Genomic DNA, 52452 nt, shown 5'->3' with positions numbered 1-52452 from the left:
GACAGCAGCCGGCACCACCGTGCCCGGCTGACGGAGTGGCCAAAGCCCCTCCAACAACACAGTTGCTACAAGGACGTACTTGCGGCGTGTCCCGCCCCGGTGGGCGGGCAAGGGCCTTGCAGCCGAGTCGCAGCCCGCTGCTCTACAGCTGGCCTATCCGCGCGTGCCAACACCCCAAAGACAAGAAGGAGCAACGACATAAAGGCAGCCAGGATTCCAAATCGCAGCGTCGTTTATTAGACGCGGCCAAAAGAATGGCTGAAGGCTGGCCGTTGCATAGGACGCGTTGGTCTACTGCTGAAGATGAGTTGCTGCCCGCATAAACGACTTGGGCGCGAACGACGTCGAGTCGTTCGCGCCCAAGCCTGTGCAGCCTCTGCGGATACGGTTACGCCAGCATGCGCACCTTCGGCTCGCGTGCCCACTGGCGGGTCTTGGCGGCAGTGATGAAGGCCTTGGTATCGGCCGCTGCAATCACGCCCGCGTCCTTGCCGACATTGCCGGCCTTCAGCAGTAGCTGCGCGCCATCGTCGTATGCAATCGCCTTCAGATGGGCCCAGGCATGGCTGACGAAGTCCAGTGCTGCCGATTCGCGTGTCAGCGCCTTGGCTGCTTCCGAGGACAACAGCACCGCCACCGCATCGAACACCACTGATGGTGTGCCTGCCAATTGGCCGTCGGCGGCCAGTTGCTTGCCGTCGCTGAGCTTGGCGCCGCCCACTTTCGGCGCGACGATTTTCACTGTGGCACCCGCAGCTTCGGCAGCCTTGCGCACCGCCTTGATCGCAGCGGCGTCGGATCCATCGTGAATGAGGATGCCCACCGTGCGGCCCTGCAAGGTGTCCTTCATCTTGCCGATCAGCTGCAAGGCCGGCGACAACGGCATATCGGTCGGCGCAACCGCAGCCGGTGGTGCCGGCGGCAACGTGGTCATGCCTATGCCATCGGCCACGCGCTGCGCCAGCGTCGGGTCGATGTGGCGCAGGTGGCCAACGATGGCTTCGCGCACGTGCGCGGTCTCCACCTTGGACAACTCAAACACCAGCGCCGATGCCATATGGGCCTGTTCCGGTGCGCTCTGGCTGCGGAAGAACATCCGCGCTTGGCTGTAGTGATCGGCAAAACTTTCTGCGCGCACGCGTCCCTTGGCGCCGTCTTCCGCAGGTGTTGCATGGCTGGGGAATCCACGCAGCGCCTCACGGGGTGCATCGGCCTGCAGCGAGCTTGGCTCGTAGGCGACACGGCCCTTGGGGACGCCCATCTGCATGTGCCCATCGCGCTGATTATTGGCGAACGGGCACTTGGGCGCGTTGACCGGAATCTGATGGAAGTTGGGTCCACCCAGGCGGCTCAACTGCGTATCCAGATACGAGAACAGGCGACCCTGCAGCAGCGGGTCGTTGCTGAAGTCGATGCCGGGCACGATGTTGGCCGGGCAATAGGCCACCTGCTCGGTTTCGGCGAAGAAGTTGTCCGGCCAGCGGTCCAGCACCATGCGGCCGACGATCTGCAGCGGTACCAATTCTTCGGGAATGACCTTGGTCGAATCCAGATGGTCGAACGGGAACGCCTCGGCCTGCGCCTCGGTAAACAACTGCACGCCCAGTTCCCATTCGGGGAAATCGCCGTTCTGGATCGATTCGAACAGATCACGACGATGGAAGTCCTGGTCTGCGCCGGCAATCTTGACTGCCTCGTCCCAGATCGTGGACTGCAGACCCAGCTTGGGACGCCAATGGAACTTGACGAAGGTGCTGTCGCCGGCTTCGTTGAGGAAGCGAAAGCTGTGGATGCCGAAGCCTTCGATCATGCGTAGCGAACGCGGAATCGTACGGTCGCTCATCGCCCACATGATCATGTGCATCGATTCGGGGGTGAGCGAGATGAAATCCCAGAACGTGTCATGCGCGCTGGCTGCCTGCGGAAAACCGCGGTCCGGTTCCATCTTCACCGCATGGATCAGGTCCGGGAACTTCATCGCATCCTGGATGAAGAACACCGGGATGTTATTGCCGACAAGATCCCAGTTGCCTTCCTTGGTATAGAACTTGACTGCGAATCCGCGCACGTCACGCGGTGTGTCCACCGAGCCGGCGCCACCTGCAACGGTGGAAAAGCGCGTAAACAGCGGGGTTTTTTCGCCAACCTCGGTAAAGATCTTGGCGGTGGTGTACTGGCTCAACGACTTGGTCAGCTCGAAATAGCCATGCGCCGCGCTGCCGCGTGCATGCACGATGCGCTCGGGGATGCGCTCGTGATCGAAGTGGGTGATCTTCTCGCGCAGGATGAAGTCTTCCAGCAACGTCGGCCCACGCGGCGTGGCGCGCAGCGAGTTCTGGTTATCGCCAACCGGGATGCCCTGGTTGGTGGTCAATTGCGGATGCGAGCCGCCGGCTTTCTGGTGCAGTTCGTCGCCGGTGCCGCGCAACTCTTGCGCGCTGGCGGAACTGCCGACAGAAGAAACCTGTGCGGGTTTGCTTGGGGACTTGGCCATGGGGGACTCCACGTTGGCGGGCTGGGATGCGAGCTATCCAACCGAGCCTGGGAGTGGCGCTGTTAAACGGATGTGTCTACATGCGAGCAAACACTCACATGCTTGCGTCACGACGCAAAGCGTGCGCTACCGCGCGCTGTGCAATGCCAACACACCACGCGCATGATGCGAACACCGCCACATGCACGGTCTGCGTGACCCAGCGTGCGGTGTTTGATCTACAGCAGATCCAGCGGCTGCTTGCGCGTTGGTGGCGGGAACGCGCTATCGAGTGCGGCAAGATCCTGCGCATCCAGCTGCAATGTGCATGCTGCGGCGTTTTCACGCACGTGTGCGGGCGTGCCCGATTCGGGGATGGCGATCACCTGGCCGCTGCGGATTGCCCAGGCCAATGCCACCGCAGTGGCTGCAACGCCACGCCGTACACCGATGGCATGCAGCACTGGATGATCGAGCAAGGCGCGGCTCCCCAGTGGCGAGTACGCCATGACCGTCACCTCATGGTCGGCGCACCACGGCAGCAGATCGAATTCGATACCGCGGCTGCCGGCGTGATAGAGCACTTGATTGACCAGGCAGCGCTGCCCGCCATCGATGCGCCACAGATCCTGCATATCGTCCACATCGAAATTCGACACGCCCCAATCGCGGATCTTGCCAGCATCGCGCAGCGCCTCGAACGCGTCGACCACCTCGGCAAGATCGCTGCCGCCGCGCCAATGCAGCAGATACAGATCCAGCGTGCGCACGCCAAGCCGCTGCAGGCTGGCTTCGCAGGCACGCGCAATGCCGCGCGCGCTCGCATTGCTCGGCAATACCTTCGACACCAGGTACGGTGCCTGTGCGCTGTCGATGGTCTGGCCGATCAACTGCTCGGAACGGCCGTTGCCGTACATCTCGGCGGTGTCGATCAGGCGCATGCCTAGCTGCTGGCCGGTCTGCAACGCGTCGATCTCCTGCTGCGGCGGATGCCGGCCCTGGCCCAGATTCCACGAGCCCAGGCCCAGCGCCGGCACGCTGCGCCCGTTGCGTAGCGGCACCATGGGGCAGGGGGAGGAAGTGGCGACAGACATGCGTAACTCCTGTGGAGGTGTGGATCATTGCGAGGTTGGATGCGCGGCGGTAGCGGACGCCGGCGTGTGTGTGGCAGCGTGCGCTTGTGCATCCCAGAACGCACAACGATGACGCTGCACGAAGTCGGGCGTCGCGCCGATCCTGCCGGGCGAGAGCGTCAATGGGGTGTTTCCATCGAAACGTGGCCAGTGTGGCCGGCCTGCGCCATTGGGATCGCCGGTACGTGCAAACGCGCCCCAGTAATCCTGCAGCGTGTCGGCAAATGCGTGCTGCGACGGACTGAACTGCGGCTCGCCGCTGAGTGCCCAAGGACGCTGGAACAGATACACCAGTTCGGCGGCGTGATAGGCGCCCAGCGGATGCGAGAACGGCAGACGCAACAGGCCGTAGGGCGCGTGCGGGTCGTCGAATTCGTAGGCATACACCGGCATCTGTTCGCGCAACAAGTGGCCGAGCCGGCGGGTGGGGCAGGCGAAGACGCCATCGGTGACGATGTCGGCGTAGGCGCTCCAGCGCGAGCGCGCGGCGACGTCCGCGTACTGCGCAAGCACCGCCGCCGGATCGTCGTGCATCCCCTGCACGCGCGAGCGGTAGCTGCTGCGCAACACGAAGCCGCCCACATAGGAGGCCAGTTGCGCAAACAGACGTCCTTCATTGCGGTTGCTGCCCAGCAGCAGCGGCAGGCGTGGGTGGCTTGCGTTGGCGATCGCCGTTTCCGGCGGCTCGGGCAGGACGTCGCCGCCGACCATCGGTGCCCAGGCATCGCCGCCGGTCAGGCCGCGGCGTTGCGGCTTGGCATCCAGCAAGGCATCGGCCGGCAGTGCGCGCAGGCAACCGGCAACATCGGCCGCGCCATCGCAGCCGAGCGCCTGCGCCATGCGCACACCGCCGCGTTCGGCCTCGACGCGCGGCAGGCCCGAATCGCCGGCCAGGCAGCTGCCGCTCTGCAGGATCGCGCGCTGAAACAGGCCGGTGGCGCCCGGCGAAGTGAGATGGGAGCAGATGCTCCAGGCGCCGGCGGATTCGCCGAATACGGTGACATTGCGCGCATCGCCACCGAATGCGCCGATGTTGCGTTGTACCCAGCGCAAGGCGGCCTGTTGATCGAGCAGCGCGTAGGCACCTTCGCCTTCGCCACGCAGGGCCGGATGCGCGAGGAAGCCGAAGACGCCAAGTCGATAATTGGGTGCGACCACGATCACATCCTGGCGTGCCGCCAGCGCGCTCAGGTCGTAGTCGGCGTTGCTGCCCAGTTGCATCGCGCCGCCGTAGATCCACACCATGACTGCGCGCGGATGCGCGGGGGCAGGGCCGGGCGGCGTGTAGATGTTGAGCGTCAGGCAGTCTTCGGACAGCTCCTTCTGGCCGAACCGATAGCGCGGCAGGCAGGCCGGTCCCACACGGGTAGCGTCGCGCACGCCGCTCCATTGGGGCGCTGGCTGCGGCGCGCGGAAGCGCAGCGCGCCGACCGGGGGCGCTGCAAACGGGATGCCCAGATAGGCGCCGCCCTGCGCGTTGTGCACACCACGTACCGCACCGGTATCGGTGCGCACCACGGTTTGCTGCGTGTCCGGTGCCTCCACCAAGGCCGGCACCGCGCCGGGCCGGCGCGGCGTGCAACCGGCGACGCTGCAGCCCACCAGCAGCAGGCAGGTCAGCGTGCGTATGCGCCTGGTCATCTCGAGCTTGATCACTGCGTGCCCTACCATGTGTCGAGGCGTGCCAGCATCGCAAGTGCGTGCTTAGGGAAGAGTCAACGCGCGATGGCGCGGCGATGACGTCGCGCGCGATGCAATGCGTAGACGCGGGCATGCACGGCCGGCTGCGGCATGGCGATGCTGCGGGTAGCGAAGGCGCATGTGCTATATGTCCGACCTGGACGACAGCGCGTGCAGGGACGGTCGGCATGACACGATTGAAGCGAATCCTCCTGTGGGCGGCGATCTGCGGGGGCTGCGCCCTGGTCGCCTTCAATCTTGCCTATTGGTGGGCCTTGAGCGGCCAATTCGACTGCATCGAAGGCGGCTGCGGACTGCTGGCCGAGCTAGCGCTGTGGCCTGTCCTCACCATCGTCCTGGTAGGCATCGCGGCGATGCTGGCGTGGGTGGTACGCCGCAGGCGCGCACGCCGCTAGCGCTTGCCGCATGTGGCCTTGCGACGGCCGCCATCACCTGCTGAGCGCACTGCAGGGTGGCGCCATGCAAGAAAAACCACGGCCGCAACGTACGCGGCCGGGTTTGAGTCGAGCGAAGGGCCGCGTTGCGGCGCTTACGCTTCCACGTCGTCCTTGTACGCATCCACCGGGATGCAGGCGCACATCACGTTCTTGTCGCCGTAGACGTTGTCCACGCGTGCCACCGGCGGCCAGTACTTCTGCTGTTTGAGGCTGGGCAGCGGGAAGGCGGCCAGTTCGCGCGGGTAGGCATGCGTCCACTCGCTGGCCGACACCTGCGTGGCGGTATGCGGGGCGTGCTTGAGCGGGTTGTCGTCGCGGTCCAGGCGGCCGTCTTCGATGGCGCGGATCTCTTCGCGGATCTGGATCATCGCGTCGATGAAGCGGTCCAGTTCGTGCTGCGATTCGCTTTCGGTCGGCTCCACCATCAAGGTGCCGGCGACCGGGAAGCTCAACGTCGGTGCGTGGAAGCCGAAGTCGATCAGGCGCTTGGCGATGTCTTCGGCGCCGATGCCGCTGGTCTTCTCCAGCGGCCGCACATCCAGGATGCATTCGTGCGCCACCAGGCCATTACGGCCGGTGTACAGCGTCTTGTAATGCGGCGCCAGGCGCTTGGCGATGTAGTTGGCGTTGAGCAACGCCACCTGGGTCGCCTTGCGCAACCCGCCACTGCCCATCATGGTCACGTACATCCAGCTGATCGGCAGGATGGAGGCGGAGCCGTAGCTGGCCGCGCTGACCATGCCGACGTCGCCTTCGCCGCCCAGCGTGCGGGGCAAGAAGGGCGCGAGGTGCGACTTCACCGCACACGGGCCCACACCCGGGCCGCCGCCGCCGTGCGGAATGCAGAAGGTCTTGTGCAGGTTGAGGTGCGACACGTCCGAGCCCCACTTGCCGGGCTTGGCCACACCGACCAGGGCATTCATGTTGGCGCCGTCGGTATAGACCTGGCCACCATGCGCATGCACCGCTTCGCAGATCGCCACCACGTCTTCTTCGAACACGCCGTGCGTTGATGGATAAGTGATCATCAACGCGGCCAGACGCTCGGAATATTTTTCCGCCTTGGCGCGGATGTCTTCGACGTCGACATTGCCGTTGGCATCGCACTTGGTCACGACGACCGTCATGCCACACATCTGCGCGGAAGCCGGGTTGGTGCCGTGCGCGGATTCGGGAATCAGACAGATATCGCGATGCGCCTCGCCACGCGAACGGTGATAGGCGCGGATCGCCAGCAGGCCGGCGTATTCGCCTTGCGCGCCGGAATTGGGCTGCAGGCTCACCGCATCGTAGCCGGTGCATTCGACCAGCATCGCTTCCAGCTCGTCGATCAGCTGTGCGTAACCGGCCGACTGCTCGGCCGGTGCCAGCGGATGGATCGCGCCGAACTCGGGCCAGGTCACCGGAATCATTTCGGCGGTGGCGTTGAGCTTCATGGTGCAGCTGCCCAGCGGGATCATGGTGCGATCCATCGCCAGATCCTTGTCGGCCAGCGAGCGCATGTAGCGCAGCAGTTCGTGCTCGCTGTGGTGGGTGTTGAAGACCGGGTGGGTCAGGAACGCGCTGCTGCGCAGCAGGCCGTGCGGCAACGCGTCGGCGGTGGCCGCATCCAGCGCGTCCACGTTTGCCTGCGCACCGAACAACGCGGCCAGCGCCACCACATCGGCGCGCGTGCTGGTTTCATCCAGGCTGATGCCCACCGCTTCGCTGTCGATCGCGCGCAGGTTGATGCCGGCCGCACGGGCCTTGGCGTGGATGGCATCGGCATCGATCGCCTTGACGTGCAGGGTGTCGAAGAAATGCTCGCCTACATTGACGCCGGCTCCGCGCAACGCGGCGGCCAGGATCGCGGCAAGACGATGGGTGCGGCGCGCGATGCGGGTCAGGCCCTCGGGGCCGTGGTAGACGGCGTACATCGAGGCCATCACCGCCAGCAGCACCTGCGCGGTGCAGATGTTGGAGGTGGCCTTCTCGCGGCGGATATGTTGCTCGCGCGTCTGCAGCGTCAAACGGTAGGCAGGGTTGCCGGCGGCATCGATCGACACACCGATCAACCGGCCCGGCATCGACCGCTTGTAGGCATCGCGGCAGGCCATGAAGGCCGCATGCGGGCCGCCAAAGCCGAACGGCACGCCAAAGCGCTGCGAGTTGCCGACCACGATATCCGCGCCCCATTCGCCGGGCGCGGCGATCAGGGTCAGCGCGAGCAGGTCGGTGGCCACCGCGACCAAGCCGCCTTGCGCATGCACCGCATCGGCCAGCACGGCATGGTCGCCGATGTGACCGAAGCTGTCCGGGTACTGCAGCAGCACGCCGAAGCACTCGGCCTGCAGCGCCTCTTCCGGCGTGCCGACGCGCAGCACGATGCCCAGCGGCTCGGCGCGGGTGCGCAGCAGTTCCAGCGTTTGCGGATGCACCGCGTCGTGCACGAAGAAGGTCTCCGACTTCGACTTGGCCGAACGCTTGGCCAGCGTCATCGCTTCGGCCGCGGCGGTGGCTTCGTCCAGCAGCGAGGCGTTGGCGATCTGCATGCCGGTCAGATCCGCGCACAGGGTCTGGAAGTTGATCAACGCTTCCATGCGGCCCTGCGAAATCTCTGCCTGGTACGGCGTGTAGGCGGTGTACCAGGCCGGATTTTCCAGGATGTTGCGCAGGATCACCTTGGGCGTGTGGGTGCCGTAATAGCCCTGGCCGATAAAGGTGCGCTGCACCTGGTTCTTGCTGGCGATGGCGCGGATCTTGGCCAGCGCTTCTTCTTCGGTGATCGCTTCGGGCAGCGCCAGCGCCGCAGGCGACTTGATGTTGCCGGGCACGATCGCATCGGTCAGCGCATCCAGCGAGGCGTGGCCGACTACGTCCAGCATCTGCGCGATTTCCGCGTCGTTGGGGCCGATGTGGCGTTCGACGAACGCGCTGTGGTGTTCGAGGTCGCGCAGGGAAGACGAGGTCGGGGACATGGCGGGCATCCGGGGCAGGGGGCAGACGAATGGTCGACACGTCCTCCGACCGGCCCGGCGCGCACGCGCACCACGACCCGTCGCAGCGACGGTCTTCCTCGCGCCCCTCTGTCCTTTTGCCTGAGAGTTTAAAAACGCGGCCTGGCCATTGGCCTGCCTGCGTTCCGTGCCCCTTCGGCGCCGGCATCGGCCGGTCTCTCCAGAGTTGTACTGCGGATGGTATCGGGCCTGAGCGATTACGGGCTGTTGCGCCTTCGGCAGCGGCAGTGCCGCTTCTCCCACCGTGTTGCAGGCCGATTATAGCGTGGGTGCGCAGCAGCGGGCGGACTCGCCGGACCAGTGGCGCGCTCCCCCTACTTGGGCTTGCTTAACCTTGTATCTACGAGCGCCTATCATCTCGGCCTTGTGCTCATTCCGGCGGCGCAGCGAGCGCCCATCGGCGTGGTGCGCCTTCGATGCACCACGTTTCGGATTCCCGCATGCCCCCCATCACGCCTTCCACCCGTCGCATGGCGCTGCTGCTCGCCGGGCTGGCGATGTTCGGCCCGTTTTCCATCGACACCATTTTCCCGGCGTTCTCGCGGCTCAGCCGCAGCCTGGCGGTGGACGAGGTGGCGATCCAGCAGACCATCAGCGTCTATCTGCTCGCCTACGGGCTGATGAGCATCGCGCACGGTCCGCTGTCCGATGCCTGGGGCCGTAAGCGGGTGATCCTGGGCGGGCTGGTGCTGTTCGTCGCCGGCTCGGTGGGCTGCGCGCTGTCGCAGGACCTGCCGACCTTGCTGGCGTTCCGCGCGTTGCAGGGGCTGTCGGCCGGGGTGGGCATGATCGTCGGGCGGGCGGTGATCCGCGATCTGTTCCAGGGCGCGGATGCGCAGCGGCTGATGAGTCAGGTGTCGATGATCTTCGGTATCGCACCAGCGATCGCGCCGATCATTGGCGGCTGGATCCTGCTCAGCGGCGCCGGCTGGCCGCTGATTTTCTGGTTTTTGGTGGCCTTCGGGCTGGTGCTGCTGGTCGCGACCATGACCTGGTTGCCGGAAACCCATCCGCTGGACGCGCGCACGCCGCTGCAGCCCAAGCGCCTGCTGCACGACTACGTGCGGATCGGCTTCAATCCACGCTTCCAACGTTTGGCGGCGGCCGGTGCGTTCAACTTCGCCGGCATCTTTCTGTATATCGCCTCGGCGCCGGTGCTGATCATGCGCCACCTGCACCTGGGCGAAGGCGACTTTGCCTGGCTGTTCATCCCCACCATCGGCGGCATGACGCTGGGCTCGTTCCTGTCCGGGCGCATGGCCGGCAGCATGGACCCGGTGCGGCAGGTCCGCATCGGCTTCATCTGCTGCGGCGTGGCGGCGTTGGCGAACCTGGGCTACACCATGACGGCGGCGCAGATCGCCCTGCCATGGGCAGTGCTGCCGATCTTCCTGGCCGGCATGGGGATGGCGCTGATCTTCCCGATCCTGGCGCTGGCGGTGCTGGACATGTACCCGCAGCAGCGCGGCCTGGCGTCCTCGCTGCAGGCCTTCACCCAGCTGATGACCAACACGCTGGTGGCCGGGGTGCTGTCGCCGCTGCTGAGTGAACACCCGCGCCATCTGGCGATCGGCATGACCGGTTTTTTCTTGCTGGGCTGGCTATTCTGGCGCTGGGAGCGCCGCAGCGGCCGCCGTCTACGCCGCCGCCAGGCCGAAGAGGCACTGCCTCTGGAGCCGGCCGACCACCTTTGACCCTACAGGAGCCCGCATGTCCACCGATTCCAAGTTGCGCCGCGATGCCCGCAAGCGCGCCACCGAGCGCCAGCGCAACCAGGCCGCCGCCAAGGCCACGGCCGACTCGCCGATCGAGGCGCATGCCGAACTGCGCGACCAGCAACGCACGCTGCTGGCCGGCATCGTGCGCCGCGACGGCGAATGGGTGCTGGGCATGGATGGCCGCATCGCTGGCGAAAGCACCAGCGCCGCGCAGGTGTTGACGCTGATCATGCGCGCGGCCGAGTTGCACGAGCGCCAGGGCACGCCGGTGCGGCTGACCTACTCGGACGCGCTGAAAGATGCCGCGCATGCCGAGGCCCAGGCCGATGGCATGGAGTTCGAGCAGTTCAAGGCCCGCTTGAGCGAACGCTTGCAGGGTGGCGCGAAGCTCAATTGAGTCCCCCTCGCTGTGTGCCTTTGCTGGCACGGTGAGGTCTGCGGCGTTCAGGACGGATCACCGGGTTGCTGCGCCTGCTGCAAGGGTGTGCAGCGGGCCGGTTCTAGGTCTGGTGCGTAGGCGCTGCCTTGCAGGTGTGTCGCGCGGCATCGCCGGCTAACCAGCCGAGCATCGTTCTCGCTCCAGCGCACGGGGCCAACACCGTGGTTGGCCACACGTGTGATCGAAGTTCTTCGATCTGGGCATTCAGGTGCAACTCCCCAGCGCGCTGTCTCAGCGCGCCTGTGCCTGTCGCTGCGTTTCCTGCTGCGACTGCGCAGTGGCGTCGCGCTCTGTGCTGGGTTCCAGCGCCTGCAGCCGCTGCAGGCTGGCTGCCACAGGCGCCTCCTGTACAGCCTTGGCATCGAAGCTGCCCCGCAGATGCGCTGGCGAGTCGAGTGCTCCCTGCACCACGAAACCGCGTGCAGGATCGTTGCCGAGCAGCACGTGATCGACCCGCTGCAAGCCATTTTCGCGTGCGGCCACCACCGACCCCAAGGCCAGGCGTTCGCTATCCATCCCGGCTGCGGGGCCGGGTGCCGCTTGCAGGCGCTCCACGGCCGCGGTGCATTGCTGCAGCAAGGCATGATCCGGGTGCGCTGCATCGCGCGGGTCCGGGAGCGTCGGGGTGGCGTCCGTCGGCCGCGGCAGTACGGTGGCATCGACACGCTGCAGCTGGCCGTCGTATGTCCCGTCGGCGCCGTCGGCGATGCGCTGCAGCCGTTCGGCGAACGCATACGGCGATCCACCCACGTTGCGGGCCATCGCGATGGCGAACTGCTCGGGCGACTGCGTGGGGGCGTTGCGGTCGCCGACCAGCGCGGTCAGCGTGCTGCCGCCGATCTTGCCGGCGTCGGCGCTGGCGCGGGTCTGCTCCAGCAGCGCCTGCATCTGCACCTCGTTGAATTCCAGCGTGGTCTTCTGCCCTGGCGCGATTGCGCCGGTGCCCGTCATCTTGCCGCTCAACGCGCTGTTGAGGGTCTGCGCGATCGCCTTTTCCTCGCTGGCCTCGTTGCGCCCGCCCAGGCGCTGCAACAAGCCCGGCGCGGCGACGTCGCCATCGATCTCGAAACGGTAGCTGCGTTCCTGCACGCGTTCGGCATCGTTGCCGTCGTACTGGCGCACGATCGTCAGCGGCACGTTGTCGGCGTATTGCAGTTGCTGCACTACCGTGTAGCCGTCCTGGCCCGGCGTGCTGATGCGCACCTGGCTGCCCTGGTTGCGGTTGCCGGCAACATCGGCGCTGAGCGGGCCCAGTTCCAGCTGCAGACGCTGCTGCGAGCTGAAATTGATCCGCTCCAGCGTCTGCATCTCATCGACGCCGGGCACGCCCGGGGCCATCTTGCCCTCGCGCACGAACTCGCCCATGGCCGCGCGCGCGCGCGGATCGGACAGGTCGAACTGCGCGCTCTGCACCCGCGAATGGCCCAGTGAGTCGGCGACTCCGAGCAGGGCCTGCGCCGTTCCCACCTTGAAGCCAACCGCGTTCACTGCCTCGATGGCTGCGTTAGGCCCGGTCACTACACGCACGTGGCGCTCGTCCACACGCTCGATCAGGTAACTGCGGCCGCTGGCTTCGGTGATCTCGCTCTGCATGGCGAGGTGTTGCAGACTCGCCGAGGCATCGCGCTGGGTGTAGGTCTGCGTGTCCATCACCGCGCGCGCGCCGATCGGCAGGCTCTCCGGCTGTAGTGGATTGACGCGTGTGGCAGCCTCTGCAGGCTGGTCGACGCCGGGCAGCGTCAGTGAATAGCGCATGCGCTGCCCGGCACTGACGCTGGCTTCGATGTCCAGCTTGCCGTTGCCGAGCTTGGTCTGCAGGCTTTGCTGCTGGCCGGTGCGTGCGTCGGCCTCGAGGTTGAAGGTGGTGGTCTTCGCGTCGGGATCGCTGAGCTTGCCCAGGGCTAGCGCGCTGCTGGTGCGCAGGCTGTTCTCGCCCAACGACTGGGTTTTACTGCCGTTGCTCTGCTCGCTGGTCTGCGAATACTTGACCGACTGCTCTGCCGGGGTGGCCGTGACCGTGCCGCTAGCCAGTTTCGCCGCGTATTCGCTGTTGGGGCTGCTATAGGTCGGGTCGAACGCGCGATCGTTCGCGTCGTCGATAAACTGCTTGTTGCGGTCCACGTCGCGCGGGTCCGGGCCGGTGGAGGCGTTGTTCATTGGATGCGTCCTGCATGCTGCGCCGATGCAGCGGGTGCGCAGTATATCGCCGGTATTTTATGCGGTTATCAAATCGATGTTATGCGCCGGCCAGGGTGACGGCCGTCGCATGCGGCAGCGAAAGCGGCGCGTCAGTGCGTCGCGGCAGGCGCGGGCGCGTTGCTGGTGGCAGCGGGCGTGCTCGCCTGCCAGCCGCACAATTTGCCCTGGTTCTGCTGCTTCAACCACTCGCTCATCGGTGCGAAGTATTCCAGCATCGGGCCGGCATCCAGTCGCTCGTTGCCGGTGAGTTCCTTCAGCGTGGTCTGCCAGGGTTGGCTGGAACCACGTTGCAGCATCGACCAGAACTTCTGCCCGGCATCCTTGTTGCCGTAGAAGCTGCACTCGTACAACGGCCCCTGATGGCCGGCGGCTTCGCACAGGCCCTTGTAGAACTGGAACTGCAGGATATGCGCCAGAAAATAGCGCGTGTACGGCGTGTTGCCCGGCACGTGGTACTTGGCGCCGGCATCGAAGAAATCTTCGCCGCGCGCGGTCACCGGCGCTACGCCCTGGTATTTGGCTTTGAGCTGCCACCAGGCCTGGTTGTAATGCTCGGGAGGAATCGAGCCGTCAAACACACCCCAGCGCCAGCGGTCGATCATCAAGCCGAACGGCAGAAAAGCGACCTTGCTCAGCGCCATGCGCATCTGCGAATTGATCAGCGCTTCGCGGCCGGTCTGCTGTTCGCCCACCATGCCGATGGACTGCAGATACTTGGGCGTCATCGCCAGCACGATGGTGTCGCCGATCGCTTCGTGGAAGCCATCGTTGGCGCCGTTTTGAAACAGCGGCGGCAGCGGGTTGTAGGCCAGGTCGTAGTAGAGGTGGCCGAGCTCGTGATAGATGGTGGTGAAGTCTTCCTCGGTCGGCTTGATGCACATCTTGGTGCGCACGTCGGCGCCGATGTTCTGGTTCGGCTCGCCACCCATATTCATGTCCCACGCGCTGGCATGGCAGACCACGTCGCGGTCCAGCGGCTTGATGAACTGCGAGCGCTGCCAATAGGTGTCGGGCAGTTTGGGCATGCCCAGCGAGGTGTAGAAGTCCTGCGCGCGCTCGGTCATCTGTTTTGCGCTGCGCAGCTGGGCTTCGCGTTCGGCGTTGAAGCGTGCCGCGGCGTCGCCGTCGCTGCCGTTAGCGGCCACGTTGCGGGCCAGTACTGCGCTCAGATTGCCCTGGTACTGTTTTTCCAGCGCGGAGGTGATGTCCAGATCGCCGGCACCCGGGTATGGCTGCAGCAGATCCCATAGATTGCTCCAGTCCTGCTGCCACATATTGCCCATCAGATGCGCCGGCAGCATGCCGCCGGCAACCTCGCCCTTGTCCTTGCCGTACTGCGTATCGAGCTTGCTGCGTGCGTAGCACTGCAGCTGCGCGTACAGCGGTTTGACCTGTTCCCATAGCCGGTCGGTTTCGCTGGCCAGTTGCGCTGGCGGCATGTCGTAGCCGCTGCGCCACAGCACGCCGACATCGGCAAACCCCAGCCCGCGCGCGCCCTCGTTGGCGAGCTCGACAAACCGCTGGTAGTCCTTGCGCATCGGCTGGGCGGTGCCATGCCAGCCCTGCCAGGCGTCGAGTTGTTCGTTGTAGTCGCGGCTGCTGGCCAGCACCTGTTCCAGTTCGCCGAGTTGGCGGCAACGGCGTTGTTCGCCATCGCCCACGCAATACCGGCCCGCGCCGTAGTCGCCTTCCATCTTGGCCGCGATCCGGGTCAACTCGGCCAGCTTGGCCGGGTCGCGCGGCGCAGGCAGGGCGCTCATCAATTTCAGCAGTTGCAGCGCACGCGCGCTGTCGGCGGACATCGGGGTGCCGGCGTACTGCGCGGATTGTTCGATCCAGCGATCCAGCTGCGCCAGCGAACGCTCGTTGGCCTTGGCCGCCAGCAGCTGCGAGTCGCCGTTGATATAGGTCGACGACAGCCACTGCGCTGCAGTGACTTCCGGGTAGGCGGCCTTGTACTCGGCGCTGATACGCGCAACGAATTGGTCGGCGCTTTCGGCAGGCGCGGTCTTGGTCGCGGCCGGTGTGGCCGGCGGCGCGGCGTCCTTGCGGCAGGCCGACAGCGATAGCGTGCCGGCGGCGACAGCCAGTGCCAGCAACAGCAGACGAGGATTCACGGGTGGTCCTTGCAGTGAAGTCCGGCGAAGGCTAGAGCGCGCGAGGCTTCAGGGCAAGCAGCGCTTCACGGCAAGCGCTGCAGCTGCCGATGCCACCCAGCGGCGGACGATCCCGCCGCTGGCGGTGCCAGAACGCTCAGCCTTTCCCCGTGCACTGCGCGAACACATCGCGTTCGCGCGCATACACGCTGGTCTTGACCTGCATCAGGCCGAGCACCGAGGGAAACAGCGCGTCCTGGTCGGTGTACTGGCCGGCACGGTGGCGCAGGCAGGCCTGGTCCAGGCCGCGGTCGCGCGCAAACTCCGGCGAGAACCACATCACCATCGGCACGTGGGTCTGCTCGCTGGGGGCGATCGCATACGGCACGCCGTGCAGATACAGGCCCTTCTCGCCCAGCGATTCGCCGTGATCGGACAGATAGATCATCGCGGTGTCGTAATCGGACAAACTGCGCAGGGTGTGGATGGCCTGATTGAGGAAATGGTCGGTATAGCTGATGGAATTGTCGTAGGCGTTGACGATGTCCTGACGGCTGCAACTGCCCAGGTCGGCAGTCCTGCATACCGGCTTGAAGCGCTCGAACTGCGCCGGATACCGCTCGAAATAGCTGGGGCCGTGGCTGCCGAGTTGATGCACCACCACCACGCGGTCGCCGGGCTTGGCACGCACTTGCGCGGCCAGATCGCGGAGCAGGATCTCGTCCATGCAGCGGCCATCGGCGCACAGGCCCGGGGTGGTGGCGTCATCCAGCTTCTGGATCTCCAGGCCATCGCACACGCCCTTGCAGCCGGACTGGTTGTCGCGCCACAGCGTGGAAATGCCGGCGTGTTCAAGCACGTGCAGGAACGATTGGTGGCCGCGGATCATGTCTTCGTTGTAATCGCGGCGGCCGAACGGCGAGAACATGCACGGCACCGACACTTCGGTGCTGGTGCCGCACGAATGCATGTCCGGGAAATTGATCACGCCCGCCTGCGCCAGCTCCGGCGTGGTCTGGCGTGCATAGCCATTGAGGCCCCAGTTCTGCGCACGTGCGGTTTCGCCCAGCACCAGCAGCAACAGGCGTGGACGGCTGCCAGCAGCGCGCGGCGTTGCGGTGGCATCGTGTTCGACCGGTTGCTTGGGCGCATGCTTGATCGGCGAATCGGATTTGAGGTCCTGCCGCAACGCGACGATGTAATTGATCGGCGTGGCCAGATAACGCACCTCGCGGTGATTGCGCATCAATGCGGAAATATCCTGGAACGACAGCATCGTGCCGGCTGCGCCGACCGCTGCGACGGCCAGCAGGAAGCCTGCGCGGATCGCCAGCGCCTTGCCGGTGCTGCGTGCGCGCAAACGTATGCGCCACACCAATGTCGTCGGAATCAGGAAGTAGCACACCATCGGCAGGATCAAGCCGGGCGTCAGCAATTCGCGCGATTCCTTGTGGTCGGTATGCAGCACGTTGCGCAGCATGTCCGCATCCAGATAGACGTTGTAGCTGTTCATGTAGTGCGCGGCCAGCGCGGTGGTGAACAGCAGCAGGGTCAGCAGCGGTTTGGCGTTCCAGCGCCACACCAGCAGACCCAACAACAGTGCGTGCACGGCGACCAGCAGCGCCAACAACGACATGGCAAACCCGACACTGCCCGGGTGCGTGGCCATTGCCGAGCGCCAGAACAGCTGATTGCACACCAGTGCGAAGAACAGGCTCGACAGCAACACCAGCATTTCGGTCGACAGCGTCGGCCGCGTGCTCCATGCGCGCACGCGCAGCCCGCTACGTCCGCGCGGTTGCGGTTCCGGTAACCAGGTGCTCATGCTGCATCCCCCGATGGCAACATCGCATCAGACGCGCGATGCGGACGAGCCAGCATCACGCAGTACAACGCCAGTGCCGTCAGCCAGCACACTGCCAGCGACCACACATCGTGCGAGACAAAATGCGCGCCACGCAGTTGCTGCGCAACGCCGAAAATGAGACCTGCCACCAAGCCTACGCACAAACCTGGAACGCGCCACGCAGGACGCAGCGACAACGCACAGAAATACAGCGCAACCCACGCATATCCGGCACTGGCATGTCCGGCCGGAAAACAACCGGACGCGGCCATGCCGTGGCGTGATTCGAACAAGCCGATCATTGCCCGCGTGCCGCCATACCGGCTCAGATCCCAGGGGCAATCCATCGCTGTCCACGACTTGAGCAACGACACCAGCGAGGTCGACAAGGCGACCGATGCGGCCAGATAGGTGAGCGGCCAACGCAGCACGCGCAAACGCGGCCTGCACCAGGCAGCCACCGCCAGAATCACGACGCTGACACCCGCCGCCGTGCTCAAGCCTCTACCGATGCGATGAATCACGCCGCTGGTGAACCAGTGGTCCTTGAGCAGCCAGTGGCCGCCTTCCATCCGGTACAGCGCATCGGCAATCCATTGGTCGCCGCCGGCGCCCATCAACAACGCGCTGAGCAACAGCACACCGGTCAGCGGCATCCACAGATGGCGAACAAAAAAACGTGCCCGCACATCAGGGGCGGTGCGCGCCAGAACTGGCGCATGGACGGGAAGCGTGCTCATCGGGATGTCGGCCTGTGTCATTGCCCGGCATCTTCGAAACCCGGATGTCGGAGAGCGGTCGGACCGGAGTTGCCCAGCCGTTAACCCGACACCAAGCGTTCAGTCTGTATCGCCGTCGCTACCGGTTTGTTCGGTGTCGGACGCAGTGGCGATGCAACCGGCATGCCATGCGGTGCCCGGCACCAATTGCCATTGATTGCGATTGGATTCGCCGATGTCGATGCGTTGCGCCGGATCGATACACGCCGGTACAGCCTGCCTGAGCACGAACAACCAGCGCTTTTCCGGCGCCTGCGCAAGCCACGGGCCTGCCTTGTCCCATTGCTGCTGCCAACTCGCCTTGAAGCCGAAGTCGGTCACTGCGCGGTCGGCCTGCAGCAGGTTCTGCTCGCGCCAGGCCAGCATGCCCAACTCGGCATTCGGGCCGATACGCTGGCCGACGCGCTGCATCAGCCGCGCGGACGAACTGTAAGGGTCCAGTGCCGGCATCAAGCCCAGGCCGTACACGATCCACAGCGCCGCCGTCATGGCCACCACCGCGGTGCCCGCGCGGCGGCCCCGCGACCACGCCAGCACGGCAAGGCCGACGATGCCAAGACCGATCAGCCAGAACCCCACCGACTGCAACGACGCCAGCGCCATGCCGCGTTTTAGCGCGGTGTTTTCCGCCCAATGCAGATGCAGCGCGATGCCGCCGCCCAGACTCAGGCCGGCAAGTGCAAGCAGCAGCACATAGCCATTGAGCAGCGCACGCACACCGCGTCGGCGCAGCAGCCCGGCCAGCAGCGGCGCTGCCGCCATGCACAGCGCGGGCAGCATCGGGAAAAGATAGACCTCGCGCTTGCCCGGGCTGGCGCTGAAGAACAGCAGCACCAACACGCTCCACGCCAGCAACAGCACATAACGCGGGTCGCCGCGGCGCAACCGGCGCCACCATGCCGGCAGCAGCCACGGCAACAACAGGCAGCCCGGCAACCACAGCGTGGCGATCACCTGCAGGTAGTACCAGGCCGGTTTGACGTGATGCCATGCGTGCGCATACCGCGTGCCGGTCTGCTTGAACAACAACTCGTGCGCGTACGCGTGCAGTTGCGGGTTATCGCCATGCAGCAGCGCGATGCCGAGCGGTCCCAGCCACACCGCGGTGCCAGCCAGGAATGCCGGCAGCACCAGCAACCAGCTGCGCCCGGCCTGTGCACGCGCCGGCAGCACGCTCCAATGCCGGCGCGGCAACGCCATCCATGGCAGCAACAGCAGCAGCGGCAGGAAACCGACGCCCTTGGTCACCGTGCCGACGCCGGCGGCGAACACCCCCAGCGTCCACGCGCGCCAATCCGGCCCGCGCAGCACATGCCGCAGCAGCCCCCACAGCGACAGCGTGGTCAGCGCCACCAGCACCATGTCGATCTGCGCGCGCTTGGCCATCAGGCCGAACTGCAGTACCGCAAACAACGCCAGCACCGCATAGCCGGCCACGCGCCGGTTCCACAGCCGGCGGGTCATGTCCCAGGTCAGCCACAGCGTTGCCAGCGCGGCCAGCAGCGAGGGCAGCAGAAACGCAACCGGCCAGTGCGGCACCAGCGCATGGCTCGCCGCCTGCAGCCACATGAACACTGGCGGCTTTTCCGCGTACAGCTCGCTGCCACGGTGCGGCAGCAGCCAATGGCCGCTGTCGACCATGGTGCGTGCGGCCAGCACAAAGCGCGGCTCGTCCGGCGGATTGGGTTGGCGTAGCCCGAGCCCGGCCAGCAGGCTGACAACGATCAGCAGCAATGCGGCAAGCAGCGCGCGCCGACGCGGGACAGAGGCAGAGCTGGCAGGCGACACGCGCACGCCCCGATCAAAAGGGGCAGAACGATAGCTGGCAAGCAGGTCGGAATGTTGTCGGAATGCGTGCCAGCCCGCCTGGAGCGGTCGGGTTCGGCTCGCCTCGGTTAGGATGCGCACACCGTCCCTGTCGGGGCGCTCTGGAAACGCGCTCATGCGGCTGCTGGTCATCGAAGACAACCGCAATATGGTTGCCAACCTGTTCGACTATTTCGAAGCACGCGGGCACACCCTGGACGCGGCGCCCGATGGCGTCACCGGCCTGCATCTGGCCACCACCCAGCAGTACGACGTGCTGGTGCTGGACTGGATGATGCCGCGCATGGATGGCCCGGAAGTGCTGCGTCGGCTGCGCGAACAGCACCAGTCCGAGTTGCCGGTGATCATGCTCACCGCGCGCGACGAACTGCCCGACAAGATCGCCGGCTTCCGTGCCGGTGCCGACGATTACCTGACCAAACCGTTCGCGCTGCCCGAGCTGGAAGTGCGCATCGAGGCCTTGCTGGCGCGTGCGCAAGGTCGCCGTCGCCGCAAGCTGCTGCAGGTGGCCGACCTGCGTCTGGATCTGGCGACGCTGGAAGCCACCCGCGCCGGGCAGGCACTGCATCTGTATCCGGCCTGCCGCAAGTTGCTGGAAGTGCTGATGCAGGCCAGCCCCGCTGCCGTCACCCGGCAACGGTTGGAGCAATCGCTCTGGGGCGACGAGCCGCCCGATGGCGACATGCTGCGCTCCCACATCTACGAATTACGCCGTAGCGTGGATGGCCCGTTTGCGCAGAAGTTGATCCACACGCTGCCGCGCCTGGGGTATCGCCTGGCGGCGCTGGAGGATGGCGGCGAGCCTGCCAATGGCGACTGCAACGATGGCTAGGCAGCGCCCGTTGGGTCGTCGCGTCGTGGCGTGGTTGTTTGGCTATACGCTGTTGATGACGCTGGCGGTGTTCGGCACTGCGCAGTATCTGCACGAACGCGCCGAACACGGGGTCTGGCGCTCGCTGTTGAATTCGGAACTGAACAGTATCCTGGACCGCAGCGCGCAGAATCCGGACTACCGTTGGCAGGATTCGGACACCTTGCGGCTGTACCGCGTCGACGACAGCGCGGCGGTGCCGCCGGTGCTGCGCACCTTGCATCCGGGGTTGCACGACGGGCTGTCAATCGCCGGTCGCCGGAGCGCGGTGATGGTGCGCGACACGGCGCACGCCGGGCGGCTGGCATTGGTGCTGGACATCACCGACTTCGAGGCGCTGGAACACTTCATCACCCGCTGGATGCTGGCCGCAGGCGTTGCCTTGATCGGTGTCACCTTGTTGATGGGCACCTATGCGATGGCGCGGCTGGTGCGCCCGCTGGTCGAGCTGGCGCGCGATATCGGCGCACTGCGCCCGGAGCGGCGCTCGCAACGCATTGCAGTCGGCGCGCAGGGCAGCGCCGAGCTGTACGTGATTGCCGATGCGCTCAACGACTACCTGGATCGCAACGGGCAGTTCGTCGAGCGCGAGCGCGCCTTCATCGACAGCGCCAGCCACGAGTTGCGCACCCCGATCGCGGTGATTGGCAATGCCGCCGAACTGGCGCTGGAGCAACCCGGCACACCGCAGGCGGTACGCCATCAGCTGGAGCGCATTGCGCAGACCAGCGGTGCGGTAGAACAGCTGATCACCTTGTTGCTGGTACTGGCCAAGGATCCCGGCCGGCTGACGCGCAACAGCGATGCCGTGCGCCTGGACCAGCTGCTGCCGGACATCGTCGCCGACCACGCGCACCTGTGCGCAGACAAGGATCTGCAGGTGGTCATCGACACGCTGCCGCCGTGCAGCCTGACTGCACCGGTGGCGATCGTGCAGACCGCCATCGGCAATCTGCTGCGCAATGCGATCGAAAACAGCGATCGCGGCATCATCCATGTCTCGCTCAGTGCACCCGGCGTGGTGCGCATCGCCGACCCGGGCCACGGCATGACGCCGGAGGAAATCAGTGCGATCTATGCGCGCCTGGCGCGCGGCAATGCGCGTCAGGGCAACGGCATCGGGTTGGAGCTGATCGGGCGGCTCTGCGAGCACCTGGGCTGGCATCTGAACCTGGATTCCAATGCAGGGCAGGGCACGGTGGCCACGCTGGATCTGTCTGGCGCGATGGCTGCGACGCGGCTGGTGCAAGACTAGGCGCGCCTGGCGCTTTGGGCGCTGCGCTGGATCGTCCAGCCGACGATCAGGCTGGCAACAACCCGCGCTCGCGCAGCCAGCTGCGCGCATTTTCCGCGTCCTGTTCGAACCATGCGCGTGTGGACCCGAGCCGATAGGTGTAGCCCCAGGTGTCCATGTCGGCCATCAGGCGTGCGCTGCCTACGCCCGGCAACTGATCGGCCAGCAAGATCTGCAGGTAACAGGTGGCATCTTCTTCATCCACCGAGTCGGTGGCATCGGTATGCACCGCAGCGCGCTTTTCTGCCGGCAAGACGATCAGGTGCCCGGCCTCGTGCAGCAGCGAATGCACCGGCGTGTCGTCGCGCACGTACACGTCGCAGCCGATGATGCCCGCTTCCGGCTCGCCCCAGAAACTGCCCGGTATCGGTGCCCCGGTCTCCACGCGATGCAGGCGCAGGCCATAACGGGCGAGCAGGGCGTTGGGTGCGTCCAGGCCAATATCGCCCACGCATAACACGGCGGCAGACCCGGAGCTGGAAGAAGAGTCGATGGTCACGCGGGAGAGCTCGCGGTCGATGGACGCCGCAGCGCTGCGGCAGGGCAGACACGATGACGGCACTGGACGAACCGCGTGCCATCAGAATGCATTGAGTTCACTGACACCAGGCAGCAGGCAATCGCTTGCACGGACAGGTGCGTAGACATCCAGGGTGGCATGGCCGTTTCGCTTCCCAACCCGCAGCGCATCAACCGGCGTTCGCGCAAGCATGGATGTTGCCAGCGGTAAAAACGGCACCGTGCGTAGACGGTGCCGTCGAAGACGCTTACTTGTCGCCGTCTTCCGGCAAGGCGACCGAGATATCCAGCACGTCGTGCTCGCCATCCTTGACCAGATCCACCCGCACCGCATCGGCGTCGATGTTGACGTACTTCTTGATCACTTCCAGCAATTCGCGCTGCATCAGCGGCAGGTAATCCGGCCCGCCGCGGTGGTTGCGCTCTTGCGCAATGATGATCTGCAGGCGGTTCTTGGCCGTCTCGGCGGTGTTCTTCTTGCTCTTGAGAAAATCGAGCAGGCCCATGCTTACCCTCCGAACAGCTTGCTGAAGAAGCCTTTCTTCTCCACGGATATGAATCGCATCGGGCGCTCTTCGCCCATGATGCGGGCGACTGCGTCGTCATACGCCTGGCCGGCCGGGGACTCGGCATCCAGGATCACCGGCTCGCCCTTGTTGGAGGCATTGAGCACGTCGCCGGATTCGGGAATCACGCCGATGGCCTTCAGGCCAAGCACTTCTTCCACGTCGGTGATGCTGAGCATCTCGCCGCCTTCTACGCGGCCCGGGCTGTAGCGGGTCAGCAGCAGGAACGCCGGCACGGTCTTGCCTTCCTCGGCCTTGCGGGTCTTGGAATCGAGCAGGCCGATGATGCGGTCCGAGTCGCGCACCGAGGACACCTCGGGGTTGACCACCACCACCGCGCGGTCGGCGAAGTACATCGACAGGAACGCGCCCTTTTCGATGCCGGCCGGCGAATCGCAGACGATGTACTCGAAGCCGTCGGCGGCAAGATCCTTGAGCACTTTTTCCACGCCGTCCTGGGTGAGCGCGTCCTTGTCGCGGGTCTGCGAGGCAGCCAGCACGTACAGGTTGTCGAAGCGCTTGTCCTTGATCAGCGATTGCTTGAGCGTTGCTTCGCCATGCACGACGTTGACGAAGTCGTACACCACGCGCCGCTCGCAGCCCATGATCAGGTCCAGGTTGCGCAGACCGACGTCGAAGTCGATGACGGCGACCTTCTTGCCGCGCCGTGCCAGCCCGCAGGCCAGGCTCGCGCTGGTGGTGGTCTTGCCGACGCCGCCCTTGCCGGAGGTGACTACGATGATTTCAGCCAAAGGATTTCTCCGAAATATTTCTGTGGTTGGGCTGCGTCAGTCCAGCGCAGCGATCTTGATCTGATCCTGCTCCAGCCAGACCTGGACGGCCTTGCCACGCAGGTCCATGGGAACATCGTCCAGCACCTTGTAGTGGCCAGCGATGGCGACCAGTTCGGCGTGGAAGTCGCGGCAGAAGATGCGCGCGTCAGGGTTGCCCTGCGCGCCGGCCAAAGCGCGGCCACGCAGGGTACCGTAGATATGGATGCTGCCGTCGGCGATGACCTCGGCCCCGGCACCCACCGTACTGAGTACGGTCAGGTCGCAGTTCTCCGCGTACAGCTGCTGGCCCGAGCGCACCGCGTTGCGTTGCATGCGGCCAGGTGCGGGCCGCACGGCCGGCGCTGCAGGTTCGGCGCGCGCAGGGGGCGGCGGTGGAGGCGGCGGGCTGACCGCCGTCGGTTCGTATTGCGCACGGAACTTGGCCAGCAACGGCACGCCGAGCTGCTGCGAGAGCAGGTCGATCTCGCTGGTGCCGTAGGCCAGCGCCACCGGCAGCACGCCGGCATCGCGCAGGCCGTCCAGCAGCGCCTTGGCGGTGGTTACGTCCGGTAGCTGCGAGAGTCCGCCGAAATCCAGGATCACCGCCGCGCGGCCGAACAGCTTCGGCGCACGCGACACGCGCTCGCGCATCTCCTGCACCAGGCGCGGCACGTCCAGCGTGCGCACGCGCAGATTGGCGATGCCCACCTGGCCGATCTTCAGTTCGCCGGCTTGTTCAAAATCTACATTCACGCTAGCCACGCCTCAGCTCCCCGTCGACGGGTTGTCGGTGGTGGCGGCATGACGCGGCCGGCCAACCCACGGCAACTGCTCGGGCAACTTGCCGCCATAGGTCTCCTTGACCCACGGATAGCTGCACATGTCTTTCATCAGCATGCTGGCGCGCACGTCCACGTCGGCCATGGTGTTCTGGCCGACCTCGCGGAAGCCGAAGCTGCCATGGAACAGCAGCGCCGCGTCGGCGCCGTGGTCCAGGAACACCTCGCAGGCCAATTGCGGGTAACGCAGCTCGGTATAGCTCTGCACGTCGGCATAGAACGCACGCCCGACGCCACCACCGCGACGGCGGCTGGCGACCACGATGCGGTCGATGTAGAAGAATTCCGGGTGACGGTCCCGGAACCAGGCGAAATTGCTGCTGTCATGGGCACTGCCACTGCCGAACCCGACCAGGAACCCGGCCAGGTTGCCGTCGCGCTCGGCGACGCGGAAATATTCGGCCTGCGCGTAGAAGCGTTGCAGCTTGGTTGCATCCAGCGGCAGGATTGCCAGTCCGGCATTGTTGTTCAGGGCCAGGACGGAATCGAGCTCGTGCTCGCGCACGTCGCGGATAACGATCGACATTAGGACTCCGTGGGGTAACGCTCTCGATCCGAAATCGGATCTGCGTCTGATTATTACATGCGGGGCCAGCAGCGGCGACCGGTGCGTGCTGTCCGGCGCGCCTGCGTGCGAGACCGCGGTGCCTGCGCCGCCCGCATGGCGAGGTAGTGCATCGCCATGCGGCGGCCTTGCTGCGCGCCATGCATGACTTCCGGCAAGAGGGCAAGGCGGCGCGTTGCGCCTAAGATGCGTGCATGTTGGGACACCTCAGTCATACGCGCGTGCTGCGCTTCGCCGGCCTGTTTACCTGGGCGATGATCGCCATGCCGTTGGTATTCATCTATTGGACGCCGGCCGAGGAGGGGGGGCACCGCAGCGTGGCCCAGGCCGTCCTGATGTCGGCGTTCTTCGTCGGCTTCGGCGCCAGTTACTTCTGGTTGACCCGTGGCCTGAGCAGTGGCGGGCACGCCCATTGGTATGACCGGCTGATCCTGCTGCTGCTCACCGTGTGCGCGCTGGCGGTCAGTTATCTGACCGGCACCGGGCTCGGCAGCATCCTGATGATGGTGGCGGCCGGTGTGATCCCCTGGCTGCTGCCGCTGCGCGTCGGTGTGGTGTGGCTGGTGCTGAGCCAGTTGGCGGTGCTGCCGGTCTATCACCTGCTGCTGGGCTTTCCGATCTCGGGTGCATTGATGCAGTCGCTGCTGTACGGCGGCTTTTCGATGTTCATCTTCGTCACCAGCCTGGTCGCGCGCCAGCAGACCGAGGCGCGCGAAGAACAGCGCCGGCTCAATGCCGAACTGCGCGCCACCCGCGCGCTGCTGGCCGAAAGCGCCCGCATCAACGAGCGCACCCGCATTTCGCGCGAATTGCACGACCTGCTCGGCCACCACCTCACCGCGCTGAGCCTGAATCTGGAAGTGGCCGGCCATATCACCGAGGGCCAGGCCCAGGAGCACGTGCGCCAGGCGCATACGCTGGCCAAGCTGCTGCTCACCGATGTGCGCGAAGCGGTCAGCCACCTGCGCGACAGCGGCGCGATCGACCTGGAAGCGGCGCTGCGCCCGCTGGTGACCCAGGTGCCGTCGCTGGACATTCATCTTGACATCGCCCAGCCGCTGACCCTGGACGACCCCGAACGCGCCCATGTGCTGTTGCGCTGCACGCAGGAAATCATCACCAACGCGGTGCGCCACGCCGGCGCGCGCAACCTGTGGATCCAGGTCCGCCGCGATGCCGAGACCGTGCTGATCGACGCGCGCGACGATGGCCACGGCGCCGAGACGGTGGCGCCCGGCAACGGGCTGCGCGGCATGCGCGAGCGACTGAGCCAGTATGGTGGTCAGCTCGAGATACAAACCCGGCGGGGTGACGGCTTCGGCCTGCGCATCTCCGTTCCAGGCGCGCCGGCACTGATGCCTGCGGCCGTGACCCAAGGAGTGTTCTGATGATCCGTGTGTGCCTGGTCGACGACCAAACCCTGGTACGCCAGGGCATCCGCTCGCTGCTGGCGCTGGATAACGGCATCGAGGTGGTCGCCGAGGCCTCGGACGGCAAGCAGGCGGTCGAGCAGATCCCGCAGATCCAGCCCGATGTGGTGCTGATGGATATGCGCATGCCGGTGATGTCCGGCCTGGAAGCGCTGCAGATGCTCTCGCGCAACGGCACGCTGCCGCCGACCATCATCCTGACCACCTTCGACGACGACCAGCTGGTGCTGGCCGGGCTCAAGGCCGGCGCCAAGGGCTATCTGCTCAAGGACGTGTCGCTGGAACAACTGGTCGGCGCGATCCGCACCGTCGCCGGCGGCGGCTCGTTGGTGCAGCCGGCGGTGACCCAGCGCCTGCTCTCGGGCCTGGAGCACATGCGCAACGAGTTCGTCAGCCTCGACCGGCCCGATCCGCTCACCGACCGCGAGACCGAGATCCTGCGGCTGATGGCCAGCGGCTTTTCCAACAAGGAGATCGCCAATTCGCTGGGCGTGGCCGAGGGCACGATCAAGAATCACGTGTCCAATATCCTGTCCAAGCTCGGCGTGCGCGACCGCACCCGTGCGGTGCTGAAGGCCTTCGAGTTGCAATTGGTCTGATCGGCGGAGCCGGGCCAGCGGCAGGTCCGGCGCTTGACGGTGTGCGCCGGAGCTGCACCAGGCGCCGGATAGGCCACGGCGTGTGGTCTGGCCGCTTGCCGTGTGGCCGGGTGGGTGGCCGCACACTAAAATCGCGTCGCATAGCGATCGCATCACACGCACGCAGCGCGCGATATGCATGATAGCTGCGCGCAATCCGCCCAAAACCCTTGTGCAGGTTGGGATCGCGCAGTTCCGCACGGCGCGGTTGCGCAATGGATGACACTGCAAGACCGCGCTACCCGTCGCACAACTGAACATCTTTCTCGAAGCCTGCTAGGATGGCGGCTTCGCTTCACTCAACCCGGCCGTGGGATCGGCCCCGGAGACCTCCTGAATGACCCGTATTATCGAGTTCCTGATCGCCTTGGGGATCGTGGCTGGCTTGTTTGTCGTGGTGGGCTTGGTATTGCCCTCGGAGCGGCAGATGTCCGAGAGTGTTGAGACCAACCGCAGAATGACGATTGTTTACGACACCGTGAACAGCTTCCGTCGTTTCAAGGATTGGAACCCGCTTGTGCTGCGTGACCCGAAGATCCAGCTGAAGCTGGCCGGCCCGGAAGAGGGCAAGGGTGCACGCGTCGACTACAGCTCCGAAGAGGGCTATATCGGCAAGGGCAGCTGGGAAATCAAAAACACCGTCAAGAACGAGCGTGTTGAGATCGCGATCGAAGATCCCACCAAGGGCTACGACAAGGTCACCAATTTCACTCTGGCAACGACCGGCAAGAACAACAAGAACGTCAAGATCACCCAGGACTACAGCGTCAAGTACGGCTGGAACCTGTTCGGTCGCTATGCCGGCTTGTATGTCAGCCGCCATGTGGGCGACGACCTGAAGCTGGGTCTGTCGCGCCTGGCCACCGCCCTGGCCACCGTGCCGAATTTCGACTACCGCGCCGAGCTGGATGGCAAGCCGGTGTTGAGCGATCTCAAGATCGTCGATGTGCCCGCCGAGGACCTGCTGGTCGTCACCGCAGGCAACATCGATCGTGACAACGAGACGATCAAGAAGTCGATCAAGGACAACCAGGAGTGGATCAAGCGTGTGATGGAATCCAACGGCCTTGAGGCTGCTGGTCCCGTTCGCATCGTGACCACCGACTTCGCCAGCGACAAGTATGCGTTCGACGTCGTGCAGCCGGTGCGCAAGCGTGCCGGTGGCGCAGCCAAGACCGATGCCAAGGCCGATACCGCCAAGGCTGACGCCAAGGACGCCAAGAAGGACGACACTGCCGCCGCACCTGTGGACGCAACCCCGGTTGCCGCAACGGGTGAGGAATTGAAGGTCAACATTCCGTCCGAAGCGCCGGTCAAGTACGAGCGTACCAAGGCACACCGTTCCGCCTTTGCGACCTACGCAGGCCACATGGCCGGCCTGGATGCAGTGCGTAACTCGCTGCGCGCCTGGGCCGCCACCAGCGGCAACGACGTGACCGAGCGTCCGTACGAAGCGTGGAAGGGCGGCGTGGACAAGGCGTTTACGCCGGAAGGCACCTATGACGTCTACTGGGCCATCAAGTAATCGTCTCACCACGATGATCTGATCCAGACGAAAACGCGCCGCAGTCTTGCGGCGCGTTTTTTTTTGCGCTGCGGCGCTGTAACGGGAGCCTGCTTTCATGTCTCTGCCTGAACGTCGTAAGAAACATCCCTCGTTGCTGGCGTTTTGCGGTGCATTGCTGGCCGCCGCCGCCGTGGGGGTGTCGGCCTATGCGTCGCATGGCGTAACCGATGCGCTGGTGCAATCGCGGCTGCAGTTGGCGTCGTTCTACGCCTTCGGCCATGGCGCCGTACTGACGGCGCTTGGCGCGACCGAAACGCGTGCGTTCGGGCGGGTCGGCCTGTATCTGCTGTTGCTCGGCACCTTGCTGTTTGCCGGCAGTCTGGTGGGCGGCGCGTTGTTGCACTGGTCGACCGGCCTGGCGCCGATCGGCGGCATCAGCCTGATGCTGGGCTGGTTGGTGCTGGCGCTTGGCGCGTTGCGGCGCTGAGCATGCCGCACCATGCACGCGGTTTCGATGTGGAGGCAGCGTTTACGTCCCTGGCCCGGCGTGACCGCGCGCTGGGTGCGTGGATGACGCGCATTGGCCCGATCGCCGCACAACCGGGCTGGCGCAAGCCGTTCGACCCGGTGGACGCGCTGGCGCGCGCAATCCTGTTTCAGCAACTGAGCGGCAAGGCCGCGTCGACGATCGTGGCGCGGGTGGAAGTGGCCATCGGTGCGCAGCGCTTGCATGCAGAGACACTCGCTCGTGTCGACGATGCGGCATTGCGTGCATGCGGCGTGTCAGGCAACAAGGCGCTGGCCTTGCGTGATCTGGCGCGGCGCGAGCAGGAGGGTGAGATTCCCTCGTTGCGCAGGCTGGCCTTCATGGACGAAGAGGCGATCGTCCAGGCGCTGGTGCCGGTGCGCGGCATCGGCCGCTGGACGGTGGAAATGATGCTGATGTTTCGCCTGGGGCGCCCGGATCTGCTGCCCATCGACGACCTGGGCGTGCGCAAGGGCGCCCAGCGCGTGGACAAGCAGGAACAGATGCCGACGCCGAAGGAACTGGCCGCACGTGGCGAGCGTTGGGGCCCGTATCGCACCTACGCCGCGTTCTATCTATGGAAGATCGCCGACTTCAGCGTCGCGACCAAAGTACCGACTCCGCGCTCGCAGGAATAGGCGCGCGCATCGATCCGCGCTTGGTTGCCGCACGCATCAGGCCGCGTGCCACCGCCAATGCCAAGGTTCGTAGACGATGCCATGCGGATTGTCGCGTGGATAACTCAGGCAGTAGCCGAACTGGCCCGCGTGACTGCACAGCCAGGCAAACGCAGTGGTGACCTCGAACGATTCTTCGGCCGGTGGTTCGCCCGGAGTGCCGATATCCAGCGCATCGCCGCTGTGGTGTTCGCTGAAGCCGGGCGCCGCGTTCACTGCCAGGATCTGCGTCAGGCTCAGCCCGCGTGAGAACTTGCGTTCGAAGATGCCCAGTTGGTAATCGTGGCTGCGATAGCCGGAGATCGCATCGAGCACGATCTCCGCGCGCAGCGCGGCCGCATGCATCTGCCGCCAGGCACGCGCGGCGCCTGCGCTGAGCCAGAGCGGCCGGCCGAAGCGATCGCGCCCGGCGAACTGCAGCGTTGCCGGTTCGGCGATTAGGTGCAGTCCGGTGCGTTCTACATAGTCATCGGCAACAAGCCCGAGCTGTGTGAGGCGATGCTGCAAGCCGTCGACCGCAAGAACGCCCTCGTCGCCTTGGTGAAATCGCGCAGTGGCGTTCTGCAGCCGGTCCAGTGCCTCGTCCAGGCCTGGCTCGCGCGCCAGTCGCGGCACCAGCGGCATCAGCCCGTGCGGCAGCTGCGCGGCCAGATAGCGTCCATCACGCTTGCGCCTTAGCAGCCAGTCGGCCTGCGCCAGCACGCGGGCGTCGGCATTGCTGCGGGCACGCAGGAGGGCGGCTGGCACCAGTTCGATGGCGGTGGTGTTGAGTAGCAGGGACGGCGTTGTGCGCATCGCGACAGGTTAGGGCTAAGCGCGTTGCGCGGCCAGTTGCTGTAGATCCTGCAGCAGCTGGCGCGGCTGTTCGGGACTGAGCACGAGCAGGCTGCCGCTCTTGAGTGGGAGGATCAGCACGCGGGCTGACTGGGTGATCAGATAGAACCCCGGGCCTGCCTGTCTGCTGCGGTAGTACCCGGAATGAAAGCCCGGGTAGCCAAAGCCCAAAGACTTTCGCCCTGGCTTGAAGGCTGTGTGCTCGGCCAGATCGACCACGCGCGCCATGTCCAGCCGCATCTGGTCGACAGGCACCTGCTTGGTGAACAGTGTCGAGCGCACGATCAAGTGCTCGTCCTGCAGCCGGATACCGCGGCGCGCATGCGCGACGGTGCAGCTCACTGCGATTGCCAGCAGCAGTGCCAGGTGGGCGTACAGGGCGGCAGGATGCCCGTTGCGGACATTGTCCGCATGCACCACGACGAGCACGCACGCGACAGCCAGCAACGGGAGCCACAGCCACAGCGCGAGCCCCCAGGGCGCGACCGCAGCGACGGCGTAATCGCGCCGGTGCGGGCGGTGCCCGGTGCGTACCGTGTGCTGTGCAGCGTTGCCGGGGCGTTGGCCGGATCGCGTCGTCATCGGGCTTCCTTGGTGGGCAGTGGCGCTGCGGCACCTGGCGATACGTGTGGGTGCCTGATAACGCGCATGCCGGGGGTGTTTGGTGTGGCCGCCGCGAGCTGACTGTCATCGCCGTTGAAGGCTTTGAGACATGGCAGCGCTGTGGCGACGCTTCGCCGGTTGCAGTGCCTGCTCATGCCTGCGGTTCCTTGTCGTCGTGCGGCTTCGGCAGCCGGCCGGCCTTGCGCAGCGCATCGCGCAACACGTATTCGATCTGCGCGTTGAGGCTACGCAACTCGTCGTCGGACCAGCGCTGCATGGCAGCCAGCACATCGGCGTTGATGCGCAGCGGGTAGGCCTTTTTTTCGCTCACTCGCGCTCACCGCGGCCGCTGTGGCGGCGCAGGTGCATGACCATCGAAACGATCAATACGTTGACGCCGACGAGCATGCCGATCACCACCGCGTAGATACCGGCGCGGCTATCGCCGGCCCAGTACAGGCAGGCGGCGCCGATCAGGATCACCAGGCTGATCAAGGCCCAGCGCAGGCCCAGCCCGCGCGCACGGTCGTCGTCGTCCGCCCCGATGGAGGCGGCGATCGCCAACGCGGGCAAGCCGGAAAGAGCGACCACCAGCGGCACCATGACATTCATTGCATCACCTCAATACAGCGAGCCGGCGTTGACCACCGGCTGGGTGCCGCGATCAGAACACAGCACGGTAAGCAGGTTGCTGACCATGTGTGCCTTGCGCTCTTCGTCCAGTTGCACCACGCCGTTCTTCTGCAGCTCGGCCAGCGCCATTTCGACCATGCCCACCGCACCGGCGACGATCCGCGTGCGTGCGGCGATCACTGCGTTGGCCTGCTGGCGCTGCAGCATGGCCTGGGCGATTTCCGGTGCGTAGGCGAGGTGGCTGATACGCGCTTCGATGACGTCCACGCCGGCCTGGGTCAGGCGCTCGTCCAGATGCCGCTTGAGCTGTTCGCTGATTTCGGCCGGGTGGCTGCGCAGCGAGATTTGCCCATCTTCGTGCTGGTCGTAGGGATAGCTGGTGGCCATCGCGCGCAGCGCCGCTTCGGACTGGATGTGCACGAAGCTCTCATAGTCGTCGACGTTGTAGACGGCCTCCGAAGCATCCAGCACCTGCCAGACGATCACCGCAGCGATCTCGATCGGGCTGCCATCGAGCTCGTTGACCTTGAGTCGTCCGCTCTCGAAGTTGCGCACCCGCTGACTGACTCGGCGCTTGGCGTAGAAGGGGCTGTTCCAGCGCAGGCCGGAGTCCCGGGCCGTGCCGATGTACTTGCCGAACAGGCTGAGCACGGCGGCCTGGTTGGGTTCCAGGGTGTACAGGCCGGCCAGGAAAAAGATGCCGACCGCACCGATCACGATGGTGACGATCAGCGCTGCGGGCATGGCGTTGCCCGTCAGCAGCATCCAGGTGGCGGCAGCGAACGCTGCGCCGGCGACAACGACGACGGGGATGCCCGGCAGTGAACGGATCGGCTTCTCTTTCATCGTGCGGATATCCTTGGAGAGTTTGAAAAAGATATCAAAGTGATATCAGGTGGCGCAAGGGCCGCGGCCGGCGGTCTGAGTGACGGACCGCTAGAATGACGTCCCCCTTCGATCTGGACCGCGCCCATGACCACCCTCGGTACGCCGTTATCGCCTTCCGCCACCCGTGTATTGCTGCTGGGCTCGGGCGAACTGGGCAAGGAAGTGGCGATCGAATTGCAGCGCTTCGGGGTGGAGGTGATCGCTGCCGATCGCTACGCCAACGCACCCGCGATGCAGGTGGCGCAACGCTCGCACGTGCTGGACATGCTCGATCCTGCCGCGCTGCGCGCGCTGATCGCCGCCGAGCAGCCGCACCTGATCGTGCCGGAGATCGAAGCCATCCATACCGAAACCCTGGTGGCGCTGGAGCGCGATCAGGGCCAGCGCGTGATTCCCACCGCGCGCGCCGCACGCCTGACCATGGACCGCGAAGGCATCCGCCGCCTGGCTGCCGAAACCCTGGGCCTGCCGACGTCACCGTATCGCTTCGTCGATACCGCCGCCCAGTATCGCGAGGCGATCGCTGCGGTGGGCCTGCCCTGCGTGGTCAAGCCGGTGATGTCGTCCTCGGGCAAGGGCCAGAGCACGTTGCGCAGCGAAGCCGACATCGACGCGGCCTGGGACTACGCACAAACTGGCGGACGCGCCGGCGCTGGCCGCTGCATCGTCGAGGGCTTCATTGATTTCGATTACGAGATCACCCTGCTGACCGTGCGGCATGCCGGCGGCACCTCGTACTGCGACCCGATCGGCCATTGGCAGCAGGACGGTGACTACCGCGAAAGCTGGCAGCCGCAGCTGATGTCGACCGCCGCCTTGCAACGCTCGCAGGAGATTGCGAAAGCCATCACCGACGATCTGGGCGGCTGGGGTTTGTTTGGGGTGGAGTTGTTCGTCAAGGGCGACGAGGTGTGGTTCAGCGAAGTGTCGCCGCGCCCGCACGACACCGGCCTGGTGACGCTGGTGTCGCAGGAACTGAGCGAATTCGCGCTGCACGCACGCGCCATCCTCGGCTTGCCAGTCGGTGCTGAAAACGGCGGCGTGATCCGTCAGAGCGGCCCGTCGGCGTCCTGCGCGCTGCTCGCGCACGGCAATGGCGTCCCGGTATTCGACAACGTTGCCGCTGCATTGCGCGACCCGGACACCGCGCTGCGCTTGTTCGGCAAACCGCGCGTGGACGGCCACCGCCGTGTCGGTGTCACCCTGGCGCGTGCAGAGAGTATCGATGCGGCACGCGAGAAAGCGCGTGTGGCGGCTGCGGCGCTGACGATTCAGCTTCGCGACTAAATAACGTAGTTCTTGCGGGGGTTTTGTGGGCATCGGCCTGACCGTTGCCCGCGATTTTCAAGACTGCCTTGCTTGCAGATGGCGAGATTGGCATGCGGCTAACGTGCAGTAATCACGAAACATTGCTTAGTGAACCATGGTGGCTACACCCGCATTACATCCGTTGCGGGTGAGACCAGACCACGGTCAGACAGTGGTCTGATAGGCATCCGTCTGCTCCATCGAAGGCGTCGGACGCAAGGGCATGTATAAGCGGAACTGCAAGTTTCAGGTCAAAGCCCTTGCAGAGTGTGGTTGGCTCTGCTCTTGCTGTATCTGCCTTTGCTGTTCGCCGTGCGCGCGTTCCGCCGCAGCCTGGACCCAGCTCTGACTGCTCTGCTCCAGCGGTGTATTGAGTGCAGCGACAGTATCCACATGGGCACGCAACTGGTCGTGCGGTCCCAGTGAGTTGGGATTGTTCTGTACCGCAAACGCACGTGAGGCGTCCTCGCTTAGACGCACGTCGTCGATGCGGTCCATGCCCATTTTGCAGGATTGCACCGCCAGGCAACCAGCCAGGTTGTCACTGCGTACGTCCGATTGTCGGTTGTTTGCTTGATCCATGGCTTGCACATGGGACTGCGCTTGTGCAAACAGCGGGTGCCCGGGATGATCGGGATTACGCAGTGAGGGCGGTTGCCGCTCATCACTCAAAATATGTTGCTGGATCGATCTGTCTGCGGGAAGCGGATGCCGAACTTCCTTGTTCAGGGGGCTTTCTGGAAACGGTGCTTCAATGCTTTCCACGCCATGGATATTGCGTAAGGGGCGGTAAGCATCTTTCCCCTGGCCTTCGAGCGGTAAAGGGATGCGAACGTCAGGAAGCAGTTGCCCGACTCCAGCGGGGCCAAGCAAGCCATTTACATCGATGCTCTTGTTGCGATGCAGACCGGCATGATTGAGTGCGGCCCAGGTAAAGTCGACACAGTTGTTGCGCACATCCTTGTACTCTTTGTCGAAGCCTAGCTTTTCCGGCTCTTCACCGAATGTTTGCAGTTTTTCGTATTGCTCCTTGCTTATTTCGATTGTTCTTGAATAGGTCGGATTATGATACTCCTTGGAGTCCGAGTTATATATTTTTCCTGGCCCGTTCATCTCGCCGTGGTTGATAGGGGCGAATCCGTAACTAGTTGGTTTTCCTCTGCCGTCATCAATTATAAAAAACATGTGCCCCGGCGCAGAGCTGGCCGGTTCGCCATCCACTATTTGCTGCTTTCCGTCCTTATATAACGGAGTGCCGGGTGCCGCGATAACAATTGTTACAGTGTGGTTCTGCTTATCCATCTTTTGCTCCATGCGAGATATTGAGATTACTTGGAGGATGTCCATCTCTTCTGGATCGAAATTTGTGCGGTAGGGTCTTTCAACTCTGGGTTGCCTGGCTGCGCTGAAATATCAATGCGATAACGGCCGTAGTTTTCCAGGGGTAGTCTGCAGACCACCCATTCGCTTAATTCTGAAGTGTGAGCACCAATGTCGATATATTTAATATCATCTTTTCCTTTTCTCCATTCAAAGAATTTTCCCCTGCTTGGTTCCTCCCTCATGTATTCTTGAAAGGCGTCCTCTGTTTTTATTTTGAGGCACTTGTCTCCCGTCCACTTGCATGCATCAACCTTGAGCGCATAACGCAATGGAGGTTCACCGTGATTTAATCTGGTGACTGGGTCGAATTGACCTTCGCGACTCAGTGTTAATCCTACAATGTATGATTGGGTAAGATTTATGTTGTTGGGCGTTGCCTCAAACTCGAAGCGCACATGTTCGTCAGCACCATCAACCCGGAAGGGTTGGCTAAGAAAGAGGTCTTTCTTATCGGTAGGTGCTGGCGCGCTTGCGCTACAGGCAGACAGCATCGGGGCGATGACGATCGACAGCCATAAGCCTCGGAAGATGAAACGCAGATCCTTCAGCTTTGGTTTCATCCGGATTTCCTTGCATTACTGGGGCTGCATCGGAGTGTAAACCCACGGGATGAAGCCGGACTAGTCCGGCTCTCCCTGTCCCTTATCAATAGGCCCCGGCATCTATATCAGTTGAAAAAAGCGTTGTTGCTGCTGGTTATCAGGCGGTAAATCATCAATCCACCCCCTTCTTGCTATCAGGCAGCGGGAACAGTGACCCATCGTCGACGGGTCACCATATATCCTTCCTGCGATAACTGACTGCTGCCCGCTTACTTAACAGCTATATCCACCCACACCGCATGATGGTCGCTGCCATCGGCAATCGCCGCTTCCGGGGCGGTGCTGGCCGGCCAGAAGATGCCGCTGCCGATTAGCGTGAACTGGTGCGATGGCAGCACGTAGTCCAGCCGCATGGTGCCGGCTTGCGGGCCGAAATCGCCGGTGACCTGGTGCGGGTCGCCCGTGTGCACGATGCCTTGCGCGGCGTATTCGGCGGTCTTTTGCGGGCCGCCTTCGCTGCGCGGGGTGGGGTAGTGCAGCACGCGCGGATGATGGATCAATGCGCGGATCGCTTCGTGGCGGCCTGCGCCATCGATCGGATCGTTGTTCAGATCGCCCAGGATCACGAAGTGCGCATCGGCCGCCAGACCGCCGCAGATTCCCTTGTCATCGCACAGCCAGCGTTTGCTGTCGGCCGCGTTGTCCAGGTACGCACGCCATAGCGCGAGCTCGTCGTGGTTGCGTGCGGCGTTGCGTTTTTCCGCGCCATCGAACACCGGCGGCGTCGGGTGCGACACCAGCGCATGCACGACCCCGAGCGGCGTGCGTACCGGCACGTCCCAATGCGATTTGGACGACAGACGCAGCTGCGACCAGATCGCGTCGCTGTAAAACGCACGCCCGGTCCCCGGATCCAGCGGCCGCAGCGCACCCGGCAGCGCGCTCCATTTCAGTAATTGAAAACTGCGTACGCCCTGCGCATCGATCGGATACCGCGACAGCACCAGCATGCCGTACTGGCCGGGGTGCAGCCCATAGCCCCAGGCATCGTTGCCACGCGAGCGGCCATCGCCACCGACGGTGCCGTTGCTGTCCAGGTCCAGGCCGCTCGGCACGCCGGTATTGACCGGTGCCAGATAGCGATACGGATAACGCAACGGTTCGCCGCCGCCCGGCTGGGCGACCTGCAGGTAGCGCTGCTGGAACAGATCGGCAGCGCGGTGGTCCGGGTCGAAATCGAATTCGTTGAGCAACACCAGGTCCGGGCGCACCCGCTGCAGCACGGCGGCGATCTTGCGTGCATGCGCGCTGTCGCCCTGCAGCTCGCGCACCAGGCCGCCTGCCTCGTCGGAGTACAGCGAGGTGTTGTAGGTGGCGATGCGTAGCTGTGTCGCCACGGGTTCGCCAGTGGCGCTATCGGAGGTGGCAGCCGATGCAGGCGTGCGATGGGTGCAGGCGGCGCAGAGCGCGGTCAGCGCGAGCAAAAGAAGAGGTCTGATCATCGCGCGATTCTCGCATGCCCGATGCGACAGCCCGATGTCGCGCGCTGCGATTCACGGTGCCGATGCGGTGGCGGGTAACCCGCGCCACTGGCGGCCGTCGTAGGCTTCCAGTGCGCTGAAACGACGCTTGTAATTCATCTTGGCATGGCCTTCGATCCAGTAGCCCAGGTACACATGCGCACGGCGCTCGCGGCGTGCCCATTGGATCTGCTGAAGGATCGCAAACGTTCCCAGGCTGCGCGCTGCAGCCTCCGGCGCGTAGAACGTGTACACCGCCGACAACGCATGCTCGGTGACATCGGTGACGGCAACGGCGAGCAGCCGCCCCGGTGCATGCGCCACCGCCGGTTCGCGGATTTCCAGGAAGCGCCCGTGCGACCAGCCGCCGATCAGGAACTGGTCGAACTCGGTGGCGCCGTGCTCGTCCATACCGCCACCGGGGTGCCGGTGCTTGAGGTAGCGCCGATACAGCGCGAGTTGTTCGTCGGTGCGCTCGGCGGCAGCCACACGCACCACCAGCTCTTCATTGCGCGCGAGACAACGGCGTTGACTGCGATCGGGCCGGAACGCGTCTACGGCAATGCGTACCGGTACGCAGGCGCGGCACGTTTCGCAATGCGGCCGGTAGACCAGGTCGCCGGAGCGGCGAAATCCCCATGCCAATGCCTGCGGATAGATCGCGCCCAAGCGCGGGTCGTGCGGGTCCAGTACCAAGTCGCGCGCCTGGCGGTCGGACCAGTAACCACAGGCATGCTCGCCGGTCTGGAACAGGCGCAGGTCATCGTGGGTGTCGGCGTGAATGGCCATGGTTTCAGGATAACGCCTGGGCGTCGCAACAGCGGCGACTGTCCGCCGGATGAATACGCCGGGCTGGCAGGTCAACGGGCGCGTCGATGGCTCGTTGATGTGGGTGTTGGTGGCAGCGTACGGTGAATCCGGGTGCGCCACCCACGCGATGCGGCCCATGCAGGTGCCGCGTGTGGTTTTCACATCCCAGGAGTTTCTCATGTCCCGCAAACCCTTTCTCGCACTTGCTGTGTTAGCCGCCCTGTCCACCGGCTCGGCGTTCGCCGCCACCCCGCCGGCCGCCGGCGATGCGCCGCGTCCTGCCAAGCTCGACACCAACGGCGATGGCATGATCGATCGCAGCGAAGCCGCGGCCGATCCGAAACTTGCCGCGCAGTTCGACACGCTGGACGCCAACAAGGACGGCAAGCTCTCGCGCGATGAGCGCCCGCATCACCGTGGCATGGGGCGTGGCGGACGTGGCGAATGGATGAGCAAGCTCGACACCAACAAGGACGGCCGCATCAGCCGCGAAGAAGCCAAGACCGACCCCAAGTTCGCTGCACGTTTCGATGCAATGGACCTCAACAAGGACGGCTTCGTCGATCGTGCCGACCGTGAGCTACGCATGCAACAGCATCGCGATGCGTGGTTTGCCAAGGCCGACACCGACAAGGACGGCAAGTTGAGCAAGGCCGAGTTCGATGCGGCATCCAAGCAACGCGGCGAGCATGGCCGCTGGGGACAGGGCGAGCATGGCGAACACGGCAAGCGTGCGATGCCGGCCAAGCCTGCTGCGGGCAACTGAGCAGGTGTTGACGCGGCACGTGGCTGAACACGTGCCGCGTCAACGGTAGCGGTAAGGATCTCAGTCACACGGATGATGCAACAAGGCGCCGATCGACCCATGGCCTCCCGCAAGGGAGGCTTTTTGCATGGCGCTGCCATGCGCTGCGATTACCTCACCCGTTGCTGGAAAAGGCGAGCTCATGCCGTAATGGCAGCTCGCCGGGTAGCGATAGCGCGATGTGCCAGTGTGTTCCGGCCGGTGCAGCATCACGGCCTGCCGTCAGGTTCCGGCGGCGTTGGAATACTCTCCGGCGACAACAACAGTGCCGATTCGGGCGCTCGACATCACCGTGCGACGCCAGCGCAGGTTGTCATTTGCTGTGCCACTGCTTGGGGACAGGATTGGCGAGCGTGTTCTTTTCCTGCGTGTAGGTTCCGTTCTGCTGTGCAATGGCTTCACCCGTTTCGACGACGGCGTTTTGAATGAAGACGTTTTCCTTGCTGCCGCGGATGAAGGTCAGCTGGTGGAAAGCGGTTTTGTTGCCCCAGTCTGGAGAGGGGAGTGAGATGAACTTCACCGTGCAGGTCTCGTCGTCGAAACTGCCTTGCAGGACGTAGACGCCATAGTGGTTCTCGCCCTGCGAAATGATCTTGTACATGCCGTTGGCGTAGTAATAAATCTCCGCATCGGGAAACGGCTTCTTCTCGTACATCTTGCGATAGTGGAGCACCTGTTTGACGGTGGGTTCTCCAAAGCTCACGGCCAGCGTCTGGCCGTCGGGCGAGGTTGTCAGTCCTTCCGCGTACGCGCCAGCGCTGCTCAGCAGCATCAGGCCTGCGGTCACGATCTTTTTCACTGCATTGCTCTCCTGGTCTTTTTAAAGCGCCGTATGCCGAAACTGCACGGCTGCAGTCGCACAGCCGCTGGAATACTCGCAGAGAAGTAGTGGCAATGAAATTCATTGGGATACAGTCAAAAAGTGCGGTTCAGCCACGCTGTTACAGGGCCGTGCCGTTCAAGATCGCCGCGGTTCGCTGATCCATGTGTCTCACGCGATGACCGAGATCGCATCAACAAACGCGGCGAACAGCACATAGAGCGCCGTTGCGCGTCTGTGAAGGGCATGGTGCATGCCGGTTGCAAGCGCCATGCGAGGATTCTGGATCGCTGCCTGTCTCGCTCGACCGCTGCGCAGGCTGATCGTGGCTTTCAAGTGCGTCATAGCATCCCCGCCTTGATGGAGTGATGCAGGATTGGCAGCAGGACCGCCAGCGTGCTCACGAGCATTGCGCCTGGACTGAACATACAGCGGTAAAGCACTGGTGCCTGCGTGGTGCCGCGCCGTTGTGCATCACGTTCCAGCATGGGGCGCATCACCCGGGGCAGCACGCGGAGCGTTTGATAGTTGATCACGACCATGCCTGCGCACAGCACCAGCAAGTCCGACCAGGGTTCGGTGCTGAGTCGATTCAGCAGCAACGTGCTGCCGCACACGATCACCGACGTCAGCGTGCTTGTGAGCATGAAGCGGCGGATACCTGCGGTTTCGCGAGCCGTCTCGGCAAAGCGCAGCAGATACCAGCCCGACCAGTAGGTTCCCAGTGCTGCAACCAGCACGCTGCCTGCAGCAAACAGCGCCGGCATGCCGAACCAGACGCTCAGCGCACCGGCCGCGCCGCCACCGCCAACGGCAGAGCCGGTCAAGCCGCCCATGCCCAGCTTGCCCGCGCCACCGATGCCGCCCAATACGATGGCTGCACTTGCGGTTCCTGGCGCTGCCAGCATCGTTGCCGAGGTCACCGCAGTCGCGAAGGCGACGCTGGGCGCGCTGCTGCGCGCGAACTCGCCGAACCGGCACAGCAACTCGTGACGCACGCTGGCACGTGCCCGCGACAGGCGTTTGCGCACGGCGGCGTCGCTGAGGCCGAGCAGTGAGGCGACCTGCTGCGAACTCTGGCCTTCGCGGTAATACAGCAGCAGCGTCTCGCGGCTCTCTTCCGGCAGTGCAGAAATGATGTCGAGCGCGGCGATCTCTTCTTCCACCTGCAGCAGATGGTCGGCAGGCGAGGGGGCCGGGTCGGCGGCCATCGCCATCGCAAGCTCGGCCGCTTCGCCGCTGAGCGCACGATGCCGGTTGGCGCGTAGCCAGTCGCGCGCCAGGTTGCGGGTGATCTGCCGCAGCCACGGCAGGAAGCTGGCCGGCTGATGCAATTGCGCCAGCCGCTGCCAGGCACGCAGGAACGCTTCCTGGGCGATGTCTTCGCTGGCGGCGATATCGCGGGTGATCGCCAGTGCGATGGCGGTCACCGTATTCTGGCTGGCGCGCACAATGCGACCGTACGCCTGCTGGCAGCCGGCTGCGGCGTTGGGTAATTCGCGTTGCAACATCAGGTCCAGCGTGTCGGTGTGCATCGGCGCAATCCATGTCCTGTTCCCAGCATGACGCATGGTGGCGCTGGATGTGACCGATATGATGCGGTCGCCAGTGGTCCTCAGCGCGCCGGCTGGATCCGCACGCGCATTTCCTCATCCTCTGCTGCAGGCGGTTGTGTATCTGCAGGAGCTGTCGGTTGCGATGCCGGCTGTACCTGCGGCGCCGCATCAGGTGCGCTGCGATGGCGCATGACCACGAACATGGCCACTGCGCCGATCACCAACAGCAGCACCAGCCGGATGCGCCAGGCCCAGCTGCGCGCGCTTGAGCTCGATCCGTTCTCGCCTTCGCGGAAGGTGTATTCCACATTCGGCAGATCGCGGCGGGTGGTATCGAGCAGGCGGGCGTCGCGCAGCAGCTCGCGTGCGCGCGGCTGGTCGTCGGCGTGCACGATCCACACCGTGGGATAGGCCTGCGCATTGCCTTGTTCGAGATAGCTGAACTGGCCGGTGCGCTTGCTTTCATAGGAGCGGCCATTGCTCATGCGCACGTCGATACCGGCCTCGCGCAGCAGATTGGCCACGCCTTCGGCGGTTTCGATACGTTGACTGCTGAAGATCTTGCGCATGATTCAGGGTGTGCCGTTGGCTCCCGAACGGATCGCGCAGCAAATGCGCGTGTTCGAGGTGGAAAGAGAAGTTGGCGGGGACGTCGATCCATGCCAGAGCGTTGATGCACCGGTCGCCACGCCTGGGCGCGGCGAGTGCCATGAAGAAATCGACACGCCTATTCCTTGGCCGGCACGGCGACCGCGCTACCGTCGGGCACGACACGGATCAAGCCTTCCTGTGTGGTGCTGGCGACCAGCACGCCATCGCGGGTGAAGAACTGCCCACGTGCCAGCCCGCGCGCGCCTTGCGCGGTCGGGCTGTCGAGCGAATACAGCAGCCAGTCGTCGGCGCGGAACGGGCGGTGAAACCACAGCGCATGGTCGAGCGAGGCCATCTGCACATTCGGCGTGTAGTAGCTGATGCCGTGCGGAAAGGTGGAGGTGCCCAGCAGCTGGAAATCCGAGGCGTAGGCGAGCAAGGCACGGTGCAGGCCGAGGTCGTCGCCGATCGAGTCGCTCAGGCGCAGCCACATCTGCTGGAACGGTGGGCGTTTGGGCGGCCGGAGTTCGTCGCGTGGAAACACGTGGCGAAATTCGAACGGCCCGCCGCGCGACAGCCAGCGCTGGACCTTGGCCGGCAGCTTCTCCAGCACCTCCTGTGCCAGTGGCGGGGTGGGTTCGATGTCTTCGGGTGGCGGCACCACCGGCATCACCGACTGGTGCTCGGCGCCGTCCTCGCTTTCCTGGAACGAGGCCGCGCAGAAAAAGATCACCTTGCCGTGCTGGATCGCGGTGACCCGGCGCACCGAAAAACTGCCGCCATCGCGGGTGCGATCGACCTCGTAGACGATCGGGTGGTCGATATTGCCGGCGCGCAGGAAATACGCATGCAGCGAGTGCGCCTGACGGCCGTTCTCCACCGTGGCCTGCGCCGCCGACAACGCCTGGCCCAGCACCTGTCCACCGAACACGTATTTGGTGCCGATATCGCGGCTCTGGCCGCGAAAGAGGTTGTCCTCCAGGCGTTCCAGCGACAGCAGGCTGATCAATTCGGATGTGACGGGTTCGGCAGGGACGGACAAGGGGCGGGCCTGAGCGTGCGATGGAGCACGATTATAGCGGCCGCCCTGTGCGCGCCGTGCCCGAGCGGGTTCAGCTCTTTTGCAGGCGCGCGACCAGGCCGTGCAAGGCAGCCTGGGCATCCGCCGCGTACCAACCGTCGATGAAACGCTCCAGCTGGATCAACTCCGGCGCCAGTGCCGCGCGCAGATCGGCGCGGGCGATCGCGCGCGTGGTCAGCATCGGTTGGCGCGGCAGCTGCTGCAGGTCCTGCAGCCAGGCCACTGCGCGGGCGGTGACCAGATCGCCATCGACCAACTCATCGACCAGGCCGATCGTGACCGCCTGTTCGGCGGGCAGCAACTGGCCGGAGATCAGCAGGCGCTCGGCACGGTGCGCCCCGACCACGCGGCGCAGCAGCCGCTGGATGCCTTCCGGCGCGGCCAGGCCGACCTGCACTTCGTTCAGGCCGATCGCATACGGTTTGGCGGTGTCGGCGCTGCGCGCCATCACCCGGTAGTCGCAGCACAGCGCCAGCACGCAGCCGCCGGCCGGCGCATGTCCGCCGATGGCGGCCACCACCGGCACGCGGCTGTTGGCCAGCGCTTGCGCGGCCTCGAAGAAGGCCGTCCAGCTGGCCAGCAACGCGGCGCGGTCGGTGCCGTGCGACAGCAGATGCGGTACGTCCATGCCACCGGAAAAAATGCGCTCGCTGCCCGACAGCACGATGCCATCGACTTCATCGCCGGCCTGCTGCACCGCAACGCTCAGTGCCTGGCATAGCGCAGTGTCCAGCGCATTGACCGGCGGGCGCGCCAGCCGGATTTCGCGAAGACGGCCATGGTCTAAGATCTGGATGCTCATTCGGGGCTCCTGGAGATCGGATCATGATAGACGGCAGTCATAGCAGGCGGCGTATGCGTGGACGCGTGCTGTTCGGTGCGTTGTTGGCGGTGGCAAGTGCGGGCGTCGGCGCGCAGTGTCTGCCCGCGTTCAAGGACGGCTGGATCCGCCTTCCGCCGCCTGGCGGCATGGGCATGGCGGCGGGGTTCGGGCAATTCCACAACGGCTGCGCGCAACCGGTGACGGTGACCGCAGCCAAGAGCCGCGTGTTTGCCGATGTGTCCATCCACCAGACCACGCAGGCCGATGGGGTCAGCCGCATGCGAGCGGTGCCCGCGCTGGCATTGCCGGCCGGGAAGTCGGTCACGCTGGCGCCCGGCGGTGTGCATCTGATGCTGATGGACGCGACCGGGCCGCTACAGGAAGGCGCACAGGTGCCGGTGACCTTCACCTTGCAGGATGGCCGCAAGATCGAGGCCACGTTGCAGGCGCGCACGCGCGCGCCGGGCTCCTGATCGAGCGCTGCGCGGAGTGACACGCGACATTGCAGCATGCAGGCGGCAGTGTCGTCGAAGCCAACGTGCATGCTGATGCCGATCGACACGTGCAGCAGCTCAGCAACGCTGCCGATCGATCAGGCAACAGCCTGAGGCGGCACCAACCGTTGCCGCGTCATCGGGTTCTTCCTGCGCCGACAATGCGGGCCAACCGCATTACGCAGTGACGATCACCCTATCGCCGAACACAAAAACGGCGGCTCCTACCAGAGCCGCCGTCGCCACCGAACGCTGAGAAACCCAGTGCTCGGGTCCGGGCAGTCAGCTGCTGGCCGTGCGCACCGCATCCGGCAGCGACGCGCTCTTGCCGGTCTGCGTATCGATCCACACCACCACCACGTTGCCGTCCGAATACAGCACGCTGTCGTCCTTCTGGTCGACGATGCGGTGGCCGATGGTGATGCTGCTGCTGCCCAGGCGCTCGACGAACAACTCCACCGTGATGTCGTTGGGCCACACCAGCGGGCGTTTGTAGTTGACGTTGGTGGCGGCGACGACCGGCGCGATACGGTCGGTCATCGCCACGCCTTGCACGCCCAGCATCCAGCGCACGCGCGCTTCTTCCAGGTACGAAATGTATTTGGCGTTGTTGACGTGACCCATGCTGTCCATGTCGCGCCAGCGCACGCTGATCGGAATACGTGCCAGGATCTTTTGCTCTTCGCTCATCAGCTCGCCTTCTTCTTTGCGGTTTTCTTGGTGGCGGACTTGGCGACCTTGGCCACCTTCTCCGGTTTGACCTTGCGCGGCGGGCGCGCATCGGGCTTGTTGGCCATCGCCGCCGGGCGGGTCTCGCGTGCCTTCACCGACGGCAGCATCTTGGCCAGGAACTGACCGGTGTAGGACGCCTTGTGCGCAGCCACGTCTTCCGGCGTGCCGGAGACCAGGATGGTGCCGCCGCGATGACCGCCTTCCGGGCCCAGGTCGACGATCCAGTCGGCGGTCTTGATGACGTCCAGATTGTGTTCGATCACCACCACCGTATTGCCCTCGTCGCGCAACTTGTGCAGCACGCCGAGCAGCGCCTCGATGTCGTGGAAGTGCAGGCCGGTGGTCGGTTCGTCGAGGATGTACAGGGTGCGTCCGGTATCGCGACGCGACAATTCCTTGGACAGCTTGACGCGCTGCGCCTCGCCGCCGGACAACGTGGTCGCGCTCTGGCCCAGCTTGATATAGCTCAGGCCGACATCGATCAGAGTCTCCAGCTTGCGCGCGATGCTCGGTACCGGCTCGAACAGCTGCAGCGCATCTTCGACGGTCATTTCCAGCACGTCGCTGATGTTGTAACCCTTGTAGCGGATCTCCAGCGTTTCGCGGTTGTAGCGCTTGCCGTGGCACACATCGCACGGCACGTAGACGTCGGGCAGGAAGTGCATCTCCACCTTGATCATGCCATCGCCCTGGCAGGCCTCGCAGCGGCCGCCACGCACGTTGAAGCTGAAGCGTCCCGGCGAATAGCCGCGTGCGCGCGACTCCGGCACCTGCGCGTACAGCTCGCGCAACGGCGTGAACATGCCGGTGTAGGTCGCCGGGTTGGAGCGCGGGGTGCGCCCGATCGGCGATTGGTCGATGTCCACCACCTTGTCGAACAGGTCGAGATTCTCGACCTCGCGATGCGCGGCCACCGGATGCGAGGCGCCATTGATTTCGTTGGCGGCCAGCGAAAACAGCGTGTCGTTGATCAGCGTTGACTTGCCCGAGCCGGACACGCCGGTGATGCAGGTCAGCAGGCCGGCTGGAATGTCCAGGTCGACGTTCTTGAGGTTGTTGCCGGTCGCTCCGCGCAGATGCAGCATCATCTTCGGGTTGGGCTTGTGGCGCTGCTTGGGGATCTCGATACGGCGCTTGCCCGACAGGTATTGGCCGGTCAGCGAACGCGGCGCATCCAGGATGTCCTGCAGCGTGCCCTGGGCGCAGATTTCGCCGCCATGCACGCCGGCGCCGGGGCCGATATCCAGCACGTGGTCGGCCAGGCGGATCGCGTCTTCGTCGTGTTCGACCACGATCACCGTATTGCCAAGGTCGCGCAGCCGCGTCAGCGTGCCGAGCAGGCGTTCGTTGTCGCGTTGGTGCAGGCCGATCGACGGTTCGTCCAGCACGTACATCACCCCGACCAGTCCGGCGCCGATCTGGCTGGCCAGGCGGATGCGCTGCGCCTCGCCGCCGGACAAGGTGTCGGCCTTGCGTTCCAGGGTCAGGTAATCCAGGCCCACATCGACCAGGAAGCCCAGCCGCTCGGCGATCTCCTTGACGATCTTGCCGGCGATCTCGCCGCGCCAACCGGGCAGCGACAGCCCGCGGAAAAACGCCAGCGCCTCGTTGACCGGCAACACCACCAGTTCGGGCAACGGGCGATCGGCCACGAAGACATTGCGTGCGGCGCGATTCAGGCGGGTGCCGTTACAGGCAGGGCAGGGCTGCTGGCTGACGTACTTGGTCAGCTCTTCGCGCACCGCCGGCGACTCGGTTTCGCGGTAACGGCGTTCCAGGTTCGGCAGGATGCCCTCGAAGCGATGCTTGCGGGTGGTGCGCCCGCCGGCATCGGTGAAGTAGGTGAAGCTGATCACCTCATCGCCGCTGCCGAACAGCACCGCCTGGCGCACCTTGGCCGGCAACGAATTCCACACCGCATCCACGTCGAACTTGTAGTGCTTTGCCAGTGAGGCGATCAGCTGGAAATAATAGGCATTGCGCCGATCCCAGCCGCGCACCGCGCCGGCCGACAGCGACAGCTCCGGATGCACCACGACGCGATCCGGATCAAAGAATTCGGCCACGCCCAGGCCATCGCAACTCGGGCAGGCACCGACCGGCGCATTGAACGAAAACAGCCGCGGTTCCAGCTCCGGCAGCGAGTAATCGCAGACCGGGCAGCTGTACTTGGACGAGAATAGATGTGGCGCGGCGGCCGGGTCGTCCAGCGACTGCACCGCGACCATGCCTTCGCCGAGCTTGAGCGCGGTCTCGAAACTTTCCGCCAGCCGCTGCTTGATGTCTTCGCGCGGACGGAAGCGGTCGATCACCGCTTCGATGGTGTGCTTCTGGCGCAGCGCCAATGGCGGCACCGCATCGATCTCGTACAACTCGCCGTCCACGCGCACGCGCACGAAACCCTGCGCGCGCAGTTGTTCGAACACCTGCGCATGCTCGCCCTTGCGGTCGCGGATCACAGGCGCCAAGAGCATGTAGCGCTGCTCGGCGTCCAGCGTGAGCATGTGATCGACCATCTGGCTGACCGTCTGCGCTTCCAGCGGGAACCCGTGGTCCGGGCAGCGCGGCTGGCCGACCCGCGCGTACAACAGGCGCAGGTAGTCGTAGATCTCGGTGATCGTGCCCACGGTGGAGCGCGGGTTGTGCGAGGTGGATTTCTGCTCGATCGAAATCGCCGGCGACAACCCTTCGATATGGTCCAGGTCCGGCTTTTCCATCACGCTGAGGAACTGGCGCGCATACGCCGACAGCGACTCGACGTAGCGGCGCTGGCCCTCCGCATAGATGGTGTCGAACGCCAACGACGACTTGCCCGAGCCGGACAGGCCGGTGATCACGATCAATTTGTCGCGAGGCAGGTCGAGATCGATGTTCTTGAGGTTGTGCGTCCGCGCGCCGCGGATGCGGATGAAATCCATCGCCATGGGGGATCCGATGTCGGGCCGGCGAACCGGCGGTGGTGCGAGCGTGCTCAGCAGGAATGAGAGGCAATCGATCAGCCTACCCGCCGACCTAGGTGAGGGCAATTGCCTCAAATGCCAGTCTGCCGGGGCCGTTGTGGCGACCGGATGATGCGTTCCACCGGCTCGACGCGACGCGGGCTGCGCGCAGCTGCTTGCGACTTGACCCGAAACCGGCTAGGCCAGTACAATCCCGCTCCTGTTTGCCCCATGGGTAAGACAGGCGACCATAATAACTACAGAGGAAAACCTGGTCATGTACGCAGTTCTGGTAACCGGCGGTAAGCAATACCGCGTCGCGCAGGGCGAAACGCTCCGCGTGGAAAAGCTCGAAGTCGAAGCCGGCAACGAGATCAAGTTCGACACCGTCCTGATGCTGGGCGATAGCGACGGCATCAAGCTGGGCGATGCGCTGAAGGGCGCCTCGGTCACCGCCAAGGTCGTGGCCCATGGCCGCGCCGACAAGGTGCGCATCATCAAGTTCCGTCGCCGCAAGCACCACATGAAGCGTCAGGGACACCGTCAGTACTACACCGAAATCGAGATCACCGGCATTGCCGGTGGCGATAAGAAGTAAGGAGAACCAGTCATGGCACATAAAAAGGGCGTAGGTTCCTCGCGCAACGGTCGCGATTCCAACCCGAAATACCTCGGCGTGAAGATCTTCGGTGGCCAGGCCATCGACGCCGGCAACATCATCGTGCGTCAGCGCGGCACCCAGTTCCATCCGGGCGCCGGCGTCGGCCTCGGCCGCGACCACACGCTGTTCGCGTTGGTCAACGGCAAGGTCGAGTTCTCGGTCAAGGGTGCGAAGAAGCGTCGCACCGTCAGCGTGGTTGCCGAGGCGTAATCGCCCGTTCCATGCAGGCCAGTTCGTAGCCGCGCCAGCGCGGTGACGAACGACACGGAGAGCCCCGCTTCGGCGGGGTTTTTCGTTTGACGGCTGGGAATCGGGAGTAGGGAATCGGGAATCGGAAAAGCCGGTTCTGCGTCCCATCGCGTTTTTCTACAGCCGTGCTGGCGGGTGTTTTCGCCGGCAGGAATCCGCCGCTTTTGCTGGCCGATTCCCCATTCCCTATTCCCCATTCCCGGTTGCAAGCCCATGAAGTTAGTCGACGAAGCAGAAATCCTGGTCACCGCCGGTAATGGCGGCAATGGCTGTGTCGGCTTTCGCCGCGAGAAGTTCATCCCGCTGGGTGGTCCCGACGGTGGTGATGGCGGCAGTGGCGGCAGCGTGTGGATCGTGTCCGACGAGAACGTCAACACGCTGGTCGACTTCCGGCATGAGCGCACCTTCAAGGCGCAGCGCGGCGAGAACGGCATGGGGCGTCAGGCCTATGGCAAGGGTGGCGAAGACCGCATCATCGTGGTGCCGGTCGGCACCGTGGTGATGAACGTGCAGACCGACGAGATCATCGGCGACCTGACCCAGCATGGCGATCGTCTGCTGGTGGCCAAAGGCGGCAAGGGCGGCCTGGGCAACATGCATTTCAAGAGCTCGGTCAACCGTGCGCCGCGCCAGTCCACCACCGGTGAAGAAGGCGAGGAGCGTCTGCTCAAGCTGGAGCTGAAGCTGCTGGCCGATGTCGGCCTGTTGGGCTTCCCCAATGCGGGCAAGAGCACCTTGATCCGCGCGGTGTCTTCGGCCACGCCGAAGGTGGCCGATTACCCGTTCACCACCTTGTATCCGAATCTGGGCGTGGTCAGCGTCGAGGCCTATCGCAGCTTCGTCATCGCCGACGTGCCGGGCCTGATCGAAGGTGCTGCCGACGGCGCCGGGCTGGGCACGCAGTTTCTGCGCCATCTGCAGCGCACCCGTCTGCTGCTGCATTTGGTGGATATTTCGCCGATGGACGGCGGTGTGGACGTGTCGCCGGTGGATCAGGTGCGCACCATCGAGCGCGAGCTGGAACGGCACGATCCCGAACTGCTGAAAAAGCCACGCTGGCTGGTGCTCAACAAGGCCGACCTGATGTTCGAGGACGAGGCGCGCGCCGCAGCCGAGACCATCGTGGCCGAACTCGGCTGGACCGCACCGTGGTATCTGGTTTCGGCGCTGGGTCGCGATGGCACCTTCCCGATCATGAAGGACGTCATGGCATTCTTCGACCGCCAGCGCGAGGACGAGCTCGAGGCGCGCAATGCCGGCTGAGCGCATGCGCAGGCACATAAAAAACCCGGCCGAGGCCGGGTTTTTCTATGCCACCGCAAGCCAGGCCTGCGGTGGTGCCAACACGGCTCGCTTACGCGGCCTTGATGGCCTTGATGCGAGCGGTCAGGCGGCTCTTGTGACGCGCAGCCTTGTTCTTGTGAATCAGGCCACGGGCACTGAAACGGTCGAGGATGGGCTGGGCAACGGCGAAAGCGGCTTCGGCGCCTGCAGCATCGTTGGCGTCAAGGGCCTTGATCACCTTCTTGACGGCGGTGCGCAGCATCGAACGCTGGCCGGTGTTGCGCTCATTGCGCACGACGGTCTGCTTGGCGCGCTTCTTGGCGGACTTGATATTGGCCACGGTGGTGGGTTCCTGAAAAATCGGTATGGTGGAAAAAGCAAGCGGGAAAGTATGATGGACTTAGTTATGTACGTCAAGTCAGTTGTCAAGAGGGATACAGCGTGAGCAAGCCCGGCATGTTGAGAAGCCTGCTCTCATTTAGCAGCATGACCATGGTGTCGCGGGTGTTGGGGCTGGTGCGCGACCAGGTCATCACCACCACCTTCGGCACCAATGCGCTGACCGATGCGTTCTGGACGGCCTTCCGGGTCCCCAATTTCCTGCGTCGGCTGTTTGCCGAAGGGTCCTTCGCCACCGCCTTCGTGCCGGTGTTCACCGAGGTCAAGGAAACCCGGCCGCATGACGATCTGCGCGAACTGATGTCGCGCGTGGCCGGTACCCTCGGAGGAGTGCTGCTGCTGGTCACTGCGCTGGCGCTGATCTTTGCGCCGCAGCTGGCCACGCTGTTCTCCAGCGGCGTCGATACCGACCCGGCCAAGCATGGCCTGCTGGTGGACCTGTTCCGTCTGACCTTCCCGTTCCTGCTGTTCGTCTCGCTGACCGCGCTGGCCGGCGGGGCACTGAACAGTTTCCAGAAGTTCGCCATGCCGGCGCTGACCCCGGTGATCCTCAACCTGTGCATGATCGCCGGGGCCTTGTGGCTGGCGCCGCGGCTGGGCGGAACTCCCGAGAAGCAGATCCTCGCACTGGGCTGGGCGGTGCTGGCGGCGGGCATGCTGCAGTTGCTGTTCCAGCTGCCTTCGCTGAAAGGGATCAACCTGCTGATCCTGCCGCGCTGGGGCTGGCGACATCCGGGCGTGCGCAAGGTGCTGACCCTGATGGTGCCGACCCTGTTCGGCTCATCGGTAGCGCAGATCAACCTGCTGTTGGACACGGTGATCGCCGCGCGGCTGGCCGATGGCTCGCAGTCGTGGTTGTCGCTGGCCGACCGGTTCCTGGAACTGCCGCTGGGCGTGTTCGGGATAGCGCTGGGCACGGTGATCCTGCCGGCGCTGGCGCGCCATCACGTCAAGACCGACCGCAGCGCGTTTTCCGGCGCGCTGGATTGGGGCTTTCGCACCACGCTATTGATCGCGATGCCGGCGATGCTCGGATTGCTGTTGCTGGCCGAACCGCTGGTGGCGACGTTGTTCCAGTACGGTCAGTTCACCGCGTTCGAGACGCGCATGACCGCAATGTCGGTCTACGGCCTGAGTTTCGGCCTGCCGGCCTACGCCATGCTCAAGGTGGTGCTGCCGGCGTTCTATGCCCGCCAGGACACCCGCACCCCGGTGCGCGCGGGCGTGGCAGCGCTGATCGCCAACATGGTCTTCAACTTCGCGCTGCTGGCGGTGGTCTACCAGATCATGGTGCCGCCGGAGCTCAAGGCGCAGGGCGTGATGCAGGCGCTGGGCAAGCAGCCGGGTCTGCATCTGGCGCTGGGCATTGCCAGTGCGCTGTCGAGTTATCTCAACCTGGGTTTGCTGTGGTACTGGCTGGGCAAGTCCGGCGTGTATCAGCGGCGGCCGGGTTGGGGCAGCTATGCGGCCCGTCTGCTGCTGGCGTGTGCGGCCATGGCAATAGTGCTGTTGGGTCTGCTGTGGTGGCTGCCATCGTTCACCGTGATGGATAAGTGGGACCGCATCGGCTGGCTGGCGGTGCTGGTCGGCAGCGGTGGGGCGACCTATCTGGTGGCGCAACTGGCACTGGGATTGCGGCCGCGGCATC

48 protein-coding genes and 1 riboswitch (1 of these 49 cut by a window edge) are annotated in these 52452 nt (G+C 64.8%); of the genes, 17 read left to right on the top strand and 31 right to left on the bottom strand.

All coding sequences use genetic code 11. The features are described from left to right. Window positions 1-388: 388 nt before the first annotated feature. The 3 genes from GGR62_RS15580 to GGR62_RS15570 form a co-directional block, all read right to left on the bottom strand. The gene (locus GGR62_RS15580) at window positions 389-2494 is read right to left on the bottom strand and encodes a catalase (RefSeq protein WP_184408758.1); all 2106 of its coding nucleotides are present in this window, start codon (window positions 2492-2494) and stop codon (window positions 389-391) included. Between the two features lie 218 nt (window positions 2495-2712). Then, window positions 2713-3567: an aldo/keto reductase gene (locus GGR62_RS15575; RefSeq protein WP_184408757.1), complete on the bottom strand. Its 855-nt coding sequence runs from the start codon at window positions 3565-3567 to the stop codon at window positions 2713-2715. Between the two features lie 24 nt (window positions 3568-3591). After that, window positions 3592-5247, bottom strand: a complete 1656-nt coding sequence (locus GGR62_RS15570) for a carboxylesterase/lipase family protein (RefSeq protein WP_184408756.1) — start codon at window positions 5245-5247, stop codon at window positions 3592-3594. 236 nt (window positions 5248-5483) lie between these two features. Between GGR62_RS15570 and GGR62_RS15565 the strand changes: the two genes are divergently transcribed. Continuing rightward, on the top strand, window positions 5484-5702 hold the full coding sequence (locus GGR62_RS15565; protein ID WP_184408755.1) for a hypothetical protein: 219 nt from the start codon (window positions 5484-5486) through the stop codon (window positions 5700-5702). 134 nt (window positions 5703-5836) lie between these two features. On the opposite strand, the gene gcvP is transcribed toward GGR62_RS15565, so the two are convergent. Then, entirely contained in the window at window positions 5837-8710 is a 2874-nt protein-coding gene (gene gcvP / locus GGR62_RS15560; protein WP_184408754.1) for an aminomethyl-transferring glycine dehydrogenase, read from the bottom strand. Between the two features lie 89 nt (window positions 8711-8799). Continuing rightward, a riboswitch (glycine riboswitch) is annotated at window positions 8800-8914 on the bottom strand. A gap of 266 nt (window positions 8915-9180) precedes the next feature. Between gcvP and GGR62_RS15555 the strand changes: the two genes are divergently transcribed. Together GGR62_RS15555 and GGR62_RS15550 are read left to right on the top strand one after the other, a co-directional pair. Next, on the top strand, window positions 9181-10434 hold the full coding sequence (locus GGR62_RS15555; protein ID WP_184408753.1) for a multidrug effflux MFS transporter: 1254 nt from the start codon (window positions 9181-9183) through the stop codon (window positions 10432-10434). Window positions 10435-10450: 16 nt separating this feature from the next. Continuing rightward, a complete protein-coding gene (locus GGR62_RS15550; protein ID WP_184408752.1) occupies window positions 10451-10855 on the top strand; it encodes a hypothetical protein in 405 nt (134 codons plus the stop codon). A 273-nt stretch (window positions 10856-11128) separates the two neighbouring features. Here GGR62_RS15550 and GGR62_RS15545 read toward each other — a convergent pair whose 3' ends face one another. From GGR62_RS15545 to GGR62_RS15525, 5 genes are all read right to left on the bottom strand, one after another. Continuing rightward, complete coding sequence (locus tag GGR62_RS15545; RefSeq protein WP_184408751.1) at window positions 11129-13054, bottom strand: XVIPCD domain-containing protein; 1926 nt, start codon at window positions 13052-13054, stop codon at window positions 11129-11131. Between the two features lie 131 nt (window positions 13055-13185). Continuing rightward, complete coding sequence (locus GGR62_RS15540) at window positions 13186-15213, bottom strand: M2 family metallopeptidase (protein ID WP_184408750.1); 2028 nt, start codon at window positions 15211-15213, stop codon at window positions 13186-13188. Window positions 15214-15349: 136 nt separating this feature from the next. After that, complete coding sequence (locus GGR62_RS15535) at window positions 15350-17017, bottom strand: phosphoethanolamine--lipid A transferase (RefSeq protein ID WP_184408748.1); 1668 nt, start codon at window positions 17015-17017, stop codon at window positions 15350-15352. Continuing rightward, window positions 17014-17778 (bottom strand): phosphatase PAP2 family protein, encoded by a 765-nt coding sequence (locus tag GGR62_RS15530; protein ID WP_184408747.1) that lies wholly within the window; start codon window positions 17776-17778, stop codon window positions 17014-17016. The genes GGR62_RS15535 and GGR62_RS15530 overlap by 4 nt, the downstream gene beginning before the upstream one ends. A gap of 99 nt (window positions 17779-17877) precedes the next feature. Further along, window positions 17878-19611, bottom strand: coding sequence for a glycosyltransferase family 39 protein (locus GGR62_RS15525; protein WP_184408746.1), 1734 nt, complete (start codon window positions 19609-19611; stop codon window positions 17878-17880). A gap of 148 nt (window positions 19612-19759) precedes the next feature. Between GGR62_RS15525 and GGR62_RS15520 the strand changes: the two genes are divergently transcribed. Both GGR62_RS15520 and GGR62_RS15515 read left to right on the top strand, forming a co-directional pair. Next, complete coding sequence (locus GGR62_RS15520; protein WP_184408745.1) at window positions 19760-20476, top strand: response regulator transcription factor; 717 nt, start codon at window positions 19760-19762, stop codon at window positions 20474-20476. Further along, a complete protein-coding gene (locus GGR62_RS15515; RefSeq protein ID WP_184408744.1) occupies window positions 20469-21770 on the top strand; it encodes a HAMP domain-containing sensor histidine kinase in 1302 nt (433 codons plus the stop codon). The genes GGR62_RS15520 and GGR62_RS15515 overlap by 8 nt, the downstream gene beginning before the upstream one ends. Window positions 21771-21816: 46 nt before the next feature. On the opposite strand, the gene GGR62_RS15510 is transcribed toward GGR62_RS15515, so the two are convergent. The 5 genes from GGR62_RS15510 to GGR62_RS15490 form a co-directional block, all read right to left on the bottom strand. Then, window positions 21817-22308, bottom strand: a complete 492-nt coding sequence (locus tag GGR62_RS15510; RefSeq protein ID WP_184408743.1) for a hypothetical protein — start codon at window positions 22306-22308, stop codon at window positions 21817-21819. 268 nt (window positions 22309-22576) lie between these two features. Continuing rightward, complete coding sequence (gene minE, locus GGR62_RS15505; RefSeq protein WP_003484370.1) at window positions 22577-22834, bottom strand: cell division topological specificity factor MinE; 258 nt, start codon at window positions 22832-22834, stop codon at window positions 22577-22579. A 2-nt stretch (window positions 22835-22836) separates the two neighbouring features. Further along, complete coding sequence (gene minD / locus GGR62_RS15500) at window positions 22837-23646, bottom strand: septum site-determining protein MinD (RefSeq protein ID WP_005994582.1); 810 nt, start codon at window positions 23644-23646, stop codon at window positions 22837-22839. 36 nt (window positions 23647-23682) lie between these two features. Beyond that, window positions 23683-24429, bottom strand: coding sequence for a septum site-determining protein MinC (gene minC, locus GGR62_RS15495; RefSeq protein ID WP_184408742.1), 747 nt, complete (start codon window positions 24427-24429; stop codon window positions 23683-23685). Between the two features lie 3 nt (window positions 24430-24432). Next, entirely contained in the window at window positions 24433-25032 is a 600-nt protein-coding gene (locus GGR62_RS15490) for a GNAT family N-acetyltransferase (RefSeq protein ID WP_184408741.1), read from the bottom strand. Window positions 25033-25265: 233 nt separating this feature from the next. On the opposite strand from GGR62_RS15490, the gene GGR62_RS15485 reads away from it, so the two are divergent. The 5 genes from GGR62_RS15485 to GGR62_RS15465 all read left to right on the top strand — a co-directional run bounded on the left by GGR62_RS15485 (window position 25266) and on the right by GGR62_RS15465 (window position 29810). Then, on the top strand, window positions 25266-26459 hold the full coding sequence (locus GGR62_RS15485; RefSeq protein WP_184408740.1) for a sensor histidine kinase: 1194 nt from the start codon (window positions 25266-25268) through the stop codon (window positions 26457-26459). Next, a complete protein-coding gene (locus GGR62_RS15480) occupies window positions 26459-27100 on the top strand; it encodes a response regulator transcription factor (protein ID WP_006450021.1) in 642 nt (213 codons plus the stop codon). The genes GGR62_RS15485 and GGR62_RS15480 overlap by 1 nt, the downstream gene beginning before the upstream one ends. A gap of 376 nt (window positions 27101-27476) precedes the next feature. Further along, window positions 27477-28664, top strand: coding sequence for an SRPBCC family protein (locus GGR62_RS15475; RefSeq protein WP_184408739.1), 1188 nt, complete (start codon window positions 27477-27479; stop codon window positions 28662-28664). Window positions 28665-28761: 97 nt separating this feature from the next. Next, a complete protein-coding gene (locus GGR62_RS15470) occupies window positions 28762-29133 on the top strand; it encodes a DUF423 domain-containing protein (protein ID WP_184408738.1) in 372 nt (123 codons plus the stop codon). Window positions 29134-29135: 2 nt separating this feature from the next. Beyond that, window positions 29136-29810, top strand: coding sequence for a DNA-3-methyladenine glycosylase (locus GGR62_RS15465; RefSeq protein WP_184408737.1), 675 nt, complete (start codon window positions 29136-29138; stop codon window positions 29808-29810). A gap of 36 nt (window positions 29811-29846) precedes the next feature. On the opposite strand, the gene GGR62_RS15460 is transcribed toward GGR62_RS15465, so the two are convergent. The 5 genes from GGR62_RS15460 to GGR62_RS15440 form a co-directional block, all read right to left on the bottom strand. Further along, window positions 29847-30644: a M15 family metallopeptidase gene (locus GGR62_RS15460; protein WP_184408736.1), complete on the bottom strand. Its 798-nt coding sequence runs from the start codon at window positions 30642-30644 to the stop codon at window positions 29847-29849. Between the two features lie 15 nt (window positions 30645-30659). Continuing rightward, entirely contained in the window at window positions 30660-31130 is a 471-nt protein-coding gene (locus tag GGR62_RS15455; RefSeq protein WP_260306150.1) for a PH domain-containing protein, read from the bottom strand. Window positions 31131-31437: 307 nt separating this feature from the next. Next, on the bottom strand, window positions 31438-31617 hold the full coding sequence (locus GGR62_RS15450) for an Arc family DNA binding domain-containing protein (RefSeq protein ID WP_184408734.1): 180 nt from the start codon (window positions 31615-31617) through the stop codon (window positions 31438-31440). After that, entirely contained in the window at window positions 31614-31898 is a 285-nt protein-coding gene (locus tag GGR62_RS15445) for a hypothetical protein (protein WP_184408733.1), read from the bottom strand. The genes GGR62_RS15450 and GGR62_RS15445 overlap by 4 nt, the downstream gene beginning before the upstream one ends. Window positions 31899-31907: 9 nt before the next feature. Further along, on the bottom strand, window positions 31908-32765 hold the full coding sequence (locus GGR62_RS15440; protein WP_184408732.1) for an SPFH domain-containing protein: 858 nt from the start codon (window positions 32763-32765) through the stop codon (window positions 31908-31910). Window positions 32766-32891: 126 nt separating this feature from the next. Between GGR62_RS15440 and purT the strand changes: the two genes are divergently transcribed. Beyond that, window positions 32892-34094: a formate-dependent phosphoribosylglycinamide formyltransferase gene (gene purT / locus GGR62_RS15435; protein ID WP_184408731.1), complete on the top strand. Its 1203-nt coding sequence runs from the start codon at window positions 32892-32894 to the stop codon at window positions 34092-34094. Window positions 34095-34361: 267 nt separating this feature from the next. Here the strand turns inward: purT and GGR62_RS21300 are convergent, their stop codons facing one another. The 4 genes from GGR62_RS21300 to GGR62_RS15415 form a co-directional block, all read right to left on the bottom strand. Beyond that, window positions 34362-35417 (bottom strand): XVIPCD domain-containing protein, encoded by a 1056-nt coding sequence (locus tag GGR62_RS21300; RefSeq protein ID WP_260306146.1) that lies wholly within the window; start codon window positions 35415-35417, stop codon window positions 34362-34364. Between the two features lie 26 nt (window positions 35418-35443). Then, on the bottom strand, window positions 35444-36058 hold the full coding sequence (locus GGR62_RS15425) for a hypothetical protein (RefSeq protein WP_260306145.1): 615 nt from the start codon (window positions 36056-36058) through the stop codon (window positions 35444-35446). Between the two features lie 251 nt (window positions 36059-36309). Continuing rightward, window positions 36310-37542: an endonuclease/exonuclease/phosphatase family protein gene (locus GGR62_RS15420; RefSeq protein ID WP_260306142.1), complete on the bottom strand. Its 1233-nt coding sequence runs from the start codon at window positions 37540-37542 to the stop codon at window positions 36310-36312. Between the two features lie 51 nt (window positions 37543-37593). Further along, window positions 37594-38508 carry an arginyltransferase gene (locus tag GGR62_RS15415; RefSeq protein WP_184408730.1) on the bottom strand — a complete coding sequence of 305 codons (915 nt, stop codon included), beginning with the start codon at window positions 38506-38508 and terminating at the stop codon, window positions 37594-37596. Here GGR62_RS15415 and GGR62_RS15410 point away from each other — a divergent pair. Further along, a complete protein-coding gene (locus GGR62_RS15410) occupies window positions 38399-39136 on the top strand; it encodes an EF-hand domain-containing protein (RefSeq protein ID WP_184408728.1) in 738 nt (245 codons plus the stop codon). The two genes, GGR62_RS15415 and GGR62_RS15410, sit on opposite strands and share 110 nt — an antisense overlap. 352 nt (window positions 39137-39488) lie before the next feature. On the opposite strand, the gene GGR62_RS15405 is transcribed toward GGR62_RS15410, so the two are convergent. The 5 genes from GGR62_RS15405 to GGR62_RS15385 form a co-directional block, all read right to left on the bottom strand. Beyond that, complete coding sequence (locus tag GGR62_RS15405; RefSeq protein WP_184408764.1) at window positions 39489-39947, bottom strand: hypothetical protein; 459 nt, start codon at window positions 39945-39947, stop codon at window positions 39489-39491. Between the two features lie 389 nt (window positions 39948-40336). Beyond that, complete coding sequence (locus tag GGR62_RS15400) at window positions 40337-41530, bottom strand: sigma-70 family RNA polymerase sigma factor (protein ID WP_184408727.1); 1194 nt, start codon at window positions 41528-41530, stop codon at window positions 40337-40339. Between the two features lie 80 nt (window positions 41531-41610). Beyond that, the gene (locus tag GGR62_RS15395) at window positions 41611-42120 is read right to left on the bottom strand and encodes a DUF2007 domain-containing protein (RefSeq protein ID WP_184408726.1); all 510 of its coding nucleotides are present in this window, start codon (window positions 42118-42120) and stop codon (window positions 41611-41613) included. Window positions 42121-42278: 158 nt separating this feature from the next. Further along, window positions 42279-43184, bottom strand: a complete 906-nt coding sequence (tesB, locus tag GGR62_RS15390; RefSeq protein WP_184408725.1) for an acyl-CoA thioesterase II — start codon at window positions 43182-43184, stop codon at window positions 42279-42281. Window positions 43185-43254: 70 nt separating this feature from the next. Further along, complete coding sequence (locus GGR62_RS15385) at window positions 43255-44025, bottom strand: enoyl-CoA hydratase/isomerase family protein (protein ID WP_184408724.1); 771 nt, start codon at window positions 44023-44025, stop codon at window positions 43255-43257. A gap of 65 nt (window positions 44026-44090) precedes the next feature. Between GGR62_RS15385 and GGR62_RS15380 the strand changes: the two genes are divergently transcribed. Then, a complete protein-coding gene (locus GGR62_RS15380) occupies window positions 44091-44519 on the top strand; it encodes a copper chaperone PCu(A)C (RefSeq protein WP_184408763.1) in 429 nt (142 codons plus the stop codon). A gap of 303 nt (window positions 44520-44822) precedes the next feature. On the opposite strand, the gene GGR62_RS15375 is transcribed toward GGR62_RS15380, so the two are convergent. Further along, window positions 44823-45230: a thioesterase family protein gene (locus GGR62_RS15375; protein WP_184408723.1), complete on the bottom strand. Its 408-nt coding sequence runs from the start codon at window positions 45228-45230 to the stop codon at window positions 44823-44825. Continuing rightward, window positions 45230-48196: an excinuclease ABC subunit UvrA gene (gene uvrA, locus GGR62_RS15370; RefSeq protein WP_184408722.1), complete on the bottom strand. Its 2967-nt coding sequence runs from the start codon at window positions 48194-48196 to the stop codon at window positions 45230-45232. The genes GGR62_RS15375 and uvrA overlap by 1 nt, the downstream gene beginning before the upstream one ends. Window positions 48197-48488: 292 nt before the next feature. On the opposite strand from uvrA, the gene rplU reads away from it, so the two are divergent. The 3 genes from rplU to obgE all read left to right on the top strand — a co-directional run bounded on the left by rplU (window position 48489) and on the right by obgE (window position 50384). Continuing rightward, window positions 48489-48809 (top strand): 50S ribosomal protein L21, encoded by a 321-nt coding sequence (gene rplU / locus GGR62_RS15365; RefSeq protein WP_016901712.1) that lies wholly within the window; start codon window positions 48489-48491, stop codon window positions 48807-48809. Between the two features lie 12 nt (window positions 48810-48821). Continuing rightward, window positions 48822-49082, top strand: coding sequence for a 50S ribosomal protein L27 (gene rpmA, locus GGR62_RS15360; protein ID WP_002807880.1), 261 nt, complete (start codon window positions 48822-48824; stop codon window positions 49080-49082). A gap of 252 nt (window positions 49083-49334) precedes the next feature. Next, complete coding sequence (gene obgE / locus GGR62_RS15355) at window positions 49335-50384, top strand: GTPase ObgE (protein ID WP_184408721.1); 1050 nt, start codon at window positions 49335-49337, stop codon at window positions 50382-50384. A 91-nt stretch (window positions 50385-50475) separates the two neighbouring features. Here the strand turns inward: obgE and rpsT are convergent, their stop codons facing one another. Then, window positions 50476-50745: a 30S ribosomal protein S20 gene (gene rpsT, locus GGR62_RS15350; protein WP_002807888.1), complete on the bottom strand. Its 270-nt coding sequence runs from the start codon at window positions 50743-50745 to the stop codon at window positions 50476-50478. 116 nt (window positions 50746-50861) lie between these two features. Between rpsT and murJ the strand changes: the two genes are divergently transcribed. After that, window positions 50862-52452 carry the 5' portion of a murein biosynthesis integral membrane protein MurJ gene (murJ, locus tag GGR62_RS15345; protein ID WP_184408720.1) on the top strand. The gene runs 14 nt beyond the window's last position, so only the first 1591 of its 1605 coding nucleotides appear in the window; the start codon lies at window positions 50862-50864; its stop codon lies off the right edge, out of view.

This window comes from Xanthomonas sp. 3075, assembly GCF_014197275.1.
GTDB lineage: Bacteria > Pseudomonadota > Gammaproteobacteria > Xanthomonadales > Xanthomonadaceae > Xanthomonas > Xanthomonas campestris_B.
The sequence above is the reverse complement of the archived record's forward strand: the minus strand, read 5'-3'. Positions and strand labels throughout refer to the sequence as shown.

Bases quoted from the DNA above. Each gene is read 5' to 3' on its own strand.
- GGR62_RS15580 (WP_184408758.1), bottom strand. From the start codon at position 2,494: ATGGCCAAGTCCCCAAGCAAACCCGCACAGGTTTCTTCTGTCGGCAGT.
- GGR62_RS15575 (WP_184408757.1), bottom strand. From the start codon at position 3,567: ATGTCTGTCGCCACTTCCTCCCCCTGCCCCATGGTGCCGCTACGCAAC.
- GGR62_RS15570 (WP_184408756.1), bottom strand. From the start codon at position 5,247: ATGACCAGGCGCATACGCACGCTGACCTGCCTGCTGCTGGTGGGCTGC.
- gcvP (WP_184408754.1), bottom strand. From the start codon at position 8,710: ATGCCCGCCATGTCCCCGACCTCGTCTTCCCTGCGCGACCTCGAACAC.
- GGR62_RS15555 (WP_184408753.1), top strand. From the start codon at position 9,181: ATGCCCCCCATCACGCCTTCCACCCGTCGCATGGCGCTGCTGCTCGCC.
- GGR62_RS15550 (WP_184408752.1), top strand. From the start codon at position 10,451: ATGTCCACCGATTCCAAGTTGCGCCGCGATGCCCGCAAGCGCGCCACC.
- GGR62_RS15545 (WP_184408751.1), bottom strand. From the start codon at position 13,054: ATGAACAACGCCTCCACCGGCCCGGACCCGCGCGACGTGGACCGCAAC.
- GGR62_RS15535 (WP_184408748.1), bottom strand. From the start codon at position 17,017: ATGAGCACCTGGTTACCGGAACCGCAACCGCGCGGACGTAGCGGGCTG.
- GGR62_RS15530 (WP_184408747.1), bottom strand. From the start codon at position 17,778: ATGAGCACGCTTCCCGTCCATGCGCCAGTTCTGGCGCGCACCGCCCCT.
- GGR62_RS15520 (WP_184408745.1), top strand. From the start codon at position 19,760: ATGCGGCTGCTGGTCATCGAAGACAACCGCAATATGGTTGCCAACCTG.
- GGR62_RS15515 (WP_184408744.1), top strand. From the start codon at position 20,469: ATGGCTAGGCAGCGCCCGTTGGGTCGTCGCGTCGTGGCGTGGTTGTTT.
- minE (WP_003484370.1), bottom strand. From the start codon at position 22,834: ATGGGCCTGCTCGATTTTCTCAAGAGCAAGAAGAACACCGCCGAGACG.
- GGR62_RS15490 (WP_184408741.1), bottom strand. From the start codon at position 25,032: ATGTCGATCGTTATCCGCGACGTGCGCGAGCACGAGCTCGATTCCGTC.
- GGR62_RS15485 (WP_184408740.1), top strand. From the start codon at position 25,266: ATGTTGGGACACCTCAGTCATACGCGCGTGCTGCGCTTCGCCGGCCTG.
- GGR62_RS15480 (WP_006450021.1), top strand. From the start codon at position 26,459: ATGATCCGTGTGTGCCTGGTCGACGACCAAACCCTGGTACGCCAGGGC.
- GGR62_RS15475 (WP_184408739.1), top strand. From the start codon at position 27,477: ATGACCCGTATTATCGAGTTCCTGATCGCCTTGGGGATCGTGGCTGGC.
- GGR62_RS15470 (WP_184408738.1), top strand. From the start codon at position 28,762: ATGTCTCTGCCTGAACGTCGTAAGAAACATCCCTCGTTGCTGGCGTTT.
- GGR62_RS15465 (WP_184408737.1), top strand. From the start codon at position 29,136: ATGCCGCACCATGCACGCGGTTTCGATGTGGAGGCAGCGTTTACGTCC.
- GGR62_RS15460 (WP_184408736.1), bottom strand. From the start codon at position 30,644: ATGCGCACAACGCCGTCCCTGCTACTCAACACCACCGCCATCGAACTG.
- GGR62_RS15445 (WP_184408733.1), bottom strand. From the start codon at position 31,898: ATGAATGTCATGGTGCCGCTGGTGGTCGCTCTTTCCGGCTTGCCCGCG.
- GGR62_RS15440 (WP_184408732.1), bottom strand. From the start codon at position 32,765: ATGAAAGAGAAGCCGATCCGTTCACTGCCGGGCATCCCCGTCGTCGTT.
- purT (WP_184408731.1), top strand. From the start codon at position 32,892: ATGACCACCCTCGGTACGCCGTTATCGCCTTCCGCCACCCGTGTATTG.
- GGR62_RS21300 (WP_260306146.1), bottom strand. From the start codon at position 35,417: ATGGATAAGCAGAACCACACTGTAACAATTGTTATCGCGGCACCCGGC.
- GGR62_RS15425 (WP_260306145.1), bottom strand. From the start codon at position 36,058: ATGAAACCAAAGCTGAAGGATCTGCGTTTCATCTTCCGAGGCTTATGG.
- GGR62_RS15420 (WP_260306142.1), bottom strand. From the start codon at position 37,542: ATGATCAGACCTCTTCTTTTGCTCGCGCTGACCGCGCTCTGCGCCGCC.
- GGR62_RS15410 (WP_184408728.1), top strand. From the start codon at position 38,399: ATGAATACGCCGGGCTGGCAGGTCAACGGGCGCGTCGATGGCTCGTTG.
- GGR62_RS15415 (WP_184408730.1), bottom strand. From the start codon at position 38,508: ATGGGCCGCATCGCGTGGGTGGCGCACCCGGATTCACCGTACGCTGCC.
- GGR62_RS15405 (WP_184408764.1), bottom strand. From the start codon at position 39,947: ATGCTGCTGAGCAGCGCTGGCGCGTACGCGGAAGGACTGACAACCTCG.
- GGR62_RS15400 (WP_184408727.1), bottom strand. From the start codon at position 41,530: ATGCACACCGACACGCTGGACCTGATGTTGCAACGCGAATTACCCAAC.
- GGR62_RS15395 (WP_184408726.1), bottom strand. From the start codon at position 42,120: ATGCGCAAGATCTTCAGCAGTCAACGTATCGAAACCGCCGAAGGCGTG.
- GGR62_RS15385 (WP_184408724.1), bottom strand. From the start codon at position 44,025: ATGAGCATCCAGATCTTAGACCATGGCCGTCTTCGCGAAATCCGGCTG.
- GGR62_RS15375 (WP_184408723.1), bottom strand. From the start codon at position 45,230: ATGAGCGAAGAGCAAAAGATCCTGGCACGTATTCCGATCAGCGTGCGC.
- uvrA (WP_184408722.1), bottom strand. From the start codon at position 48,196: ATGGCGATGGATTTCATCCGCATCCGCGGCGCGCGGACGCACAACCTC.
- rplU (WP_016901712.1), top strand. From the start codon at position 48,489: ATGTACGCAGTTCTGGTAACCGGCGGTAAGCAATACCGCGTCGCGCAG.
- rpmA (WP_002807880.1), top strand. From the start codon at position 48,822: ATGGCACATAAAAAGGGCGTAGGTTCCTCGCGCAACGGTCGCGATTCC.
- obgE (WP_184408721.1), top strand. From the start codon at position 49,335: ATGAAGTTAGTCGACGAAGCAGAAATCCTGGTCACCGCCGGTAATGGC.